Here is a 42,100-nt window from a genome sequence, read left to right as displayed (position 1 = left end):
AGCTCAAGGCCAGGAAGCGCCCCGAGGCGGCCGCCCACCGGCGCATGTACCGCCCCTGGGGCCACTATGAGGGGCTGATCCAGGGCGACCGCTTCCAGGTGAAGAAGATCCTTGTCCGCCCGGGCGAGAAGCTCTCCCTCCAGAAGCACTACCACCGCGCCGAACACTGGGTGGTGGTCAACGGCACCGCCATCGTCGAGCGCGACGCCGAGCGCATCCTCCTGCGCGAGAACGAGTCCGTCTACCTGCCGCTGGGCTGCGTCCACCGCCTGGAAAACCCCGGCATGATCCCGCTGACCCTCATCGAGGTCCAGTCCGGCGCCTATCTCGGCGAAGACGACATCGTCCGCTTCGAGGATACATACGGGCGCGCGTGAGGGCGCGCGGTCTGGCCGACTCCGCGCCGCCGGGCGCATGATCCGCAGCAACCAGCGAGGCCCGTCATGCCGATCCGGATTCTCCTTGTCGCCGCCGGCGCCATCGCCGCCCTCCTCGTGGCGCGGGATGCGGAGAACTTCGCCGTGGTGCAGGGCATGGTGGCCGTCGGGCTCATCGCCCTGATCGTCGGCATTCTCGCCCTGCTCAGCCGCAAGTAGCCCGGCTTAGCCTGCCGGGAATCCGCTGCTCGGGCGCCATACCGCGCTACGGAGGTTCTGGCCTCTCGGACCTTCGGAAGCGAGGGCTCCGCCCTCACCCGCCAAGGGCCTGAGGCCCTTGGAACCCCGTCTGACTGCCGTGGATACCGTGGTCGAAGGGGTCTCGGGTTGAAGGGGCTCTTTCCTGGCTTTGCAGTCGCCTCGGGTCATGGACCCGAGGCGCACCGTCAGCCCCGTGATCCCAAACTCTTAGAAAAAGATGATGGTGAGGGGTCCGGGGAGAGGAAGAATTCCTTCTTCCTCTCCCCGGGACAGACCGACCCGACCAAATCAGGAACCCGCCTCTATCAGTTCCCCAACACCCAACTGCCCAGCAAGGCCAGCGCCGCCGCGCCCATGGCGGCGGTGGCGAGCCAGCCCAGCCAGCGCAGCCAAGGCGGCAGGACCGCGGCCCCCATCAGTCGCTCGTCGCTCGCCATGCGGACGACGACCGCCATCAGCGGCGGCGCCAGCAGCCCGTTCGCCACGCTGCTCCAGTAGAGGGTTCGGATCGGGTCCAGTTCCGCCAACCCCATGCCGGCCGCCACCAGCACGGCCGCGCCCATGGCCGCGTAGAAGGCTGGCGCCCCGAGCGGCTTCCGGTCCAACCCTGTCCGCCAGCCGAAGCACTCGGCCACGGCATAGGCGATGGAACCGGCCAGGGCCGGCACGGCCAGCAGCCCCGTGCCGATGATGCCGAGCGCGAAGAGAAGGAAGGCCGCATCCCCCGCGATGGGGCGCAGCGCCGCGGCGGCCTGCTCCGCCGTGCCGATATCGGTCTGCCCCGTGGCGTGCAGCGTCACCGCCGCCGCCCAGATGATGCAGAGCGCCACGAGGTTGGAGACGGCCATGCCGACCAGCGTGTCCACCCGGATGCGGGCGAGCGCCTCGTGCAGTTCGCCGCGCGGGATGCGGCCGCGATGGAAGCCCTCGGCCTTGCGCCCTTCCACCTCCTGCGCGGACTGCCAGAAGAACAGGTAGGGGCTGATGGTCGTGCCGAGCACCGCGACCAGCGCCATCAGCGCGTCGCGCCCGCCGGACAGGCGCGGCCACGCCGCGCCCGCCAGGGCCGCGCCCCAGTCCATGCGCACGGTCAGCACCACCGCAGGATAGGCGACCAGGACGAGGCAGAGCCATTTCAGCACGGAGGCGTAGCGCGCGTAGGAGAGCGCGGCGGGCACGCCGATGCTGAACAGGGCGAAGGCCACCACCCATGGCCAGGCCGGCCCGCCCAGCACCAGCTTCGCCGCGGCGCCCATCGCGCCCAGGTCGGCCGCGAGGTTCAGCAGGTTCGCGGCCAGCAGCAGCAGCACAGCGCCGTAAAGGACGGGGCCGCCCGCCATCCGCCGCAGGTTTTCGGCGATTCCGCGACCCGTGGCGAAGCCGATGCGTGCGCAGGCTTCCTGCACGGCGAACATCAGTGGGTAGGACAGCACCATGGTCCAGCCCAGGGCGAAGCCGGCCTGCGCCCCGACCTGGCTATAGGTCGCGATCCCCGCCGGGTCGTCATCCGCCGCGCCGGTGACCAGGCCGGGCCCCAGCCCCCGCAGGATCCCGCGTGGCGAGGGGTCAGGCTGCCCGGCGTCGGCACCATGGCGGTGACCATGCGCGTGACCAGCGCCGCGGGCATGGCCGTGTTCGTGACCCCGCGCTTTCGCGCGCGCCCGGCTTGCCGCAGACTTCATCGATGCTGCTCCTCGAGATCACGCTGGCGCTGCTGGCCGTCTGCCTCGGCTTCGCCATCGTGTCACGTCACACCCGGCTGCCCTATGCGGTGGTCTTGATCCTCGGCGGCATGGTGCTCGCCTTCGTGCCCGGCCTGCCGCGGGTGGAGCTGGACCCGACCGTGGCCCTGGCCGCCTTCCTCCCGCCGCTGCTCCAGGCCAGCGCCTGGCGGACGGATTGGCAGGAATTCCGCGCCAATCTCCGCCCGATCCTGATGCTGGCGGTGGGCGCCGTCTTCTTCACCGCGGCCTGCGTCGCGGTCGCGGCCAAGCTCCTGCTGCCGGACCTGCCCTGGGCGGCCGCCATCGCGCTTGGCGCCGTGGTCGCGCCGCCCGATGCGGTGGCCGCCGCATCCGTCCTCCAGCGCCTGCCGCTGCCGCGCCGCATCGTCACGGTGCTGGAGGGAGAGAGCCTGGTGAACGACGCCTCCTCCCTCGTGCTGTTTCGCCTGGCGGTGGGCGCGCTGGCGGCGGGCAGCGTCGCGCCCGGCATCGCCGGCCTCACCTTCCTCGGCGTGGCGCTGGGCGGGCTGGCGGTCGGCTTCGCGATCGCCTGGCTGGCGGCGCGCGTCCTGCCGCGCCTGGGCGAGACGCCGCTCGAGATCGCCTTCACCTTCCTCGTTGGCTACGGCGCCTTCCTCCTGGCGGAGCGGCTGCATGTCTCGGGCGTCATCGCGGTCGTCACGGCCGGCATCCTGCTGGCGCAGCGGCAGCGTTCGCTGCTCACCCCCCGCACCCGCATCGAATCCCTCGCCACCTGGGGCTTCGTGGAGTTCGCCCTCACCAGCCTCGTCTTCATCCTCGTGGGGCTGCAGCTCAACGGCATCCTGGAACGGCTGGGCTCCTATCACCTTGGCTTCCTCGCCCTTTCAGCCGCCACGCTCTCGGTCACGCTGATCGTCTCGCGGATCGTCTGGGTGATGGCCTTCGCCTATCTCCCGCGCCTCATCCCCGCCCTCGCGCGAGACGAGCGGCAGCCGGCGCCGCGCCACGCCGCCATCATCGGCTGGGCGGGCATGCGGGGCGTGGTCTCGCTCGCCACCGCCCTCGCGCTGCCCTTGGAGGTGCCGCACCGGGAGCTGCTGATCTTTCTCGCCTTCGTGGCCATCCTCGCCACGCTGGTGGTGCAGGGCACCACGCTCGAATGGCTGATCATCCGGCTCGGGGTCGTGGAGCCCCGGCACAAGGGCATGAGCGCCCATGAGGCCGCGGCGCGCCGCCTGATGGCCGAGGCCGCCCGAGCCGAGGTGGAGGGCCGGCTGGACAGCCCGCTGGACGGCGCCATCGCGCGCGACCTGGCCGGGGAGTTCCGGGACATCGCCCGTGTCTTCACCGGCGTGGCCGCCGGCGGGCCGCAGGCGGAGCTGCGCGCGCGGCTGCAGATCCGCCTCGCCGCCCTCCGCGCCTCGCGTGAGCGGCTGCTTCAGCACCACCGGGAGGACGGGCTGTCCGACGAGGTGCTGACGAGTCTGCTCGCGGAGACCGACCATGAGGAGCTGCGGCTCGTGCAGCAGCTCGCCCAGGCCGGATAGGCCGCGGGAGGGCTAGACCGCCCGCGCCGCCGCCATCTGCGCGCGCACGCCCAGCGCCATGTTGGTCACATCGCTGCCCAGGGTCGCGTAGTCGAAGCCCATCTCGTGCATCCGCCGCACATAGGCGCCGGTGGTGCAGTGCAGGCCGACGAACTTGCCGCGCGAACGGCAAGCCTTGATGACATCCGCATAGATCGCGAAGAGCGCCGCGTCCTCCCGCTCCATGATCGGCGGCAGCAGGCCGATTGAGATGCCGAGATCGGTCGGGCCGATATAGATCCCGTCCACCCCGGGCACGGCGAGGATGGCGTCGAGGTTGTCCAGCGCCTCCCGCGTCTCGATCATCGGCAGGCACAGCACGTCGTCATTCGCCGTCTCGAAATAGCGGCCCGGCTCGCCATAGAGCCCGGCGCGGACGGGTCCGTTGGAGCGGCTGCCCAGCGGCGGGTAGCGGCAGGCGGACACGAAGGACTCGGCCTGGGCGGCCGTGTTCACCATGGGGCAGATCAGCCCCTGAGCGCCGGCATCCAGCAGCTTGCCGGCAATGCCCGGCTCGTTCCAGGGCAGGCGGGCCATCGGGGTAGGGCCCAGGGCCGGCATGCCCTGGAAGCAGGCCACGGCGGACATGTAGTCCTGCACCCCGTGCTGCAGGTCGACCGTCAGGCTCTCGAAACCGAGCTGCGCCATCATCTCGGCCGAGAAGGCGGAGGGGATGGAGAGCCACCCGTTCACCGTCTTCCGCCCGGCCTTCCAGGCCTCCTTCAGCTTGTTCGGCACCCGGCCTTCCCCCCTCGTTCCTTCTTGCCGCCGGGAGCATCCGGCGGGCCGCGCGGCATCCTTCTCCCTCCCCGCGCCGGGCGCAATGCGGTGCGGGCGGCGATGGGCAAGCCAAGCCGCCGGGTTTAGGCTGGCCGGATGCTGCCCTCCCCTCCCGGCCCCCTCGTCGGCGCCGCCTGGCGCGTCTCCTCGGAAACGGCGCCGCTGCGCGAGGTCCTGCTCTGCCCACCGGACCATTACCGCTGGATCCCCACCAACAGCATCGTCCGCCGCACCCTGGCCGGGGAGAACCAGTCCCCCGCCACCGCCCATCTCCAGGCCCAGCACCGGGAGCTGGTGCATGCGATCGAGCAGGGTGGCGCGCGGGTTCATCTCATCGCCCCCGAACCCCAGCTGCCCTACATGGCCTACACGCGGGACAGTGTGGTGGTGACGCATCGCGGCCCCGTCCTGTGCCAGCTGGAGCGCCCGCAGCGCCGCGGCGAATACGCGCCGCTGATGGACTGGCACGAGACCCATGGCAGCCGCTTCTGGCGCAAGTCCAGCACCGGCACGCTCGAGGGCGGGGACATCCACATCATCCGCCCCGGCCTGGCCGCCATCGGCGCCTCGGGCGGCCGCACGGACCATGCGGGGGCGGAGCAGCTCGCCGGCTGGCTCCGGGCGGAGGGCTGGGAGGTGCGCGTCGAGGATTTCGACGAGCATTTCCTGCATCTGGACGTGCTGTTCTGCATGGCGGCCGAGGGGCTGGCGGTGGCCTGCGAGGACGTGCTCGACCCCGCCTTCCTGGGATGGCTGCGCGACCACGGCATCCGCTGGATTCCCGTCCCCTACCGGGACGCCATGCAGCTCGGCTGCAACATCCTCGCCCTCGGCGAGGGGCGCGTGGTATCCGCGCATGAGAGCACCGGCCTGAACGCCGCCCTCCGCGCCGAGGGGCTGGAGGTGCTGGACCCCGCCCTCTCCCTCTTCACCGCGGGCGGCGGCGGGCCCCATTGCCTCACCTGCCCCCTGCGGCGCGACGACTGATACGGAAGACCCTCCATGACCGCCGAAACCCGCCCCGTCGACCACGTCATCGCCGCCCTCCGCGCGTTCATGGGCGACCGCGTCACCACCAACACCGCCATCCGCGAGCAGCATTCGCACGGCGAGGACACCACCACCCCCGTCCTGCCCGATGCGGTGGCCTTCGCCGAGACCACGGAGGAGGTGTCCCAGATCGTCGCGCTCTGCCACCGGCATGAGGTGCCCGTGGTGCCCTTCGGGGCCGGCACCAGCCTCGAGGGCCATGTCACCCCCGTCCGCCGCGGCATTACGCTCGACCTGTCCCGCATGAACGCCATCCTGGATGTCAGCCAGGAGGACATGGACTGCCTGATCGAGCCCGGCGTGACGCGCCACCAGCTGAACGACCACTTACGCGACCAGGGCCTGTTCTTCCCGGTGGATCCCGGCAGCCACTGCACCATCGGCGGCATGTGCGCCACGCGCGCCAGCGGCACCAACGCCGTGCGCTACGGAACCATCCGCGAGAACGTGCTGGGGCTGGAGGTGGTGCTGGCCGATGGGCGCGTGATCAACACCGGCGGCCGCGTGCGCAAGGCGGCCAATGGCTATGACCTGACGCGGCTGATCATCGGCAGCGAGGGCACGCTCGGCATCGTCACGAAGATCCGTCTGCGCCTGCACGGCATCCCCGAGGCGACCTCGGCCGCCGTGGTGCAGTTCGAGGACCTGCGCGGCTGCGTGGAATCCGTCATCCAGGTCATGCAGCTCGGCGTGCCCGTCGCGCGGATCGAGCTGCTGGACGAGGTGCAGATGGCGGCCTGCATCGCGCATTCGAAGCTCGACAACCTCCAGCCCCTGCCGACCCTCTTCCTCGAGTTCCACGGCACGGAGGCAGGGGTGAAGGAGCAGGCGGAAGCGGTGCAGGAGATCGTCAACGGCATGGGCGGCCTCGGCTTCGCCTGGGCGGCCGACAGCGAGACGCGCAACAAGCTCTGGACCGCGCGCCACAACGCCTATTACGCCGCCATCGCCTCCCGCCCCAATGTGCGCGGCGTCACCACCGATGTCTGCGTGCCCATCTCCCGCGTGGCCGATGCCATCCTCGGCGCGAAGGAGGACATCGCGGAATCCGGCCTCTCCGCCCCCATGGTCGGGCATGTCGGCGACGGCAACTTCCACACCGTCATCCTCGTGGACCAGGACGACCCCACGGCGCTCGACCGCGCCTGGGCACTGGACCGCAAGATCGTCGCCCGTGGCCTCTCCCTCGGCGGCACCTGCTCCGGCGAGCACGGCGTGGGCATGGGCAAGGCCGAGTTCCTGGAGCAGGAGCACGGGATGGAGGCGCTGGCCGTGATGCGCAGCATCAAGGCTGCGCTGGACCCCAAGGGCATCCTCAACCCCGGCAAGATCTTCCGGAACTGAACACCCACTGAGCGCGACCCCCGCCCCATGCAGGGCGGGGGCGCGGAGGAAACGGCACGTTGATGAATGACGAGACGCGGGAGGCCTCGCTCGCCTTCGCGGCCCCCCTCGTGGCCCTCACCCTGGGCCATGTGCTCTCGAATATGGTGCGCACTCTGCCCGCGATCGCCGCCGACGTGCTGGGGCGGGACCTGGAGGTCACGGCGCAGGGCCTCGCCTCCCTGACCGGAACCTACAACCTCACCTTCGCCCTCGCGCAGATCCCCGTCGGCGTCGCGCTGGACCGCTTCGGCGTCCGCCACACCGCCCTCGGCCTTCTCGCGGTCACGGCGGCCGGGGCGGTGCTGGCGGCGCTGGCGGGCGGGGCGCTCGGATTCCTCATCGCCCAGCTCGTCCTCGGCCTGGGCTGCTCGGGCATGCTGATGTGCCCCGTGACCTACGCGGCCAAGCGCCTGAGCCCCGCGCGCTTCGGCCTCTGGTCCGGGCTCGTCCAGGCGCTGGGCAATTGCGGCATGCTGCTCTCCGCCAGCCCCCTCGCGCTGCTGGTGGAGGCAGAGGGCTGGCGCGCCGGATACTGGAGCGCCGCGGTCTTCGGCCTCCTGGCCCTCCTCCTCGTGGCGCTGCTGGTGCGAGAGGGCCCGGCCGCCGGCTCCACGCGCAGCCTGGCCGCCGATGCGCGGGAGGTGCTTCGCCTCACCGTCTCTCCGAAGCTCCGCGGCATCGTGGTGCTTGCCTTCGCCTCCTTCGCCGCCGTCATCGGCGTGCGGGGGCTGTGGGGTGGGCCGTGGCTGATGGAGGTGAAGGGGCTGCCCCGGGTGGAGGCGGGCAACATCCTCCTCCTCGCCACCAGCGCCGTCGTCATCGGCCCGGCGCTCTGGGGCATCGTCGACCGGCGCATCGGGCACCGGCGCGCCTTGCTCATCCTTGGCCATCTCGGCGCGGGCCTGGCCCTGTGCCTGACCGCGATGGGCGCCCCGGGCGGCCCCTTCGGCCTGCTCCCGCCCTCCTGGGACGCCGCGACGCTGCTGGGCTTCTTCCTGCTCATCACCGTGCAGCCCCTGGCCTTCGCAGCGACCCGCGCGGCCGTGCCGCCGGACCAGGCGGGCAAGGCGCTGGCGGGGGTGAACCTCTCCTTCTTCGCCGGCGCCGCCGTGCTGCAGGCCGCCTCGGGCGCCGTGGTTTCGGCGGCGGGCATCGCGGCGGGCCTGATCTTCCTCGCGGCCGCCGTCGCCGCCTGCACGCTCGGCTATGCCGCGCTGACGCGGCCGGGGACCATGCCGCGCTGACGCGGCGGGGCCAATGGGTGCCGGGCCGCGTCAGCCCAGCCCGCGCACCCGCAACACCATTCCCTCCACGCCTTCCACCCGGACCACCTCGCCCGGCCGAGGCAGGCCGGAGACGGCGCGGGCGGGCCAGTCGCCATCCCCCACGCGCACGCGCAGCCCGGGCTGGTTGGATTCGATCACCACCCCCTCGCGCCCGACGAGCCCCGATTCCGGCGTGTTCAGCTCCGACCCGGCGTGCCGGTTCCTCCGGCGAGAGCGCAGCCCCACGGCCACCCCTGCCCCCATCAGCAGGATGAACAGCAGGACCGAGAGCGGGAAGCCGGGCGCCGCGACCAGCCAGACCAGCCCGGTGCCGATCGCCGCCAGCCCCGCCCAGAGCAGGAAGGCCCCCGGCAGCGCCAGCTCGGCCCCGAGCAGCACGAGGCCGGCGAGAACCCAGATCAGCCAGGGTTCCACGGGCCGCCCCCCGCACGCGGGACGGAGCCCGCCGGGCCCGCGCCGCCGGCCGGCGGCGGGAAGCCCATGGTGGCGGCGCCGGCCACCGTCCCCTGCGGGGCCCGCAACAGCTCCAGCGCGGCGGTCACGCCGCCGGCCAGGCTCGCGGCCTCCATCGGCACCACGACGAGGCGCGAGCTGGGATTCGAGGCCATGGCCTGGAAGGCCGCGACGTATTTCTCGGCCACGAAGTAGCGCAGCGCGTCGCCGCCCGCGCCCGAGGCGGCCTCGGCGACCATCCGGGTGGCCGCCGCCTCGGCCTGGGCCATGCGCTCGCGCGCCTCGGCGTCGCGGAAGGCCGCCTCGCGCCGCCCCTCGGCCTCCAGCACCAGCGCGGTCTTCGCGCCCTCGGCGCGCACCACCGTCGCGCGGCGCTCGCGCTCCGCGGTCATCTGCAGGTTCATCGCGCGGATGAGGTTCTCCGGCGGCTCGATCTTTCGGATCTCCACCCGGTTCACCTTCACGCCCCAGGGATCGGTCGCGCCATCGAGGATCGCGAGCAGGGCGGAGTTGATCCGCTCCCGCGAGGAGAGCGTCTGGTCGAGATCCATCTCGCCGATCACGGCGCGGATATTCGTCATGGCGAGCGCGGTGAGCGCGCCCCGCAGGTCCTGCACCTGGTAGGCCGCCTTCGCCGGATCCATCACACGGAAATAGACGATGCCATCCACCGTCACCGTCGCATTGTCCCGCGTGATGACGGATTGCTCAGGGATGTCGAGCACCACCTCCTGCACGTTCATCCGCTGCCCCACGGTATCGACATAGGGGATGATGAAGTTCAGCCCGGGCTGCAGCAGGTGGGTGAAGCGGCCAAAGCGCTCCACGGTCCACACCTCGCCCTGCGACACGGTGCGAATGCCCTTCGCCGCCGTGACGAGGGCGAGGATGAGGATGACGGCGAAGACGATGATGGTGCCGGATACCGGCATGGGCTGTTCCTCCCGCGCCCGTGTCAGGGCGGTTCCGTTCCGCGGAGACTGAGGGGTCGCGGCGCCGGCGGGAAGAGCCCGTGGCGGCGGGGACCGCCCGCCGCCTTCGGCTGGCGGCCTGTCTAGCTGGCCAGGGCGCGGGTCAGACCGGCGGCCGCCTCGGCCACCAGCGGCTTCACCCGCTCCACCTCCGGCCAGAGCCGCTCATTGGAGCCGGAGAGGGTGAGCGCGCCGCAGAGCAAGCCGCCCGGCAGGAAAACCGGCGCGGAAATGGCCGCCGCGTCGAGGTCGCGGTTGCCCTGGGTGGCGATCACCGGATGCGCGCCGGGCGCCAGCTCCGGCGCCGCCTCGGCCGCCTCGCCCGCACCCGGGTCCCAGATGGCGAAGACGCGGCCGGTCGCTGCGGCGCCCAGCGGCATCATGTCGCCGGCCTGCACCGCGACGCGCAGGGTGCGCGGCGGGGCGGCGCGGTAGAGGCAGACGCGGCGCTCGTCATCGGCGCGCACCCAAAAGGTGGCGCCCTGCCCCGTCGCCTCGGTCAGAGAGTCGAGCACGGGCGGCACCATCGCCTCGAGCCCGAGGCTGCGCGTGTACAGCGACCCCCAATGAAGCAGCATTGGGCCGGGCGACCAGGAGCCATCGGCATTGCGCTTCACGCAGCAATGCCGCTCCAGCGAGGCGAGGAGCCGCAGGATGGTGCTCTTGTAGAGGCCGGTGCGCGCCGCCAGCACCCGCAGGGGAAGAGATGTGTCGCCAGGCCTGAAAGCGCCGAGCACCGTCATGGCCCGCCCGACCGCCGCGACGCCCGAGGCGGTGGAGGGCGGGGAGAGCAGGCGGCCGCGAGGAGGCGAGCTGCCCTGAGGCTGTCCGCCCAGCCCGTCCGGACGGCTGGCAGCATCGGGCATCAGCACGATGGGTTCCACAACTCGTTCTCCCTTTGTGGCACGAAGACGCTTCCAGCCCCGAAACGGGGACAGGCCACGCGGCGGACTATCGACCATGGGGTGTTCCCACCGGAAGGCGTGCAATCCGCACAGCGAAACATCACGGCGCAACTGCGAAGGATTTTCAATGACGATTACGTTTCCGTTAACGGTACGGCCACCGGTTCTGGACTGGACCGTGCGGTTCAGGACGGCTTGCAGCTTACCGACCGTTCAGCCACATCCCGCCTCATGACCCGCCCCCATCCTCGCCGGACTGCGCCGGCGGCTGCTGCCGCCGCATTCCGCTTCGCCCCCGCCGCCCTGCGGGTCGCCCCCCTGCTTGCCATGCTGGCGGCTGCCGAGCCTGCCCTGGCCCAGTTCGGCCCCCAGGGCCCGCCCGCCGTCGGCGTCGAGGAAGCCGCGCGCCGTCCGGTGACGGAAAGCGTGGAGTTCGTGGGCCGCGTCGAAGCTGTGGAGCGGGTGGAGATCGTCGCCCGCATCACCGGCTTCCTCCAGGAACGGCTCTTCCAGGAGGGCCAGGAGGTGAAGCGCGGCGACCCGCTCTACCGGATCGAGCGCCAGACCTATGAGGCGGAATTCGCGCGCGCCCAGGCCAATGTGGCCTCGGCGGAGGCGGAGGTAGCCAATGCGCGCGTCACCCTGTCCCGCGCGCAGGAGCTGACCCGGAGCGGCGCCGGCACGCGCGTGGCGCTCGATAACGCGGTCGCGCAGGAGCGCACGGCGAATGCCCAGCTCATCGCCGCCCGCGCCGCCGCCCGCGCCGCCGAGGTGAATCTCGGCTACACCGAGATCGCCTCGCCAATCGACGGGAAGATTGGCCGCACCAACGTGACCATCGGCAATGTGGTGGGCCCCAGCACCGGCACGCTGGCCATCATCGTCAGCCAGGACCCGATGCGCGTCTCCTTCCCCGTCTCGCAGCGCCAGGCGCTGGAGATGCGGGACCGCTACGCCTCGCGCGGCGGGGTCGAGGCGGTGCAGGTCCGCTTCCGCACCGCGGACGGCAAGACCTATCCCGATGTCGGGCGGATCGAGTTCATCGACAACCAGATCAACCGCGCGACCGACAGCATCCTCGTCCGCGCCCGGGTTCCAAATCCGCCGCGCGAGGGGGGCGACCGCGCCCTAATCGACGGCCAGTTCGTGACCGTTTTCGTCGAAGGCGTGGAGCCCGTACTCGCTATCACAATACCGCGAGCTGCAGTGCTGCAGGACCAGCAGGGCAGCTACGCCTTCATCGTGGACGCCGAAGGCAAGGCCCAGCGCCGGAATCTGCGACTCGGCCGCAACACGCCCCAGACCGCCGTGGTTGAGGAAGGGCTAAACCCCGGCGACAAGGTGATCGTCGAGGGGATCCAGCGCGTGCGGCCAGGCCAGCAGGTCAACGCCGCCCCCGCCTCGCCCCCGCCCGGCGCGCCGCCCGCGCAGGGCGGCGCGGCGCCGGCCGCTGGCGCGGGCAACGCGGCCGCCGGCAATGCCCCGGCCAGCGCGGCCCCGGGCGGGCAGAACCAGGGAACCGCCCAGGGCGGCCCGGCCGGCGCGGGCGGATCCCCGCCGGGCGCCCCGGCGGCGCCGAACACCGGCAACCCCGGCACCAGCCAGCCCACGGCGAACACCCCCGCCGCCAGCCAGCCCGGCTCCGGCCGGTAAGCCCCGATGATCTCCGGAACCTTCGTCGATCGCCCCAGGCTGGCGATCGTCATCGCCCTGCTCACGCTCATCGCGGGCGCGATCTCGCTCATCCGCATCCCGGTGTCCCAGTTCCCGGACATCGTGCCGCCCCAGGTCTCGGTCGCCGCGCGCTACCCCGGCGCCTCGGCCACGGTGGTGGAGCAGACCATCGGCCAGGTGCTGGAGGGCCAGATCAACGGCGTGGACCGCATGATCTACATGCGCTCCAACTCCGCCAATGACGGCACCTACACCCTGAACGTCTCCTTCCAGCTCGGCACCGACCCCGACCTGGCGACGGTGAACGTGAACAACCGCGTCCAGGCCGCCATGGCGCGCCTGCCGCAGGAGGTGCAGCGCAGCGGCGTGACGGTGCGCAAGCAGTCCTCCGCCGTGCTGATGTTCGGCTTCCTCTACGCGACCGACCCGGCGCTCGACCCGCTCTTCCTCTCCAACTACTTCACCATCAACATGCTGGACGACCTGGCCCGCGTCGCCGGCGTCGGCCAGGTGAACGTGTTCGGTGCGCAGGACTACTCCATGCGCATCTGGTTCGAGACGGACCGGCTGATCAGCCTGAACATGACGCCGCAGGACGTCATCGCGGCGATCCAGGCGCAGAACGTCCAGGCGGCGGTGGGCCGGCTTGGCGGACGGCCCATCGGGGACGACCAGTCCTTCCAGATCAACCTGGAGACCCGGGGGCGCCTCCAGACGCCGGAGGAATTCGGCAACATCGTCGTCCGCGCCAATCAGGACGGCTCGGTGCTCCGCGTGAAGGATGTGGCGCGCGTCGAGATCGGCGCGGCCAACATGGACACGGAGAACCGCTACAACGGCCAGCCCGCCATCGCCTTCGGCATGTATCTGGCCCCCGGCGCGAATGCGGTGCAGGTCTCCACCGCCGTGCGCCAGCGCATCGACGAGCTGAAGGTCCGCTTCCCGCAGGGCCTGGACACGGTGGTGTTCTACGACAGCTCGGACTTCGTGAACGAGACGATCCACGAGGTCATCAAGACCCTGCTGGAGGCCTTCGTCCTCGTCGTGCTGGTGGTCTACCTCTTCCTCGGAAGCTGGCGGGCCACGATCATCCCGACCATCGCGGTGCCGGTCAGCCTCATCGGCGCCTTCATCATCCTGCTCGGCCTCGGCTACTCGGCGAACACCGTCTCCCTGCTGGCCATGGTGCTCGCCATCGGCATCGTGGTGGACGATGCGATCGTGGTGGTCGAGAACGTGGAACGCGTGATGGAGGAGCACCCCGAGCTCTCCGTCCCCGACGCCACGAAGAAGGCGATGTCGGAGATCACGGCGCCGATCATCGCCATCACCCTTGTCCTCCTCTCGGTCTTCGTCCCGATCGCCTTCATCCCCGGCCTGTCGGGCGAGCTGTTCCGGCAGTTCGCGGTCACCATCTCGGCCTCGATGGTCATCTCGGCCATCAACGCCCTGACCCTCTCGCCCGCCCTCTGCGCCATCATCCTCAAGCCGCATCACGGCCCGCGGCGCGGCCCCATCGGCTATGTCATGCGCGGGATCGACTGGACGCGGGACCGCTATGCGGGCGGGGTGCGCCGGCTGGTGCGCGTCTCCTTCCTCTCGCTGCTGCTGACCGCCGGCTTCGGCTTCGGCATCTGGACGATCAGCAAGGTGACGCCGACCGGCTTCCTGCCGCAGGAAGACCAGGGCGCCTTCTTCATCCAGGCCCAGCTTCCTCCGGGCGCGAGCGTGAGCCGCACGCGCGAGGTGGTGCGCCAGATCGAGGAGATCGTGCGCCCCATCCCCTCGGTGCAGGGCACGCTCGGCATCGTCGGCTTCTCGCTGATCGATGGCGGCGCGCAGTCCAACTCGGCCTTCATGGTGGTGCGGATGAAGCCCTTCGCGGACCGCGAGGGGGTGGCGAACAGCGTTCAGGCGGCCATCGGGCGGGTCTTCGGCGCCACCCAGTCGATCCGCACAGCGAATGTCTTCGCCTTCAACCTGCCGCCGATCATCGGCCTCGGCACGGGCGGCGGCTTCGAATACATCCTGCAGGACTACCAGGGCCGCGACATCAACGACCTGGCCGCCGCCATGAACGGCCTGATCGTGCCCGCGAACGGGGACCCGAACCTGACGGCGGTGTTCTCCACCTTCGCCGCCAACAACCCCTCCCTCTTCCTGGAGGTGGACCGCGACAAGGCGCAGGCGCTGGGCGTGCCCATCAGCAGCGTCTTCACCACCCTGCAGGCGGCGCTGGGCGGCATCTATGTCAACGACTTCAACCTCTATGGCCGCGTCTGGCAGGTGAACATCCAGGCCGAGGCGCGGGACCGCAACGACATCGACGACATCTGGCGCCTCTATGTCCGCAACAACGGCGGCGACATGGTGCCGCTGCGGGCCTTCGCGGAGTTGCGCTCCGTGCTCGGGCCGCAGACGATCTTCCGCTACAACAACTACCGCGCCATCTCGATCAACGGCGCCCCCAAGCCGGGCATCTCCTCCGGCCAGGCCCTGGCGGCGATGGAGCAGATCTCGAACCGCGTGCTGCCCAATGGCTACGGCTATGCCTGGACCGGCACGGCCTATCAGGAAAAGCTGGCGACGGGGCAGACGGCCTATATCCTCGCCCTCGCCGTCCTTTTCGCCTATCTCTTCCTCGTTGCGCTCTATGAAAGCTGGACCATCCCGGTCCCCGTGCTGCTCTCCATCGCGGTCGGCGTGCTAGGGTCCTTCATCGCCATCCTGCTCGGCAAGCTCAGCCTCGACATCTATGCCCAGATCGGGCTGGTCGTGCTGATCGCACTGGCGGCGAAGAACGGCATCCTCATCATCGAATTCGCCAAGGAGGCGCGCGAACGCGGCATGCCGATCCGCGAAGCCGCGGCCGAAGGCGCAAGGCTGCGGTTCCGCGCCGTGATGATGACCTCCATCGCCTTCGTCCTCGGCCTCGTGCCGCTGGTGACGGCGACGGGGGCGGCGGCGGTCTCCCGCCGTGCGGTAGGCACGCCCGTCTTCGGCGGCATGCTCGCGGCCTCGATCATCGGCATCTTCATGATCCCGATGCTCTATGTCGTGTTCCAGTCCGTGCGTGAGCGGGTGAAGGGCTGGTTCGGCCCCCGCGAACCCAGGGTCGGCCCGCCCTCCACCGGCACGCCCGCCGACCAGCACTGATCGGCCAAGAAACGGCCCGCGCCCCCCGGCGTGGGCCGTTTCGCTTCCCCCCTTCCCGCTCCGCGGCGCCTCACGCATGATCCGGCCCGCGAGTTCACGGAGGAGCGTGTCATGGCGAAGTTCGGACTCAGCCAGCCCCTGCGCCGGGTAGAGGATCCCCGCCTCCTCAAGGGCGGCGGCCGCTACACGGACGACCTCGTGCCCCAGGGCGTCGCCGCCGGCGCGGCGGTCGGCCATATCCTGCGCTCCCCGCACGCCCATGCGCGCATCCTCTCGATCGACACGAGCGAGGCGGCCCGCATCCCGGGGGTGCTGGCCATCCTCACGGGCGAGGACTGGAAGGCCGAGGGGCTGGGCGAGATCCCCTGCGCCATCCCCATGAAGAACCGCGACGGCACGCCGCACGGCAACACCCCGCGCGGGGCGCTGGCCGACGGCTTCGTCCGCCATGTGGGCGACCCCGTGGCCTTCATCGTCGCCGAGAGCCATGGCGCGGCCCGTGACGCCGCCGAGGCCATCCTGGTGGATTACGAGACCCTGCCTTCGGTTACGGACCTGGCCGCCGCCACCCAGCCGGGCCAGCCGCTGGTCTGGCCGGAGGTGAAGGACAACATCGTCTTCGACTGGGAGACCGGCAACCGCGCCGAGACCGACCGCCTCTTCGCCGAAGCCGAGCATGTCACCCGGCTGACCATCGTCAACAACCGCATCGTCGTTGCCTCCATGGAAGGCCGCGCGGCCATCGCGGAATACGACGCGGCGAGCGGGCGGTTCACGCTGCATGCCGGCACGCAGGGAAGCTGGCCGCTGAAGAGCACGCTGGCCGCCGTCTTCGGCCTCCCCGCAGAAAGCCTGCGCGTCGTCACCCCCGATGTGGGCGGCGGCTTCGGGATGAAGATCTTCACCTATCCCGAATACGCCCTCTGCATGATGGGCGCGCGCCGCACCGGCCGGCCCGTGCGCTGGACGAGCGAGCGCACCGAGGCCTTCCTCTCCGACACGCATGGGCGCGACAACATCACCACCGGCGAGCTGGCGCTCGACAAGGACGGCCGGTTCCTGGCGATGCGCACCAAGAACTACGCCAATATGGGCGCCTATCTCTCGAACTACGGCCCCTATATCCCCACGGCGGCGGGCACCAAGGTGCTGGCCAGCGTCTATGGCTTCAGGGCCATCCACGCCAACGTCATCGGCGTGCTCACCAACACCGTTCCGGTGGATGCCTATCGTGGCGCCGGGCGGCCGGAATCCAACTACCTCGTGGAGCGGCTGATCGACGCCGCTGCGCGTGAGACGGGGATCGACCGCATCGAGATCCGCCGCCGCAACATGGTGCCGGCCTCGGCCATGCCGCACACCACGCCTGTCGGCCAGACCTATGATTCCGGCGAGTTCGTGCAGGTGATGGACCACGCTCTCGAGCAGATCGACTGGGCCGGCTTCCCCGCGCGCCGCGCCGAGGCCGCCGCGCGCGGCAAGCGGCGCGGCATCGGCCTCGCCTACTACCTCGAAGCCACGGGCGGCTCCGACAGCGAGCGCGCCGAGGTGCGCTTCGCGAAGGATGGGATGGTGGAGGTGCTGGTCGGCACCCAGTCCACCGGCCAGGGCCATGAGACGGCCTATGTCATGATCACGGCGAATGAGCTGGGCATCCCGGTCGAGAAGATCCGCGTCATCCAGGGCGATTCCGACGAGATCCCGACCGGCGGCGGCACCGGCGGCGCGCGCTCCCTCTATTCCGAGGGCACGGCTCTACTCGCCACCACCGCCACCGTGATCGAGAAGGGCAAGCAGGCCGCCTCCGAGGCGCTCGAAGCCTCGCCTGCCGATATCGAGTTCGAGGGCGGGCGCTTCGCGATCGCCGGCACGGACCGAGCCATCGGGATCCTCGAACTCGCCCAGGCGCAGCAGGCGCGCGCGGCCCGCGGCGAATCCGTCACGCTGCTGGACGCCGCCGAGATCGCCGCCATCCCCAAGCACACCTTCCCCAATGGCTGCCATGTCGCGGAGATCGAGGTCGATCCGGATACGGGGCTGATCGCGGTGCTGCGCTACATCGTGACGGACGATGTGGGCCATGCGCTGAACCCGCTGATCGTGCGCGGGCAGGTGCATGGCGGCGTGGCCCAGGGGATCGGCCAGGCCATGCTGGAGCGCACGGCCTATGATCCCGAAAGCGGCCAGCTCCTCTCCGCCTCCTTCATGGACTACGCGCTGCCGCGCGCCGGCGACCTGCCGGAGATCGAGGTCTCGCTGCTCTCCATTCCCTGCCTGACCAATCCGCTGGGCGTGAAGGGGGCCGGAGAGGCCGGCGCGGTGGGTTCGCCCCCCGCGCTGATGAACGCGCTAGTCGATGCGCTTTCGCAGGACGGGATCACGCATCTCGACATGCCGGCGACGCCCGAGGTGGTCTGGAAAGCACTGGAAACGGCCCGCGCCGCCTGATCCCGTTTAGGGGTTTCCCGTTTGAGGGCTCCGCCCTCGACCCGCCAAGGGCCTGAGGCCCTTGGAACCCCCTCTGACTGCCGTGGATACCCCGGATCGAACGGGTCTCTGGTTCAAGGGGATTGGTCCTGCGCTTGCAGTCGCCTCGGGTCGTGGACCCGAGGCGCACCGTCAGCCCCATGATTCCAAACTTGAAGAAGAAGATGATGGGTCGAAGGCACTGCCTTCGACGGGTCCGGGGAGAGGAAGAATTCCTTTTTCCTCTCCCTGGGACAGACTGACCGATCAGAAAAGGCGAAGATCCCCCTGTTCGGGGCCTCGCCCCTCCTCTCACCGCATCGCCAGCACCGGGGCGCGCAGGGTCGGAGGCGCGGGGAGCGGCCGCGGCGGCTGGTCCAGGAAGCGGAGCCCAGTGACGCGGAAACCGTCGCCCTGCCAGGCCAGATCGAAGGAAACGCCGCCCTCCCCCTGGGCTGGGCCGTATTCCAGCCGGAAGGAAGCCAGACCAAGAGGCCGGGCCGACCGCAGATGGGAGAGGGCCACCATGCCGTCCTCCACCCGGCCGGGGCGCGAGCGGGCCGCCAGCCAGGCCGCCACGCTTTCGGGCCGGGCCCAGGAATCGGCCATCCGCTGCGCCATGTCGGTCAGGAAGCGTTGCGCGCCGTCGCCTGCGCCCTCCGGAACCTGCGCCGCCAGTCCGGCCCGGAGGCTGGCCATGGCCGCGGGCCTGTCGAACTGCCGCAGGAGGCCGGGCGCGTCGCCCTGGCCGAGAGGAATGGAGATCCGCACAGCCAGCAGCCAGGGCAGCGCGAGCCATGCACCCAGGAGCAGCAGCGCCGCCAGAACGGCCGGCACGAGCTGCCGCAGCAGACGGATCCGTCGGGGCGGGGCGGACACCCCAGGCGGAGGGCTCGCCGCCTCCCAGGCTGAAGGGAGCGGGTCCGGCCGGCCCGCGCTCGGGGAGGTCCGCGGAACGCGACGGGTCTGCCGGGCGTCGTACTCCGCCCAAACCTCGTCCCAGGTATCTGTCCGGCGGTCCATGGCATCCGTCCCAGCTGTCTCAGGAACGGCGCTATTCTGGCGCCCTGTCTCTGTTTTGAGACTGACGCAACAAGGCTGATCGAATCCTTAACGGGGCGGCATTTTCTTCCGGGCCTCCGGAGGGTGGCCCGGCCGATCCTTCCGCCGTAGCGCTACCGCGCGTGCGGGATGAGGTCGTTCTCCAGCCGCCCGAGCACCCCGGCCAGCGCCGCTACCATGCCGGCGGCCAGTGCATCCGGGCCCAGAGGGCGGTCGGGCGGCACGGGCACGGTCGCGGTCTCGGCGAACTGGGCGACGACCCGCGTGCCGAACTGGCTCGTCTGGCGCAGCAGCACCACGCTCATCCCTGCCACCGCCACGCCCCGGCCGAGATCGACATGCAGGGCGACGAGTTCGCTCTCCAGCAACAGGTCGGCATCGCCCCGCGTGCCGGGGGCGAGCACGGCGGCGAAGAGGCCGGAATCGGTGATCCAGCGGCGCAGGGATTCCTCGGCGGCCTCGGCGGGCGGCGCGGTCCACTCGGCGTAGTATTCCAGCGCTTCCGTCCCGTCCGCCCGGATCGAGCGGAGCAGACGGCTGTCCAGGCCCGGCGCGGCGCGGGTCAGGCGCATCAGCACGGTCCGGCGGCCGGAGCGGCGCGGCATACCCTCGGGCCGGCGCGGGGCCAGCGGGTAACGCCTCGGTTCCACATAGTCCTGGTTCACCACGGAACAGGCGCTCAGGCCGATGGGCAGGGCGAGGCCCGCCCCCAGAAGCATGCGTCGCTGCATCAGCGCCTCCTCGTGTAATCAGGTGCCGGTGGCGGCGGGGCCAGGATGGCGGCGCCCGGCGAGCGCCGCAGCAGCTCCGTCGTGTCCCGCAGGCTGCCCGAGGCCGCGCGCAGGTCGCGCAGGGTCGGCGTCAGGTCGCCATTGATGTCGCCCACCGTGTTGCTGACCGACCGCGCAGCCTGCTCCACCTGCGCGATGGCTCCGGGCAGGCGCTGCAGCCCGGCCTGCAGGCGCTCCATGGCCGCGTTGGCGTTGCGCAGCGTCCCCCTCACCTCGGGCCCGCCAATCACGGAACGGGCATCGGCGATGGTGCCGCGGGCCTCGGCCAGCGTGCCCCGCAGGTCGTTGGACAAGGCGGCGAGGTTCAGGTCGTTCACCGCCTGCCGCAGGGTGTCCAGGGTTTCCGTCGCGGCGCGCGAGGTCTGGGCGACATCGCCGTCATTGACCTGCCGCCTCAGGTCGGTCAGCAGCCCGGCCATGTCCGTCAGGATCTGCTCGATCGGCAGGTTGCTGATCCGCAGCGCGAGCTGCTCGGCCACCGACGTCACCTGGGCCACCGTGCTGGGAATGGCGGGTATCACGGGGTTCGCGGGGGTCCAGGGCACCGCTTCCAGCGGGAAGCGCTCGGGATCGGCGAAATCCAGCTCCAGATAGCCCACGCCGGTGATGCCCGTGCTCGCCAGCCGGGCACGCAGGCCGATCTCCACGGCGCGCTCGGTATCCGGCGTGTCACGCAGCCTCGCGAGGTCCAGGGCGAAGCGCACGATCACGCGCTGGTAGGCGGTGGAGAAGGCGCCCGCCGGCGGCGGGTATTCCGTCGCCACGAGGTTGATCTCCGTCACCTGGCCCAGCTGCACGCCGCGGAACCGGACGGCGGCGCCGATATCCAGCCCCTGCACGCTCTCGCGGATATAGGTCTCGAAGGTCTTGGTGTTCCGGCCAAGTTTGCCGGCGGTGAAGAAGAGGACGAAGCCCACCGCCAGCGCCAGCCCGGCGAGGATGAGGATGCCGACGCGCAGGTAGAGCCCGCGGGAGGAGACAGCCATCAGCGCGTCTCCCGCCGGAAGAAGCGGCGCACCGTATCGTTCGGCGGATCGTCCCGCAACGCGCGCGGGTCCCCCTCGGCGATCATCCCCTGCGCCTCCTTGTCCAGCATGATGCAGCGGTCGCCGATCGCGAGGATCGACTGCAGCTCATGCGTCACCACCACGAAGGTGGTGCCGAGGTCGCGTGCCAGGTCCTTGATCAACTCGTCCAGCCCCGCCGATGTCACGGGGTCCAGCCCCGCGCTCGGCTCGTCGAGAAAAAGAATGGGCGGGTCCAGCGCCATGGCGCGCGCAATGCCGGCGCGCTTGGCCATGCCGCCCGAAATCTCCGCCGGCAGCCGCCCCGCGGCATCCGCGAGGCCCACCAAGCCGAGCTTCACCCGCGCGACATCCTCCCGCGCTTCGCGCGGCAGGTCGGTATGGGCCTCCAGGGGCAGCATCACGTTCTCCAGCAGGGTCATCGAGCCGAAGAGCGCCCCCGACTGCCACATGACGCCCAGCCGCCGCAGCAGGTTGCGCCGGGCCTCTCCATCCGCGGTGGCGAGGTCGCCGCCGAGGATGGTCACATGGCCCGCCGTCGGCTGGTAAAGCCCGATCATCAGCTTCAGCAGGGTGGACTTCCCGCAGCCCGAGCCGCCGAGGATGACGAAGACCTCGCCGCGCGCCACGCTGAAATTCACGTCGCGGAACAGAACGCGGCTGCCGAAGCCCATGGCCACGTCGCGCGCCGTGATGACCGTCTCTGCCGTCATCACCAGCCCAGCCGGTAGAAGAGCACGGCGAAGATCCCGTCCAGCACCACCAGCGCGACAATGCCACCCACCACCGCCGCGGTGGCCGCATCGCCCACCGCACGCGGCCCGCTGCCGGCCGAAAGCCCGGCCCGGCAGCCGATGCCGGCGATCACCAGCCCGAACACGGCCGCCTTGCCCAGCCCGCCCAGCAGGTCCCCCAGCGCCACGCCGGCATGCACCTGGTTGATGACGAGCTGCAGCGGAAACCCCGTGGCGAGCATCACGAAGGCCATGCCGACCAGCCCGGAGAGATCCATCAGCAGCGCCAGCACCGGCATGGCGATGGTGGCCGCGATCAGCCGGGGTAATACCAGCAGCACCATCGGGTCGATCCCCATGATGCGGAGGGCGCTGACCTCCTCGTTCACCGTCATGGTGCCCAGCTCGGCGGCAAAGGCTGAGCCGGTGCGCCCGGCCAGGATCACCGCCGCCAGCAGCGGCCCGAGCTCCCGCAGCAGGGAGATGCCGACCAGCCGGGGGACGAAGATATCCGCCCCGTATTGCCGCATGGGAATGGCGGACTGAAAGGCCAGGATGACGCCGATCAGGACACCGAGGAGCATGACCAGCCCGAAGGCCCGCGTGCCCACCTCGTCCAGGTGGCGCAGCACGTCCGAGGCCCGGAGGTCGCGCGGGCGGCGCGCCGCGTTCACCACGGTCGCGGAGGCCTCGCCGAGGAAGGCCGCCCCGTCCAGCGCCGCGTCGCCCCGGCCCACGCCCCAGGCGCCGAGCGAGCGCACCAGCCCGAGGCGCCTCGGCGGGGGCGGCGGCGCGGGCGGCGGCCGATCGGCCCCGCGAACACGCTCCAATACCGCGGCGACAGGGCGGGAGGCGCCCTCCACCGGAACGCCCTCCCCCGCGATCCGGGAGGAGGCGATGACGAGGGTGGCGCCGCTGGTGTCCAGCACCTCCAGCCCGGAGAGATCGATCCGCCTCGCGCCCTCGGCGGCCTTCAGGGCGGTGCGCCACACCGCCCCGGCGGTCAGGCTCGTCAGCTCGCCGGAGAAGCGGAGGAGGTCGCCTTCCCGCGCCACCACGGGCGCCGTGCGTCCTCCCACGGCCGGCGCGGGCGGCTCCACCGCAGCGCCGGGCTCGGGCGCACGGTCGGGGGCTGGGCCAGGGCCCATATCCTCGGCCGGCGGCAAAGCGGGGCTGCCGGGCGCGGAGGCCCGCTCCGCTGCGCCTTCCGCCCGCCCGGCCCGCCGGTCGCCCCGCCCTTCGCCGAGGGGCGTCATCGCCTCATCCGCGCTCAAGCGGGAACGCCCCGCGGCCGGAGGGCGGCAGCGGCATGCCGGGCGGCCTGCGCGCCGCTTAGCCAAGCGCCGGCCAGGGTGCCGGCGAGGCTCGCATGGCAGGCCTCGCCCGCCAACATCAGCCGTCCGCCGCCGATGGGCGCGGAAAGCGCCTCGCGCGCGCCGCCGCGCCCCGGGCGAAGGGCGGCATAGGCGCCACGGGCCCAGGGATCGCGGCCCCAGTCCCAGGTCACGGCTGCATCCCGGCGCAGGGCCCGCATGGCCCTCGCGCCGAGGATCCGCCGCAGTTCCGAGAAGGCGAGGTCCACCAGCACCCCCTCCCCCGCACGCGAAGCCTCCCAGGCCAGGGCGCCGCCCGCGAAGCCCTCCAGGTGGTTGCGACCGAAGGGCCATGCGACGAAGGTCATGGCCCGCTCGCCCTCCTCCACCCGGCGCTCCAGCCCGCCGAAGGGGGGCAGGTCCAGGCGGTCCTCGCCGGCAGCAGGCAGCCCGACCTTGCTCAGCAATCCCATGGGCAGGTCATGGGCAGCCGCCAGGACCTGTTCCGGCAGCGCCGGGTCGAAGCGGATGGCCTCGGCGGCGAGGAGCCCGGTCGAGACGGTCACCACCGCCGCCCCGGCCTCCAGCGTGCCGAAGCGCCCCTCGGCCCGCACCCGCCTTCCGCTCCATGAAATCCGCTCCACCGGTGCCTCCAACGTCACCGGCAGCCCATGCGCCAGCACCCCGAGCAGATGGCCACACCCCTCGCGGGGCAAAAGGTTCGTGCCGTTCAACAAGGTGGCGAGATAATCCGCGAGGTCGATTTCGCCCGCCTCGGCGGCGGAGATCACGGGCGCCTCCCAATGGGTCAGGGTGGCATCCCAGAAGCCGCCACGCGGGGCAGCCTCGGCCAGGCTGAGGCCGGGGCGCCGCGCCGCCAACCGCACGGCGGCATGCCAGGCGCGCTCGGCGGCCTCGTATTCCCGCATCTCGCGCGGGCCGGCCCAGCGATCCCCCATCCAGACGCGGGAATCCCGGACGGAATCATGGTCGAACAGGGAAAGGCCGGCGGCCTCGGCCAAGGGCACCAAGGGGTTGGACTGGGCGGCGTGAAGCCAGGTCGCGCCGAAATCCATCGGTGCCCCGAGGGCATGGCCGGTCAACGCCCGGCCGCCCACGCGCCCACGCGCCTCCAGCACGCGCACGGACAGGCCGAGCGACCAAGCCTCGCGCGCCGCGGCGATCCCCGCCGCGCCCGCGCCCACCACCAGCAGATCGCAATCCCCCGACACCATCCCGACCCAAGCGGCCCAATCCGGTGAGGGTTTCCCCCGGCAGGCCCCGTGCGTCCAGGGTGGCTGCTGCTGCGGGGTTTCGTTCTGGGATGTTGGTCTGTCCCTGGGGAGAGGAAGAAGGAATTCTTCCTCTCCCCGGACCCCTCACCTTCTTCTCTTTCTTCGAGTTTGGATTCGCGGGGCTGGCGGTGCGCCTCGGGTCCGTGACCCGAGGCGGCTGCAAAGGCAGGAATAGCGCCCCCAACCCAAGACCCCGCCGACCAACGGTATCCACGGCAGTCCGATGGGGTTCCAAGGGCCTCAGGCCCTTGGCGGGTGGAGGGCGGTGCCCTCCCAGCCGACGGCTGGAGCCCCGCCGCCGGGCGACATCAGTCGAGCTTCACCCCCGAGAGTTCCACGAGCCGTTTCCAGACCGGCGTTTCGCGCGCCACCTGGGCGGTGAGGGCCGCGGGGCTTTCGCTCAGCACCACGTCGTAGCCCAGGGGCTTGAGCCGGGCGACGAAGGCCGGGTCCGCCGCCACCTGGCGGATGGCCACGATCAGCCGCTGCGCCACGGGTTCGGGCGTGCCCGAGGGCACCATCAGGGCGTTCCAGGCCACGATGTCGAGGTCGCCCAGGCCAAGATCGGCGAAGTCGCCCATGCCGGGCACATCCGGGGCGAAGTCCATCCGCGCCTTGGAGGACAGGGCGAGCGCCTTGAACTTGCCCGCCTGCACATGGGGCATGAGGGCGGGCGTCACGTCGAACATCATGTCGATCGTGCCCGCCAGGAGGTCGGTGATGGCCGGTCCGCCGCCGCGATAGGGCACGTGCAGGATGCGGGCGCCCGCCATGGAGTTCACCGCCTCGATGCAGAGATGCGAGGAGGTGCCGGGGCCGGAGGAGCCCATCTTCACCTGCTCCGGGTTCGCCTTGGAATAGGCGACCAGCGCCCGGAAATCCGTCCAGCCCCGCCGCGCCGCCACCTCGGCATTCACCACGCAGACCAGCGCGCCCGACGTGATCTGCGTGAGCGGCTGCAGGTCCTTCGCCGGGTCGAAGGGCAGGCGGCTGTAGAGGGTGGGATAGGCGGTGAGGGTGGCGCCGCCGATGACGCCGATCACGGTGCCATCCTTGGGCCCCTTGGCCACGGCATCGGTGCCGAGGATGCCGCCGGCGCCGCCGCGGTTCTCCACCACCACGTCCTGACCGAGGGCCGGACCCAGCCGTTCCGCCACCAGCCGGCCCAGCAGGTCGATGGCGCCGCCCGGCGGGAAGGGCACGACCACCCGCACCGCCCGCCCGCCCGCCACGGGCTGCGCCGTGGCCGGAAGCGTGCCGAGCATGGGCAGGAGGGGGGCCGCCAGAAGGGATCGGCGTCGCAGCATCGGGCTCTCCATCGCTATTCCGGTCGCGCCGCGCAGCATGCGCGTGTGTGCGGCGCGGCCGCCATGCGATTCCCGGGCCATGCCGCCGGGAATTCCGGCCCGCACCCGCGCCCCGGGGCGGAACCGTCCCCGCCGCGTTGCGTTGCCGGGGAAAGGCCGCAGCAACGGAGCGCCGCCATGTCCCCTCGCCGGATCCTTCTGGCCGCCGCCCTTTGCCTCGGCGCCGCCGGCCCTGCCCTGGCGCAGCCCGGGCCGGACACGCTGGCCGCCGTGCGCGCCCGCGGCACGCTCGCCTGCGCGGTTTCGACCGGCGTTGCCGGGCTTTCCCTCGCCGACAGCCAGGGGCGCTGGACCGGGCTGGACGCCGATTTCTGCCGGGCCGTCGCCGCCGCCGTGCTGGGCGACCCGGAGAAGGTGCGCTTCGTCCCCACCACGCCGCAGACGCGCTTCACGGCCCTGCAATCGGGCGAGGTGGATATCCTTTCCCGCAACACCACATGGAGCGCGGCGCGCGACATCGGTATCGGCCTCACCTTCGCCGGCGTGCTGCTGCATGACGGCCAGGGCTTCATCGTGAAGCGGGAGGCGAATGTCGGCAGCCTCAGGGAGCTGGATGGCGCGACCATCTGCATCCAGCCCGGCAGCACCACGGAGCTGAACCTCGCGGACTGGGCGCGCGCGAACAACCTGCGCTTCACCCCCGTGCTGATCGAGAACTTCCAGGAGGTGCAGCAGGCCTTCTTTTCCGGCCGCTGCGACAGCTACACCACCGACCTCTCCGGCCTCACCTCCATCCGCGCCGGCCAGGGCCCGCGCGCGAATGACTACGTGATCCTGCCCGACGTCATCTCGCGCGAGCCGCTGGGCCCGATGGTGCGCAAGGGCGACTGGCGCTGGTTCGACATTGTGAAGTGGACGCTGAACGCCCTCGTCGCGGCGGAGGAGCAGGGCGTGACCGGGGCGAATGCGGAGGCGAAGCGCCAGGACCCCAATCCGGAGACGCAGCGCCTGCTCGGAACGTCGGGCGAATTCGGTCAGCAGCTGGGGCTGGAGCGGGACTGGGCGTTGCGGGCCATCCGCGCGGTCGGGAATTACGGGGAGATGTGGGAGCGCAACCAGGCGCCGCTGGGCGTGCAGCGCGGGCAGAACCGCCTGGCGCGCGACGGCGGGCTGATCTGGTCGCCTCCCTTTCGCTGAGGATCGGCGTTGAAGCTGGCGCCGAGGGTCGGCGACGAGGGTTGCGGCGCCGCCCGCTTCCGCCATGATCCGCGCCCTACGGAATGGGCGGGACAGGTCATGGAACTCAAGGGCAAGCGCGCGGTGGTGATGGGCGGAAGCCGTGGCATCGGCCGCTCCATCGCGCTCACCTTTGCGAAGGCCGGCGCCTCCGTCGGCATCTGCGCGCGCGGCGCGCGGACGCTGGAGGAAACCCGGGCGGAGGTCGCGGCCCTGGGCGTGCCCAGCTTCGCCGCGCCCTGCGACCTGGCCGATGCGGATTCGATCGCGCGCTTCATCCCCGCGGCGGCGCAGGCGCTGGGCGGGATCGACATCCTGGTGAACAACGCCTCCGCCTTCGGACGGGCCGATGACGAGGAGAGCTGGGCGGCCTCCCTGGCTGTGGACGTGATGGCGGTGGTGCGCGCGAGCCGCGCCGCCGAGCCCTATCTCGCCGAGGCGGGCCAGCGCTCCCCGTTGGAAGCGGCCATCGTCAACATCGTCTCGATCTCCGCCCTGCGCGCCACCAAGCGGAACCCGCCCTATGCGGCGGTGAAGGCGGCCGTGACGCAGTACACGACGAGTCAGGCCCGCATCCTCGCGGCCAAGGGCGTCCGCGCGAATTGCGTGGCGCCCGGCTCGATCGAATTCCCCGGCGGCACCTGGGAACGGCGGCGGGAGGACGATCCGGCGCTCTACCAGGGCACCCTCGCCCAGATCCCCTTCGGCCGCATGGGTCGGCCGGAGGAGGTGGCGGAAGCCGTGCTCTTCCTCGCCTCGCCGCGGGCCAGCTGGATCACGGGGCAGAGCCTGGTGGTGGATGGCGGGCAGCTTCTCGGCCCGTAAGCCGCGCGGCGGGCGGCCCTAGAGCAGGAAGTCGCCCGCCTCCAGGTCCAGGTGCCCCTTCAGCAGGATCTGCAGGTCGGCCCGCCCGTCGCCGTTCACGTCGCCCTCGACCACGGTGTTCGACCCGGCCTTGATCTGGTGCAGCTGCCCGGCCTGCTTGGTGAAGCTGTCCTTGTCCAGGAAGGTGAAGGCCGCGTCCACCGCCGCGCCGGCCACCGCCTGGATGGCCGAGAGATTGATTAGGTCCACGCCTGAGACGAAATCGCTGATGTAGTCGCGCAACATGCTCGCCGGGCTCTCGGCGAGGCTCGAGAAGCGGAAGACATCCGCCCCCTCCCCACCCATCAGCGTATCCTGGCCCAGAGCGCCGGAGAGGGTGTCGGCCCCGTCGCCGCCGACGATGCGGTTGGCAATGTCGTTGCCGGCCAGGACGAGACCGGTCGCGCCCGCATTGGCGCGGAGGATCTCGATCTCCTGCCCCGCCGCCAGGGTGTAGCTGGCACTCGCGAACACCGTGTCGCTCCCCTGCCCCACCAGCTCCACCACCCGGTCTTCCGCGCTGTTCACGTAGAGGCTGTCATTCCCCAGCCCCCCAATCAGCAGGTCGGCGCCCGCGCCGCTGACGAGCCAGTTGCCCAGCTCGTTGCCCGTGAGGGTCAGCCCCGCCTCGCCCGCGTTGGCGCGGATGACCTCCACCGCCTGTCCCGCCTCCAGCGTCCAGTCGACGCCCGTCCAGACGACGTCGCCGCCTTCCCCAGCAGCCTCGCGCACGCGGTCGCCCACGGAATCGACGTGGTAGGTATCGCTGCCCTCGCCGCCGACCATCAGGTCGATCCCGCTGCCCCCGCGCAGCACGTCGTCGCCCAGCCCGCCGCGCAGCGTGTCGTCGCCCGCCCCGCCGGTGAGCGCGTTCGCCCCCGCATTGCCCGTGATCTCGTCGTTGCCGGAGCCGCCGATCGCGTTCTCGATCAGGGAGCGGAGGTCACCCTGGTAAAGATAGGCGTTGGCGACATTGCCGATAGCTTCTCGGCCATCCTGCGTGTCGAGCACGGCATACTGCCCGCCGAAGCGGCTCCAGCCACCGGGGTCCAGGCTGATGACGAGGTCCGTGCCATAGGCTGAGAGGTCGTAGGTGTCCTCGCCGCCGCCGTCCCAAATGGTCTGGAAGACGACGGCTTGCTCCGGGTCGAAGCGGTAGGTCGTGTCGCCGCTGTTGGTGGTCCAGTTAGCGCCATAGAGATACTGCAGCGCCGCGATGTCGTTCAGCATCGGCCCGGACGGATAGCTGCCGGACTGCACCGTGTAGCCGCCGAAATCCTGGCCCGCATAGCTGCGGTAGCTCATGATCGAATACTCGATCGAATCCTGCGCCGCGGGGATGGGGGGAAAGCCGTTCACCTCATCATGCGGGTGCTTGAGCCCGAGCGCATGGCCCAGCTCGTGCAGGATGGTGAAGTAGGAGTAGGACCCGAGCGTCCACTGATCGACGAAACCAGGGACCACATAGGCGCCGAGCTGCACGTCACCCGCCTCGGGATTGGCGGAGGGAAATTCGACGGTGCGGGCCGTGTAATTATCCGGCGCCTCGTACCAGTAGAGCCGGAGGTCGCCGCCACTGGGCGTGATCGCCTCGCTGAAGGTGATGTTCGCCACGGCGCCGAAGGCCACGAGCATCCCCCGCACCGTGTCCTGCTGCCCGGAGGACAGCGCGGCGACATAGGACGGGTCCACCGCATTCGGGGCCGAATAATCGGAAAGGTCGGCGGCGCTGCCCGGAAAGCTGTAGGTGAGGCTGTGTCCCGCCCAGGCGGTCCCGGCGAGAAGGCCGTCGATCGCGGGGGTTCCGCTGGCACTCGGAGAGGTTGTCGCAGGCATGGGTCCGGGGGTTCCTCCATGCGAAGGCTAGCACCCGAATCCTGCCATTTCCAAAACGAGGCCCCGGGGGGAGGTCGCCCCCCGGGGCCGGCGCGGCGCTCAGTCCAGCGTCGCGCCCGATTCCTCGACCAGCCGCTTCCACAGCACGTCCTGCTGCTGCAGGTACTGGCCATAGGCCGCCGGCGTCTCGTCCCAGATCGGCGTGAAGCCCAGCGGCTCCATGCGGGTCTTGAAGTCGTCGCTCTTCGCCACCTGCACCAGCGCGGCATGCAGCCTGTCGATGACCGGCTGCGGGGTGCCGGCGGGCACGTTCACCGCGTACCAGCTCTGCATGTCGATGCCGGAATTGGGCAGCAGCTCCTTCATGCCCGGCACGTCGCGCAGCTCGGGCACATAGGTGATGCGCTCGGCGCTGCCGACCGCGAGGGCCCGGAACCGCCCCTCGCGCACATGCGGCATCAGCGCCGGGATCACGTCGAACATCAGGTCGATATTGCCAGCCACGAGGTCCGAGATGGCGGGGCCGCCGCCGCGATAGGGAACATGGGTGATGTCCATGCCCGCCGCGCGGTTCACCGAGGACATGGTGAGATGGCTGACCGTGCCGGTGCCGGAGGAGCCCATGGTGATCTTGCCCGGATCCTTCTTCGCCGCGGCCACGAGGTCCGCGAAGGTCCGCCAGGGGCGCTGGGCGTTCACCACCAGCAGCACCGTGCCGGTCGTCACGCGCGTCACGGGCGCCAAGTCCTTCAGCGGGTCCAGCGGCATGGAGCGGCGGAAGAGATACTTGTTGGCGGTCAGGATGGAGACCGAGCCGAGCAGGACCGTGTACCCGTCCTTCTCCGCCTTCGCGACCGCATCGGCCCCGATATTGCCGCCCGCGCCGCCGCGATTTTCCACCACCACGTTCTGGCCGATGATGGGCTGCAGCTTCTCGGCCAGCAGCCGCCCGGTCAGGTCCACCGCGCCGCCAGGGGCGAAGGGCACCACCACCCGGATCGGCCGGTTGGGATAGGGCGCCTGTGCCCGGGCCGGGGTGGTCAGGGGCGCCAGGGCAAGCGCCGGGGCGGCACCCAGCAGGGCGCGGCGAGTTGGGGTCATGGGAATCTCTCCGGATCCGTTAGGCCGGCGTCATGTCGTCCGCCTGGGCCGCCGGGGCAAGCCCATTTCGCCAGGCAGGTCATGGCAACCGGCGCCGCGGCCCGGCCTTAGGCAACCTGCCGGCCTCTCTTGGTCGGCCCGAGGACGCCCGCCCATGCCGCCGAACACCCCGACTGTCCCCCCGCCAAAGCCGGACAGCCTGAACTCCTCGCTGACCCGCAACATCCGGGCGCTGGAGGACCGCCGTAAGCAGGAGGCGGCCGTGGCGACGCGGGAGGAGCGGATCGCCGAGGCCATCACCGGCTTCACCGGCAGCATGCGCTTCGTCTACCTCCACCTGGCCCTCTATGGCGGCTGGATCCTCGCGAATCTCGGCCTCATCCCGGGCGTGCCGCGCTGGGATCCGTCCTTCGTGGTGCTCGCCATGGTGGCCTCGGTGGAGGCCATCTTCCTCTCCACCTTCGTGCTGATCAGCCAGAACCGGATGGCCGCCGCCGCCGACAAGCGCGCCGACCTCGACCTGCAGATCAGCCTGCTGACCGAGCATGAACTGACCAAGCTCTCCGAGCTGGTCGTCGCGATCGCCGAGAAGATGGAGATCCGCGCAGCCGCCGATCCCGAGTTGCAGGAAGTGCAGAAGGACGTGGCGCCAGAAGCTGTGCTGGATGAAATAGAGGCGCAGCAGGGTGAAGGCGCGCTGGCCCGGTGAGCAAGCAGGATGGCCGCCCCTGCATGGGGATCTGCCGCTATGACGACGACACCGGCTGGTGCCTGGCCTGCGGCATGACCAGGCCCGAGAAGAAGGCCTGGAAGCGCATGCCCGCCTATCGCGCCGCCATCCTGCTGGCGCTTGCCGCGCGGCTGGACGCCCTGGCGGCGGAGGGGCACCCCACCGGCACCGCGGCCGGGAAGCGCAAGAAGGACTGAGCGCGCCCGCCCTCAGCGCCTTGCCGAGAGGGCGTGGATCAGCACGGCGGCGGCCACGGAGACGTTGAGGCTTTCCACCCGGCCCGACCCGGGCAGCGTCACCCGCGCATCACAGGCGGCGGCAGTCCGCTCGGAGACGCCGCGCTCCTCATTGCCCAGCACCAGCGCCACGCAGGCGGCGGGAGGAAGGGCCTCCGGCGCCACACCACCCGTGGCCACGGCCGCCACCGTCATCACCCCCAGCTGGGGCAGCGCGGCGGGCAGGTCCGCCGTGGACCAGAGGCTCAGCACCTCCAGCCCGCCCTCACTGGTGCGCCAGGCGGCGTCCGACAGCCCAGCCTGGCGCGGGTCGCCGGAGAGAACCACGCCGATGCAGCCGAAGAAGGCCGCGGAGCGAGCGATGGCGCCGAGGTTGTGCGGGTTCGAAACGCCGTCGAGCACCGGCAGGACGGGCGCCGTCCGCAAGGCCGGGGGCAGCGGGAGGGCAAGGGGAGGCACCCGCCGCCGGGCCGTGACGGCCACGATGCCGCCGTGATGGACCGTGCCGGCCACCCGGGCCAGCTCCTCCTCCCCCACCTCCCGGTAAGGCTTCCGCGCCTCCGCCAGCACCGCGCAGAAGGGATTGGCCTCCCGCCTTCGGGAGGGAAGGTGGAAGAGCCGGAGGACATCCCTCGGGCGGCGGGCGAAGACGGCCGAAACGGCCGCCAGACCGCAGATGCGGTCGGGTTCCGGCGGGCGGGGCGGCCGGGGGCCGGCGGGGGGCGCGCGTTCCATGCGGCGCTTCAACGCCGCCGCGGGACGGGGGTCAACCGCTCCTTGCCATTCCTGACCCATCACCCGACCGGACCCTTCCCCTGCCGGGCCCGGCCATGGCAGGTTCCGCCCCTTTCGCGGCACGGAGGAGTGACGTCATGGCCGGCGTGTTCTGGCATCAGGGCAAGTGGTCCACCGAGGAGCCGAAGGTGCTCGGCCCGATGGACCACGCCTTCTGGCTCGGCTCGGTGATCTTCGACGGCGCGCGCGGCATCCGTGGCACCGTGCCGGACCTGGACCTCCATTGCCGGCGCTGCGTCCAGTCCGCCCGCAACATGCTCATGGAGCCCACCATGACGGCCGAGGAGATCGAGGAGCTCTGCCGCGAGGGCGTACGGCGCATGGGGCCGGAGGCGGAGCTCTACATCCGCCCCATGTTCTTCGTCCGCCAGGGACTGGGCGCGGCGCAGCCCGATCCGGCGACGACCGAGTTCATCCTGTCCGTCTATGACTCGCCCATGCCACCGGCCAACGGCTTCTCGGCCATCACGGCGCCCTTCCGCCGCCCGGCGGCCGACATGGCGCCGACGGATTCCAAGGCGAGCGCCCTCTATCCCAACTCCGCCCGCGCCACTGCCTGGGCGAAGGAGCGCGGCTTTGACATGGCCGTGGTGCTGGACGCCGAGGGCAACGTGGCCGAATTCGCCGCCGCCAACATCATGATGGTCAAGGACGGGGTGGTGATGACGCCCAAGGCCAACGGCACCTTCCTGGCCGGCATCACCCGGGCCCGGGTGATGGACCTGCTGCGCAAGGCCGGGCGCGAGGTCCGGGAGTGCATCGTGACCACGGAGATGCTGGAGAGCGCGGACGAGATCTTCGCGACCGGCAATTTCGGCAAGGTGCAGCCCTGCACACGCTACGCCGACCACCACATGCAGCCCGGCCCGGTGGCCGCCGAGGCGCGCCGCCTCTATTTCGAATGGGCTGAAGGCAGCCGCATCCTTCCCAAGGCGGCCTGATCCGGGGGCGGGGCTCCGCCTGCCTGGTACAAGGGAACCCGATGGCCTGTCCCTTCGTTCATCCCGCGCCTCAGGGCAGGATGAACAAGGGATGGGCCTGACGACATGCCGAGGGATGACAGCCTCCCCGCCGCCGGCCGCAGCAAGCCCGAGCTGACGCGCGCGCGCGCCGCCTTGCTCGGCCTCGGCGGCCTGGCCTGCCTCCTGATCGCCTCCCTCATCTACCGGCAGGTCACCGTGCAACCGGGCACGGCGCAGAGGGTCGTCATCAGCCGGGGCGGAGAGGTCGTCCGCATCCTGGGTCCGGGCCAGTGGGGGATCATCAACCCCTGGAGCCATTCGCGGACCGTCTACGACATGGCCATCACGGCCGCGGACCGGTCGCTTCCCGACCGTGGCATGCCGGCGCTGAGCGCGGAGGGCCATCCGCTGACGGTCTTCGGCACCGCCTTCTGGCATGAGGGCGAGGAGGCCGACCTGCGCTGGCGCTTCACCCATATCCGCGCCGAAACCGAGCTGATGCAGCCGCTGATGGCCTCCGCCGTCCAGGCGGTGATGGGCCGGCTCCGGATGGACGAGATCATCCGCGACGCCACCGCGGTGCAGGCCGCGCTGACGGAGGAGTTGCGCCGCCGCGCGCGGGACCTGCTGCGCGTGCAGGTGACGGAATTCGCGCTGACCCGGATCGAGCCTGGGGAGAGCTACCGGGCCGTGGTGGCGGAGCGCGAGATTGGCCGCGCGCGCGCCGACTCCGTCGCCGCCTCCCCTGCCGTGGCGTCCAACAACCAGAACGCGGTGGATGTCGAGCTGATCCGCCGCTGGGATGGGCGCGGGGTCATCCCGGAGACGATGGAGCGCCGCGACCGGCGGCCGCCCGAGCGCTGAGAGAGGCGCGGCCGCCGGCCGGGCCTGTCACACCGCAGGGGATTCTGGCGACTTCCGGAGACGACGTATCTTGCCAAGCACCCCGGCGGGCAACAGCATGAAGGCTGTCTCGGAGAATTCATGATGCCTGACGGCGCCTCGGCTGCCCTGCCCCAATCGTTCGGGGAGGAGTTTTCGGAGGCCGGGGTGCTGAATGTCGCGCAGACGGGCAACCCCTATATCGACGGGCTCCTCTACGGAACGCGCTGGACGGGCCAGCTGAGCTTCAGCTTCCCGGATTCCACCAACGACTACGAGCCCTCGACGCGGGAGGCCTATTTCAACTTCTCCTCCGTCTCGTTCCAGCAGATGCAGGCCGCGCGGGCGATCCTGACCGGAAGCAGCGCCCAGCCCGGCGGCAACGCTTCGCTGATCGGTGCGGGTGTCGCGCAGTTCACCAACCTCACCATCACCGATGCCGGCTCCGACCGGGCCGATATCCGCATCGCCCAGTCCAGCCTCCCCTCGACCGCCTATGCCTACTATCCCGCCACGGCCACCTCGGCGGGCGATGTGTGGTTCGGCACCCTCTATGCAGGCACGGCGTATGACTACCGGAACCCCATTCTCGGCAACTATGCCTACCACACCCTGGTCCATGAACTCGGCCATGCGCTGGGCCTGAAGCATGCGCAGGAATATGGCGGCGTGGCCTACAGCCCGGTTCCGTCCGACCGCGACAGCGTCGAATTCACCGTGATGACCTATCGCAGCTATGTCGGCGCCCCGACGGACGGCTACCGCTACGGCCTGTACAGCGCGCCGCAGAGCTACATGATGTTGGACATCGCGGCACTGCAGGCCCTTTACGGTGCCGACTACTCCATGAATGGCGGCGACACGACCTACACATGGAGCCCCTCCACGGGCGAGACCTTCGTGAATGGCGTCGGGCGCGGCTCTCCCGGCAACGGCATGGGCGGCGTCGCCAATCGCGTCTTCCTCACCATTTGGGACGGCGGCGGCAACGACATCTACGACCTGTCCAATTATGCGGGGCCGGTGCAGATCGACCTGCAGCCCGGCGGCTGGTCCGTCACCTCGGATGAACAGCGCGCCGACCTTGGCGACGGCGTGCGGGCCCGGGGCACGGTGTTCAACGCCCTCCTGTCGAACAACAACCCGGCCTCGCTGATCGAGAATGCGATCGGTGGCCAGGGCGACGACGCGATCACCGGCAATGCCGCGAACAACATCCTGGTCGGCAATGCCGGCCAGGACTGGCTGAACGGCTTGGCCGGTGACGACGTGCTGCGGGGCGGCGACGGCAACGACGCGCTGATCTCCAGCGCCGGGCGGGACATCCTGGATGGCGGCAGCGGCTTCGACACCGCGATCTTCGGCGCCCGCCTCTCGGCCTACCGCCACGAATGGCGCGGCGGGGTGCTGCAGATCCTCGATGCCGACCCGCAGCACACCGAGGCGATCCTCGATGTTGAGCGGCTCTCCTTCACGGATGGCCGGGTGGACATGGCAGCCGGCCCGCTCTTTGATCCCTTCCACTACGCGGCCACCAACCGCGATGTCTACGCATCCGGCCTGACCCCCTCCGCGCATTACGACAGCAGCGGCTGGCGTGAGGGGCGCGACCCGAATGCCGTCTTCTCGACCTCCGGCTACCTCGCTGCGAACAGGGACGTCACGGCGGCGGGGCTGAACCCGCTGCAGCACTATGCCAATGACGGCTGGCGCGAGGGGCGCGACCCCTCCCTCTCCTTCGACACCAGGCTCTATCTCATCGACAATCCGGATGTCCGCGCGGCTGCCCTCAACCCGCTCGACCACTACATCCGTTTCGGCCAGGCCGAAGGCCGCACCGTCTCCGCCGCCATCGGCGAACGCATCGACCGCGGCTTCGACGCGCAATACTACCTCATGTCGAATGCCGATGTGGCGCGGTCGGGGCTCGACCCTTTCCAGCACTTCACCCAGTTCGGCTGGCGTGAAGGCCGGCTTCCCGACAGTTTCTTCGACACGGGCGCGTATCTGGCCCGGAACGCGGATGTCGCATCCGCCGGGCTCGACCCGCTGCAGCACTACATGAACTTCGGCTGGCGCGAGGGGCGCGACCCCTCGGCGCGCTTCGACACCTCACGCTACCTGGAAACGAACCAGGACGTGGCGGCGCTCGGGCTGAACCCGCTCCAGCACTATCTGCAATACGGCATCTACGAGCACCGCCAGGCCTTCGGCGACGGAATCCTGGAATAGGATCCCGTCACGGCCGGGGCGGCTCAGGCCTTGCGGCGCGCCCGCACCGAAGGCTGGTCCGTCTCGCCCGCCAGCAGCTCCTCCAGCATCGCCCGGTCGGGCGTCTTGCCGTCCCGGGCGCGCAGCGCGCCCGCGGCGGAGGCGAAGCGGAGCGCGTCCTCCAGTGCCTGCCCCTCCGCGATCGCGAGAGCATAGGCACCGTGGAACACATCCCCCGCGCCCGTGGTGTTGGTGGCGTCCACGGGGAAGGCCGGGCGTGTCGCCGCCCGTTCCATCCCCGGCGTGCGCCACAGCGTGCCCTTCTCGCCCAGGGTCACGGCGGCCAATTGCAGCGGGCCGGCCGCCAGCGCCCGGGCCAGCCCCTCCTCCGGCGGCACGTTCGGGGCGAAGATGCTCAGCCCGGTCTTGGCGAAGATGGCGTGGTCGGTCAGGGGCACGAGCTGGCGCAGCACCCGCTCCTCGCTCTTCTCCGCATCCATGGCGCTGGGCACGCCGCGCTCGCGCGCGGCACGAAAGGCGAGCTCGGCCGCTTCCGGCCAGCGAGGGTCGCAGAGCAGAGACCCGGCCTCGGCCAGGCGGTCCAGCGGCAGGCCGGAGGGATCGGTGGGCAGCTTCTCCCCCCGATAGGTCACGATGCTCCGCTCGCCGCGCTTGTCCACGATCACGGCGGAGAGCGGCGTGCGGGCGCCCTCGGCCATGAGCAGCCCCTGGGCGTCCACCCCCTCGGCTTCGAGGATGTGCTTCAGCTCCTCGCCCGCCTCGTCGCGGCCCACCCGTCCCCAGAACACCGCCGAGCCGCCCAGCCGGACGACCGCGATGGCCGCGTTGGCCGCCATGCCGCCGACGCTCAACGCATAGCCCCGGGCCGTGGTCTTGGAGGGCGGCAACTCCACCTCATCGACACGGAAGGTATGGTCGGTCACCACCTGCCCGACGCACAACACCACCGCCTTCTTCCTGCCGGACCCTTCATACGCCATGCGCGACCTCTCTCCCCTGCCCGGCTGGCTCGCCGCGCGAATCCTACACATCCGGCCTGAAGCAATGGTGATCGACAAGCCGCAGGGCCTGCCCATCGATGCGGGCCGCGGCGGCCCCCGGGGGTCCAACGCCTCACTCGCTGATTGGCTCCCGCTGCTCCAGCTTGGCAAGCGCCACCTGCCCCAGCCGGCCCACCGGCTCGACACGGACACGGCGGGCTGCCTCGTGCTCGGCCGCACCAAGCCGGCCCTGGCCGCGCTCGGGGCTCTTTTCGCCGGCCGCCTTGCGCGGAAAACCTATTGGGCCGTGGTGGCCGGGCACCCCGGGTCGGATCATGGCGTGATCGACCGCCCGCTGCGCAAGGTCAGCACGCGCGAGGCGGGCTGGCGCATGGAGGCGCATCCGGAGGGGCAGCCCGCCCGCACGGCCTGGCGGCTGCTCGGGACGGATGGGGCGCGATCCTGGTTGGAGCTGCGCCCGCAAACGGGCCGCACCCACCAGCTGCGGGTTCACTGCACGCTCCTCGGCTGCCCGATTCTGGGCGACCCGCGCTATGGCACGGCGGATCCGGGTGGGATGCACCTGCTCGCCCGGGCTATCGCCCTCCCGCTCGGCCCGGAATTCGGCGGGGCGCTTTCAGCGACGGCGCCAATTCCCGCCGCCATGGCGCCCGCCTTCCTCTCCTGCGGCGCGAAGGAGGCGGATGTTGCGTCGGCGCAGGGCGTCACGAAAGTTTGACGCCCGCCCCCTCCCCCTGCCAAACCTGACAGGTCGAGGACGGGATGCGATGCCGGAGGGGCCCCATACCGCGCAGCTTGTCTCGCCGCAGGCCAGTGGCGCGAGCGGACGCGAGATGCCAGCAGCGCCTGCCCCCAACGGCGACTCGGCCGTGATGGCAGGACTGGCGCAACCCCATCGCTGGACCTTCAGCCAGCGGTTGGCGGTGGTCTATGGCGCCGTATCCCTAGTCATCCTGCTCTGCGCCGGCGCCTTCACCTGGTGGCAGGCCTCCCTGCTCGCCGAACGGAACGAGGAACTGGCCATCGCCGAGACACGGCGCATGGCCGACCGAATCGGCAGCGCCCTGGCCCAGGCCCGACAGGGCGTCTCCGTGCTCGCCATGCGCGACCCGATGGCTCAGGGGCGCGACAGCTGTGAAAGCCTGCTCAACTCGGCCCATCTCACGATGGATGCAATCGTCCGGCACCTGTTCGTGGTGGGGGCGGATCACCGTGTGAACTGCTCCACCCTGCCCAGCGCAGCCGGCATCACATCAACCTCTAGCGTCATCAGCATCGCCGAGCTGACCGGGCGTCCGGTGACCGGCGTGCTCGGACAATCGAGGGTCGGCCTCGGTCAGGTGATTAGCGTGGCGCATCCCATGCGCCGCGAAGGGCGTCCCGACGGGGTGGTCGCCGCCGCTGTTTCGGTGGACGAGTTGCGCAACCTCACCGCGCCGCATCTCCCCGATATCGCCGGGCTGCGCGTCTGGCTCTTCGACTCCGGGGAGGCGAGCGCCAGTCTCGTCGGGGATGACGAACCGATGCCGGCGCCCCCGGCCGCGCTGCACGCCTCCTTCATCTCGCCCGAACGGCCGGACACGGGAACCGCGACAGAAAAGGGCACGGTCTTTATCCAGGCGCGCGCGACCGACGACCTGACGCTCATCGCCACCATCCCGGAGCAGGCCTTGCGGGCCGGCGCGCCGCTCGAAGTGGCGTTGCCGCCGCTGCTGCTCGCGCTCGTTCTGCTGGGCGGCATGGGCGCGCTCTTCTGGTCCGTGCAGCGCTTCGTCGTCGTGCCGCTGGAAGCAGCGACCCGGCGGCTCGAGGCGCCGGACGGCGCCCTGCCCGCGGGCGACGCGGAGGACGCCGCCTCGGATGTGGCCGACCTCATCCGCCGCCTCGGCGCCACCCGCGCGACGCGTGACGAGGCGATCCGGCTACGCGACATGCTGCTGCGGGAGGCGCATCACCGTATCAAGAACCACCTCGCCCTCGTCGCCTCCTTCCTCCGGCTGCAGGAACGGCAGCTCTCCGACCATGCGGCGCTGCAGGCGCTGCGGGCCGCGCAGGGCCGCATGATGGCGATCGCCATGACCTATGAGCTGCTGCATGACGGACCCGGCAGTCTAGTCGCGTTGGACCAGATGCTGGAGCGCTTCGCCCGTGCCCTGGCCGCGCGCGACATGGCGGAGGGCAATGCCGCCCAGGTGCAAGCCGATCTGGAGCCGCTCGAGGTGCCGGCCGACATCGCGGTGAAGATCGCGCTGGTGGTGAACGAGCTGGCGACCAACGCGCTGAAATACGCCTTCATCGGCCGGGCCCCCGGCACGGTGCGGATCATCCTGCGTCGGAAGGGTGCGGGTGGCTTCACCCTTCAGGTGGCCGATGACGGGGCGGGCATGCCGGCCGAACCCCGCCGTGGCCTCGGCATGACCGTGGTGGACAGCCTGGTCCGCGGGATCGACGCCCGGATCGAACGTCAGCCCGGGCCGGGCACCAGCTTCCTTATCACCTGGCAGCCACGGCCGGAGCCGCCGCGGCGGTAGCGGCCGCTGCCCCGGCAGGGTGGCAGTGGCGCCTATTCCGCCGGCCGCACCCGTACCGGCGCGGAAGCTGCCACCCCCGCCGCGTCGAGCACCGTCACGCGGTAGAAGCCCGGGCCGGCCGGCACCCAGCCCGCCTCCCGCCTCGGCCCGCCGGAGGCCAGCGGCACGCCGTCCACGAGGAAGGTGAAGGGCCGGCGCCCGCCGGCCGCGCGGATGGTCACCGCCCCCGGCTCGATCACCGCCCCGGCCGGGGGGAAGAGCAGCCGCAGCGCGTCCACCGGGCCAGAGGCGGCTTGTCTCGGCGCCGTGCCGGCGGGAAGGGGCCGGGGCGCGGCGGGCAGGGTGCCGAAGACGCGCGCCAGCAGCGGCAGGGCAAGGCTCCGCCCGGTCGCGCCCGGAATGGCCGTGCCATCCGGCCGGCCGACCCAGACCCCCGCCACATGCCTCGCATCGAAGCCTACGGACCAGGCGTCACGCCCGCCCCAGGAAGTGCCGGTCTTCCAGGCCACGCCCTCCGGCCCGCCTTCCGGGAAAGGCTGGGTGAGGATGGCGGCGACGGCCTCCGCCGCCTGGGGCCGCACCACCATCTCGCCCTCGCCGGGCGGCCCGGGCAGGGCGCGCAGCGGGCCGGCGCGCCCGCCATCGCCCGTGGCCGCGGTGACGCCGACCAGCTCCCGCAAGGTGATGCCGGCCCCGCCCAGCGCGAGCGGCAGGGCGGCGGCGGCGCCGGGGGGCAGGCGCGGCGGCGCGCCGAGACGCTTGAGGGCGGAGGCGAAGCGGATCGGCCCCAGCGCCTCCATCAGCGCCACCGCCGGCAGGTTCAGCGACTGGCGCAGCGCCGAGGCGGCGGTGACATGGCCGGAGAAGCCGCGGGCGTAGTTCTCGGGCGCCCAGTCGCCGAAGCGGCGGGGAAGGTCCTCCATCACGCTGCCCGGCGCGGCCAGGCCGCGATCGAAGGCCATGGCGTAGAGCAGCGGCTTCAGTGCCGATCCGGGGGAGCGGATGGCGCGGGTGAGGTCCAGCGCGCCCGCGCGGCCCTCGGCCAGCCATTCGCCGCCCACCACCGCCCGCATCTCGCGGCTGCCCATGTCGGCCACAACGATCGCGATGGAGGCGCGGTCCGGCAGGCCCCGAAGGGCGTCCCGCGCCAGGCCCTCCATGCCCCGCTGCAGCCCGGCATCGAGCGTGGTGCGGAGCGGGGCGGCGCCGGCCCGCCGCGCCAGCTCCCGCGAGAGATGCGGCGCGAGGCCGGGCATGGGATGCCGCGCGGAGGGCGCGGGCTCGGCCAGCGCGGCCAGCCGCTCGGGCTCCGGCAGGGCGGGGGCGCCCCGGCGGCGCAGAACCGCATCCCGCGCCGCCAGGGCCGCCAGGACGTGCCGATCCGGCCGCAATGCCTCGGGGCGGCGGGGAATGGCGACGAGCAGCGCGGCCTCGGCCACGCCGATCCTCTCCACCGGCCGCCCGAACCAGGCCAGCGCCCCGGCGCGCACCCCCTCCAGATTGCCGCCCATCGGGGCGAGGGTGAGCCAGACCCGCAGCACCCCCTGCTTGCCCAGGCGCCATTCGAGCTGCGCGGCCCGGAACGCCTCGATGGCCTTGCTGCGGAGCGTGCGGGGCCGCGGCTCCAGGAGGCGGGCGGCCTGCATGGACAGGGTGGAGCCACCCGACACGACCCGGCCCGCCCGTGCCCATTGGAAGGCCGCCCGGCCAAGGGCCAGCGGGTCCAGCCCGGGATGCCGGCGGAAGCGCCGGTCCTCGGCCGCGACCAGCAGATCGACCAGATGGGTGGGAACCTCCTCCGGCCCCACCGGCAGGCGCCAGACGCCGCCCGGCGCCGGCAGGGCCGACAGCACCCGCCCCTCACGGTCCAGCACCACCTGCCCCACCGTTTCCAGCCGCGAGAGATCGGGGGGGCAAAGCCGGTCGAGCGCGAGGAAGGCGGCGCAGGGGAGGACGAGAACGGCGAGCAGCCCGAGCCCGGCCCGGAGCAGCCATCGCCGCCGAACGCCCCTGCCCTGCCCTCCGTGCCGCATCCCGCGCCCCCGCGCCCGCCCGCCCCATCCTCCGCAGCCCGGGCGGGCGCGGCAAGGCGGCAGGTTTCAGCCCGCAC

General features: G+C 71.4%; 36 protein-coding genes (1 of these 36 only partly in view). 18 read left to right on the top strand and 18 right to left on the bottom strand.

Annotated elements, in window-relative coordinates; all coding sequences use genetic code 11:
* Positions 1–377 (top strand): cupin domain-containing protein (locus BUB97_RS16850; protein ID WP_139281371.1); only part of this gene is annotated, 377 nt, incomplete at its 5' end.
* Between the two features lie 66 nt (positions 378–443).
* Positions 444–596 carry a hypothetical protein gene (locus BUB97_RS26295; RefSeq protein ID WP_175562663.1) on the top strand — a complete coding sequence of 51 codons (153 nt, stop codon included), beginning with the start codon at positions 444–446 and terminating at the stop codon, positions 594–596.
* A 347-nt stretch (positions 597–943) separates the two neighbouring features.
* On the opposite strand, the gene BUB97_RS16845 is transcribed toward BUB97_RS26295, so the two are convergent.
* Entirely contained in the window at positions 944–2,320 is a 1,377-nt protein-coding gene (locus BUB97_RS16845; RefSeq protein ID WP_086062273.1) for an NRAMP family divalent metal transporter, read from the bottom strand.
* Positions 2,321–2,322: 2 nt separating this feature from the next.
* Here BUB97_RS16845 and BUB97_RS16840 point away from each other — a divergent pair, with 2 nt between their 5' ends.
* Positions 2,323–3,891, top strand: a complete 1,569-nt coding sequence (locus BUB97_RS16840; protein WP_073136820.1) for a Na+/H+ antiporter — start codon at positions 2,323–2,325, stop codon at positions 3,889–3,891.
* Between the two features lie 12 nt (positions 3,892–3,903).
* Here BUB97_RS16840 and BUB97_RS16835 read toward each other — a convergent pair whose 3' ends face one another.
* Positions 3,904–4,668, bottom strand: coding sequence for an HpcH/HpaI aldolase family protein (locus BUB97_RS16835; protein ID WP_073136818.1), 765 nt, complete (start codon positions 4,666–4,668; stop codon positions 3,904–3,906).
* A 138-nt stretch (positions 4,669–4,806) separates the two neighbouring features.
* On the opposite strand from BUB97_RS16835, the gene BUB97_RS16830 reads away from it, so the two are divergent.
* The 3 genes from BUB97_RS16830 to BUB97_RS16820 all read left to right on the top strand — a co-directional run bounded on the left by BUB97_RS16830 (position 4,807) and on the right by BUB97_RS16820 (position 8,390).
* Entirely contained in the window at positions 4,807–5,697 is an 891-nt protein-coding gene (locus BUB97_RS16830; protein WP_073136815.1) for a dimethylarginine dimethylaminohydrolase family protein, read from the top strand.
* A gap of 15 nt (positions 5,698–5,712) precedes the next feature.
* Entirely contained in the window at positions 5,713–7,104 is a 1,392-nt protein-coding gene (locus BUB97_RS16825; RefSeq protein WP_073136813.1) for an FAD-binding oxidoreductase, read from the top strand.
* 62 nt (positions 7,105–7,166) lie between these two features.
* Complete coding sequence (locus BUB97_RS16820) at positions 7,167–8,390, top strand: MFS transporter (protein WP_073136811.1); 1,224 nt, start codon at positions 7,167–7,169, stop codon at positions 8,388–8,390.
* Positions 8,391–8,420: 30 nt separating this feature from the next.
* Here the strand turns inward: BUB97_RS16820 and BUB97_RS16815 are convergent, their stop codons facing one another.
* The 3 genes from BUB97_RS16815 to BUB97_RS16805 all read right to left on the bottom strand — a co-directional run bounded on the left by BUB97_RS16815 (position 8,421) and on the right by BUB97_RS16805 (position 10,740).
* The gene (locus BUB97_RS16815; protein WP_073136809.1) at positions 8,421–8,846 is read right to left on the bottom strand and encodes an NfeD family protein; all 426 of its coding nucleotides are present in this window, start codon (positions 8,844–8,846) and stop codon (positions 8,421–8,423) included.
* Positions 8,831–9,817, bottom strand: coding sequence for an SPFH domain-containing protein (locus BUB97_RS16810; RefSeq protein ID WP_073136807.1), 987 nt, complete (start codon positions 9,815–9,817; stop codon positions 8,831–8,833). The genes BUB97_RS16815 and BUB97_RS16810 overlap by 16 nt, the downstream gene beginning before the upstream one ends.
* A 122-nt stretch (positions 9,818–9,939) precedes the next feature.
* Positions 9,940–10,740 carry an IclR family transcriptional regulator gene (locus BUB97_RS16805; protein WP_175562662.1) on the bottom strand — a complete coding sequence of 267 codons (801 nt, stop codon included), beginning with the start codon at positions 10,738–10,740 and terminating at the stop codon, positions 9,940–9,942.
* A gap of 252 nt (positions 10,741–10,992) precedes the next feature.
* Here BUB97_RS16805 and BUB97_RS16800 point away from each other — a divergent pair, with 252 nt between their 5' ends.
* The 3 genes from BUB97_RS16800 (at position 10,993) to BUB97_RS16790 (ending at position 18,039) form a co-directional block, all read left to right on the top strand.
* Positions 10,993–12,414, top strand: a complete 1,422-nt coding sequence (locus tag BUB97_RS16800; RefSeq protein WP_073136805.1) for an efflux RND transporter periplasmic adaptor subunit — start codon at positions 10,993–10,995, stop codon at positions 12,412–12,414.
* 6 nt (positions 12,415–12,420) lie between these two features.
* Complete coding sequence (locus tag BUB97_RS16795; protein WP_073136803.1) at positions 12,421–15,591, top strand: efflux RND transporter permease subunit; 3,171 nt, start codon at positions 12,421–12,423, stop codon at positions 15,589–15,591.
* A gap of 111 nt (positions 15,592–15,702) precedes the next feature.
* Positions 15,703–18,039, top strand: a complete 2,337-nt coding sequence (locus tag BUB97_RS16790; protein ID WP_073136801.1) for a xanthine dehydrogenase family protein molybdopterin-binding subunit — start codon at positions 15,703–15,705, stop codon at positions 18,037–18,039.
* Between the two features lie 330 nt (positions 18,040–18,369).
* On the opposite strand, the gene BUB97_RS16785 is transcribed toward BUB97_RS16790, so the two are convergent.
* The 7 genes from BUB97_RS16785 to BUB97_RS16755 form a co-directional block, all read right to left on the bottom strand.
* Positions 18,370–18,936 (bottom strand): hypothetical protein, encoded by a 567-nt coding sequence (locus BUB97_RS16785; RefSeq protein ID WP_073136799.1) that lies wholly within the window; start codon positions 18,934–18,936, stop codon positions 18,370–18,372.
* A 296-nt stretch (positions 18,937–19,232) separates the two neighbouring features.
* A complete protein-coding gene (locus BUB97_RS16780; RefSeq protein ID WP_073136797.1) occupies positions 19,233–19,850 on the bottom strand; it encodes an ABC-type transport auxiliary lipoprotein family protein in 618 nt (205 codons plus the stop codon).
* A complete protein-coding gene (locus BUB97_RS16775; RefSeq protein ID WP_073136795.1) occupies positions 19,850–20,896 on the bottom strand; it encodes an MlaD family protein in 1,047 nt (348 codons plus the stop codon). The genes BUB97_RS16780 and BUB97_RS16775 overlap by 1 nt, the downstream gene beginning before the upstream one ends.
* The gene (locus BUB97_RS16770; protein ID WP_073136793.1) at positions 20,896–21,648 is read right to left on the bottom strand and encodes an ABC transporter ATP-binding protein; all 753 of its coding nucleotides are present in this window, start codon (positions 21,646–21,648) and stop codon (positions 20,896–20,898) included. The genes BUB97_RS16775 and BUB97_RS16770 overlap by 1 nt, the downstream gene beginning before the upstream one ends.
* On the bottom strand, positions 21,648–22,925 hold the full coding sequence (locus BUB97_RS16765; RefSeq protein ID WP_245818334.1) for an ABC transporter permease: 1,278 nt from the start codon (positions 22,923–22,925) through the stop codon (positions 21,648–21,650). Before BUB97_RS16765 ends, BUB97_RS16770 begins: the two co-directional genes overlap by 1 nt.
* A gap of 14 nt (positions 22,926–22,939) precedes the next feature.
* Complete coding sequence (locus tag BUB97_RS16760) at positions 22,940–24,217, bottom strand: flavin monoamine oxidase family protein (RefSeq protein WP_073136791.1); 1,278 nt, start codon at positions 24,215–24,217, stop codon at positions 22,940–22,942.
* Between the two features lie 368 nt (positions 24,218–24,585).
* Positions 24,586–25,584: a Bug family tripartite tricarboxylate transporter substrate binding protein gene (locus BUB97_RS16755; RefSeq protein ID WP_217659693.1), complete on the bottom strand. Its 999-nt coding sequence runs from the start codon at positions 25,582–25,584 to the stop codon at positions 24,586–24,588.
* 177 nt (positions 25,585–25,761) lie between these two features.
* Between BUB97_RS16755 and BUB97_RS16750 the strand changes: the two genes are divergently transcribed.
* Positions 25,762–26,781, top strand: coding sequence for an amino acid ABC transporter substrate-binding protein (locus tag BUB97_RS16750; RefSeq protein WP_073136789.1), 1,020 nt, complete (start codon positions 25,762–25,764; stop codon positions 26,779–26,781).
* A 9-nt stretch (positions 26,782–26,790) separates the two neighbouring features.
* Positions 26,791–27,645: an SDR family NAD(P)-dependent oxidoreductase gene (locus tag BUB97_RS16745; protein ID WP_338141787.1), complete on the top strand. Its 855-nt coding sequence runs from the start codon at positions 26,791–26,793 to the stop codon at positions 27,643–27,645.
* An 18-nt stretch (positions 27,646–27,663) separates the two neighbouring features.
* Here the strand turns inward: BUB97_RS16745 and BUB97_RS16740 are convergent, their stop codons facing one another.
* Both BUB97_RS16740 and BUB97_RS16735 read right to left on the bottom strand, forming a co-directional pair.
* A complete protein-coding gene (locus BUB97_RS16740) occupies positions 27,664–29,520 on the bottom strand; it encodes a M10 family metallopeptidase (RefSeq protein ID WP_073136787.1) in 1,857 nt (618 codons plus the stop codon).
* Between the two features lie 99 nt (positions 29,521–29,619).
* On the bottom strand, positions 29,620–30,621 hold the full coding sequence (locus tag BUB97_RS16735) for a Bug family tripartite tricarboxylate transporter substrate binding protein (protein ID WP_073136785.1): 1,002 nt from the start codon (positions 30,619–30,621) through the stop codon (positions 29,620–29,622).
* A gap of 154 nt (positions 30,622–30,775) precedes the next feature.
* Between BUB97_RS16735 and BUB97_RS16730 the strand changes: the two genes are divergently transcribed.
* Positions 30,776–31,330 (top strand): DUF1003 domain-containing protein, encoded by a 555-nt coding sequence (locus tag BUB97_RS16730; protein ID WP_073136783.1) that lies wholly within the window; start codon positions 30,776–30,778, stop codon positions 31,328–31,330.
* Positions 31,327–31,548, top strand: a complete 222-nt coding sequence (locus BUB97_RS16725) for a DUF1289 domain-containing protein (protein WP_245818333.1) — start codon at positions 31,327–31,329, stop codon at positions 31,546–31,548. The genes BUB97_RS16730 and BUB97_RS16725 overlap by 4 nt, the downstream gene beginning before the upstream one ends.
* 12 nt (positions 31,549–31,560) lie before the next feature.
* On the opposite strand, the gene BUB97_RS16720 is transcribed toward BUB97_RS16725, so the two are convergent.
* Positions 31,561–32,322: a TrmH family RNA methyltransferase gene (locus tag BUB97_RS16720; protein ID WP_073136781.1), complete on the bottom strand. Its 762-nt coding sequence runs from the start codon at positions 32,320–32,322 to the stop codon at positions 31,561–31,563.
* Positions 32,323–32,459: 137 nt separating this feature from the next.
* Here BUB97_RS16720 and BUB97_RS16715 point away from each other — a divergent pair, with 137 nt between their 5' ends.
* The 3 genes from BUB97_RS16715 (at position 32,460) to BUB97_RS16705 (ending at position 36,458) form a co-directional block, all read left to right on the top strand.
* A complete protein-coding gene (locus BUB97_RS16715; protein ID WP_073136779.1) occupies positions 32,460–33,323 on the top strand; it encodes a branched-chain amino acid aminotransferase in 864 nt (287 codons plus the stop codon).
* Positions 33,324–33,428: 105 nt separating this feature from the next.
* Positions 33,429–34,208, top strand: a complete 780-nt coding sequence (locus tag BUB97_RS16710; RefSeq protein ID WP_073136777.1) for an SPFH domain-containing protein — start codon at positions 33,429–33,431, stop codon at positions 34,206–34,208.
* A 120-nt stretch (positions 34,209–34,328) separates the two neighbouring features.
* Positions 34,329–36,458, top strand: a complete 2,130-nt coding sequence (locus BUB97_RS16705; protein ID WP_086062271.1) for a M10 family metallopeptidase — start codon at positions 34,329–34,331, stop codon at positions 36,456–36,458.
* 23 nt (positions 36,459–36,481) lie between these two features.
* Here BUB97_RS16705 and BUB97_RS16700 read toward each other — a convergent pair whose 3' ends face one another.
* Positions 36,482–37,438 (bottom strand): PfkB family carbohydrate kinase, encoded by a 957-nt coding sequence (locus BUB97_RS16700; protein WP_073136776.1) that lies wholly within the window; start codon positions 37,436–37,438, stop codon positions 36,482–36,484.
* Between BUB97_RS16700 and BUB97_RS16695 the strand changes: the two genes are divergently transcribed.
* Entirely contained in the window at positions 37,437–38,177 is a 741-nt protein-coding gene (locus BUB97_RS16695) for a pseudouridine synthase family protein (RefSeq protein ID WP_086062269.1), read from the top strand. The two genes, BUB97_RS16700 and BUB97_RS16695, sit on opposite strands and share 2 nt — an antisense overlap.
* Positions 38,178–38,292: 115 nt before the next feature.
* On the top strand, positions 38,293–39,990 hold the full coding sequence (locus BUB97_RS16690; RefSeq protein ID WP_139281370.1) for a sensor histidine kinase: 1,698 nt from the start codon (positions 38,293–38,295) through the stop codon (positions 39,988–39,990).
* 32 nt (positions 39,991–40,022) lie between these two features.
* On the opposite strand, the gene pbpC is transcribed toward BUB97_RS16690, so the two are convergent.
* Both pbpC and BUB97_RS16680 read right to left on the bottom strand, forming a co-directional pair.
* A complete protein-coding gene (pbpC, locus tag BUB97_RS16685) occupies positions 40,023–42,023 on the bottom strand; it encodes a penicillin-binding protein 1C (RefSeq protein WP_073136770.1) in 2,001 nt (666 codons plus the stop codon).
* Between the two features lie 66 nt (positions 42,024–42,089).
* A protein-coding gene (locus BUB97_RS16680) for a DedA family protein (RefSeq protein WP_073136768.1) crosses the window boundary here: on the bottom strand, positions 42,090–42,100 show its 3' portion. It continues 592 nt past the right edge of the window; 11 of the gene's 603 nt are visible here — the last part of the coding sequence; its start codon lies beyond the right edge, outside the window; it ends in the stop codon at positions 42,090–42,092.

The organism is Muricoccus roseus, from assembly GCF_900141905.1.
In the GTDB taxonomy this organism is placed as follows: Bacteria; Pseudomonadota; Alphaproteobacteria; order Acetobacterales; family Acetobacteraceae; genus Roseomonas; species Roseomonas rosea.
The sequence above is the reverse complement of the archived record's forward strand: the minus strand, read 5'-3'. Positions and strand labels throughout refer to the sequence as shown.

Bases quoted from the DNA above. Each gene is read 5' to 3' on its own strand.
- BUB97_RS16820 (WP_073136811.1), top strand. From the start codon at position 7,167: ATGAATGACGAGACGCGGGAGGCCTCGCTCGCCTTCGCGGCCCCCCTC.
- pbpC (WP_073136770.1), bottom strand. From the start codon at position 42,023: ATGCGGCACGGAGGGCAGGGCAGGGGCGTTCGGCGGCGATGGCTGCTC.
- BUB97_RS16790 (WP_073136801.1), top strand. From the start codon at position 15,703: ATGGCGAAGTTCGGACTCAGCCAGCCCCTGCGCCGGGTAGAGGATCCC.
- BUB97_RS16840 (WP_073136820.1), top strand. From the start codon at position 2,323: ATGCTGCTCCTCGAGATCACGCTGGCGCTGCTGGCCGTCTGCCTCGGC.
- BUB97_RS16710 (WP_073136777.1), top strand. From the start codon at position 33,429: ATGCCGAGGGATGACAGCCTCCCCGCCGCCGGCCGCAGCAAGCCCGAG.
- BUB97_RS16755 (WP_217659693.1), bottom strand. From the start codon at position 25,584: ATGCTGCGACGCCGATCCCTTCTGGCGGCCCCCCTCCTGCCCATGCTC.
- BUB97_RS16795 (WP_073136803.1), top strand. From the start codon at position 12,421: ATGATCTCCGGAACCTTCGTCGATCGCCCCAGGCTGGCGATCGTCATC.
- BUB97_RS16800 (WP_073136805.1), top strand. From the start codon at position 10,993: ATGACCCGCCCCCATCCTCGCCGGACTGCGCCGGCGGCTGCTGCCGCC.
- BUB97_RS16705 (WP_086062271.1), top strand. From the start codon at position 34,329: ATGATGCCTGACGGCGCCTCGGCTGCCCTGCCCCAATCGTTCGGGGAG.
- BUB97_RS16830 (WP_073136815.1), top strand. From the start codon at position 4,807: ATGCTGCCCTCCCCTCCCGGCCCCCTCGTCGGCGCCGCCTGGCGCGTC.
- BUB97_RS16695 (WP_086062269.1), top strand. From the start codon at position 37,437: ATGCGCGACCTCTCTCCCCTGCCCGGCTGGCTCGCCGCGCGAATCCTA.
- BUB97_RS16825 (WP_073136813.1), top strand. From the start codon at position 5,713: ATGACCGCCGAAACCCGCCCCGTCGACCACGTCATCGCCGCCCTCCGC.
- BUB97_RS16810 (WP_073136807.1), bottom strand. From the start codon at position 9,817: ATGCCGGTATCCGGCACCATCATCGTCTTCGCCGTCATCCTCATCCTC.
- BUB97_RS16715 (WP_073136779.1), top strand. From the start codon at position 32,460: ATGGCCGGCGTGTTCTGGCATCAGGGCAAGTGGTCCACCGAGGAGCCG.
- BUB97_RS16775 (WP_073136795.1), bottom strand. From the start codon at position 20,896: ATGGCTGTCTCCTCCCGCGGGCTCTACCTGCGCGTCGGCATCCTCATC.
- BUB97_RS16780 (WP_073136797.1), bottom strand. From the start codon at position 19,850: ATGCAGCGACGCATGCTTCTGGGGGCGGGCCTCGCCCTGCCCATCGGC.
- BUB97_RS16740 (WP_073136787.1), bottom strand. From the start codon at position 29,520: ATGCCTGCGACAACCTCTCCGAGTGCCAGCGGAACCCCCGCGATCGAC.
- BUB97_RS16750 (WP_073136789.1), top strand. From the start codon at position 25,762: ATGTCCCCTCGCCGGATCCTTCTGGCCGCCGCCCTTTGCCTCGGCGCC.
- BUB97_RS16690 (WP_139281370.1), top strand. From the start codon at position 38,293: ATGCCAGCAGCGCCTGCCCCCAACGGCGACTCGGCCGTGATGGCAGGA.
- BUB97_RS16845 (WP_086062273.1), bottom strand. From the start codon at position 2,320: ATGAAGTCTGCGGCAAGCCGGGCGCGCGCGAAAGCGCGGGGTCACGAA.
- BUB97_RS16770 (WP_073136793.1), bottom strand. From the start codon at position 21,648: ATGACGGCAGAGACGGTCATCACGGCGCGCGACGTGGCCATGGGCTTC.
- BUB97_RS16720 (WP_073136781.1), bottom strand. From the start codon at position 32,322: ATGGAACGCGCGCCCCCCGCCGGCCCCCGGCCGCCCCGCCCGCCGGAA.
- BUB97_RS16765 (WP_245818334.1), bottom strand. From the start codon at position 22,925: ATGACGCCCCTCGGCGAAGGGCGGGGCGACCGGCGGGCCGGGCGGGCG.
- BUB97_RS26295 (WP_175562663.1), top strand. From the start codon at position 444: ATGCCGATCCGGATTCTCCTTGTCGCCGCCGGCGCCATCGCCGCCCTC.
- BUB97_RS16735 (WP_073136785.1), bottom strand. From the start codon at position 30,621: ATGACCCCAACTCGCCGCGCCCTGCTGGGTGCCGCCCCGGCGCTTGCC.
- BUB97_RS16760 (WP_073136791.1), bottom strand. From the start codon at position 24,217: ATGGTGTCGGGGGATTGCGATCTGCTGGTGGTGGGCGCGGGCGCGGCG.
- BUB97_RS16700 (WP_073136776.1), bottom strand. From the start codon at position 37,438: ATGGCGTATGAAGGGTCCGGCAGGAAGAAGGCGGTGGTGTTGTGCGTC.
- BUB97_RS16730 (WP_073136783.1), top strand. From the start codon at position 30,776: ATGCCGCCGAACACCCCGACTGTCCCCCCGCCAAAGCCGGACAGCCTG.